The sequence below is a fragment of the Verrucomicrobiia bacterium genome, from assembly GCA_019694135.1.
Taxonomy (GTDB): domain Bacteria; phylum Verrucomicrobiota; class Verrucomicrobiia; order JADLBR01; family JAIBCM01; genus JAIBCM01.
Window position 1 is genome coordinate 115,344 of sequence record JAIBCM010000005.1, and the last position, 44,208, is coordinate 159,551.

Sequence of the window (44,208 nt, forward strand, 5' to 3'; positions counted from 1 at the left end):
ATTTTCCAACCATGGCGCCCAACGTCTCCCCGGAAGAAATTCCCCGAATGGAACCAAATGTTGCTTGCGATAAACTTGATAATCGTCCCGCTGCCCATTCAACAAAAAAGCCGCATTATAATAATTCTCATCATCATAATCCAAAGCACCCATAAGCAAACTCGCATTCGTTTCCTTGATCAAACCTTGGATTTCCGAGGTAAAAGTAATATCCTTAAAAAAAGTCGAACCCGTAGCGGTTTCTGGCCAAACAATTAAATCAGGTGACTGTGCCTCCGCCAACTGCGTATAATTCACATAACGCGAAATAATTTGAGCTTCCCATTTAGGAGAAAATTTTTCGTCTTGCGCCACGTTTCCTTGAACCAAAACAACATCCAAAGGTTCCGATTCTACCGGCTTGCGAATCATTTTTTGCGTGCCCCACACCAAACTTATACCTATCAAAACCGCTGCCACCGAAAAGTCCCAGTGCGATTTTACTTTTTGTTCGCGTCGAATTTCTCGAACTAAACGAATTCCCGTCAATGCAAGCATCGCATTTCCAAAAATCACTAACCAAGAAATTAAATCCACTCCTCCCAAAGAAGCCAATTGCACCAAAGGCAAGTGATGATATTGCGTAATGCCTATTTTATGCCATGGAAAACCAGAAAATAAATGGCTCCGCACAAAATCCAAAGCCACCCAACCTGTAGCCGCCCAAAAAGAAATCGTAACATTTCGCCAAGAACTCCAAGCCTGAACCTCACGACACAAATGTTGCCAAAACCAACCCCAAACCACCCAATACAAAGCTAAATAAGCGCATAAAAGTAGAGCACCAGGCCATGTCACATGATGCACCCAACCTATCGTAATTAACCATGTCAAAAAACCCCCTAGCCAATACATCCCAGCAACCCTACCTGGCAAACGGCCAACCCACATCAAAGGCACTAAAAACAACCAAGCTCCCGCACTCCATTCCCAAGGTGGAAACGCAGTGCTACCGAGAATAACCGACAAAATAAGAGCTCCTATTTTTTTAGCCATACGATTAGAAAAGTTAAAATCACAATCGATTAAGTTGCAAGCTGCGATGAAATGGGTAACTTTTAGTGTGACCCGTAAAACAGACATTCCTGTTATTTTACCTATCTTAACCCTTCCGAATTCTCTACTTTTCCCTCACGCTTTCTTGCCGCTTTACCTTTTTGAACAGCAATATTGCGAAATGTTAAGAGACTGTTTAACCAAACAACGCATGTTTGGCATCGCACTCGCAAAAAATCTTCATCTCGACCAAGAGGACCCAGAACCCAATAACATTATAGGAGTAGGATTAATCCGAGCCTGTGTTAACAACAAAGATGAAACCTTTCATCTTATTCTTCAGGGTGTGGCACGCGCTGAAATTATAAAACAAATCCAAATCATGCCTTATCGCATGGCCAAAATTCGCATCCTGCCTAGCATCAATCGAAACGGTCTCGAAATCGAAGCACTCATGATAAAAGCAATCGAATTAGCTCTGGAACGCATTAAACACTCTCATGAAACCCCTCATAAAATTTTGCATTTTCTCAATGATATTCAAGATCCGAGTATTCTAGCTGATGTGATTGGTTACAATTTTGTCGATGACCTCTACCAAAAACAGCGACTTTTAGAAACCATCGACGTCCGCCTGCGACTGCGCCGACTCATTTCTTTCCTCATCAAAGAACCCCACCTCAATTTGTCCGAAGAAACTCCGCTTCTTAAACGTCCCCATTGAGCCACCTTTTCTGCCAACAAATAAAAGTCGCTCTTTTTTTCAAAATTCGGAATAATAAAAAAGATGGCTCGCAAAATTCCTTGGAGAAAAAAATGGCTACGGGTTGGTGTCATTAGCGCTCCAACCGGCCTTTCCTATCTACAACAATCCTCACTACCATGCGAACTTGTTGAAATTCGTTTAGACTATTTTTCCTTAACCCTTTCTCAAATCGATCAGCTTAAAAAACAACTTCGCACACGAAAACATCCCGTCTTATTAACCTTGCGCTCTCCACGAGAAGGCGGTCAAAAAAAACTAACCCCTAAACAACGAGAAACACTTTTATTCGATTTTCTGCCCTTTATCGACGCTTTAGATTTGGAATATCTCGAAATTCATCATTTTTCAAAATTGCTTAAAAAGCTTAAAAGAGAAAAAGTCGCCCTCATTCTCTCCTCTCATTTTTTCCAAAAAACACCTACTTTCTCTCAACTAAAAAATCAATTTCATAAAATGCAAAAAGAATCAGCAGCGATTTATAAAGTGGCTGCTCGCTGCGACACCACCCCACAACTATTCACACTCCTGCAAACTCAACTTCAGTTTGCTAATAAATCAGTCGCCTGCATGGGCATGGGAAAACTCGCTCATCTATCTCGACAACTTCTTCCTTTGCTAGGAGCTAAACTAGTCTATGGCTATCTCGATTCTCCTACAGCGCCTGGACAGCCCGCAGTCAAAACGTTTAAGCCGGCGCACTAAAATTATTTTGTCGCCACGCTTCAAACAAAACAATCGCCACACAATTCGACAAATTGAGGCTGCGCGCATTTTCATGCCAAATCGGTATTCGCAAAACTTCCGCCGCCATGGAATCAACTATTTTTTTTGACAATCCCTTGGTCTCACGACCAAAAATAAAATAATCGCCCGGCTGAAATTTTATATCGCTATAATTTTTCTCTCCCCATGTCTCCACACAATAAATTGCGGCCTGCGGTAATTTATTTTTAAAAACTGACTCCAACGAATCGTGATAATGCCATTGCACCCACTTCCAATAATCCATGCCAGCGCGTTTCAATGTTGCATCATTCAATTCAAATCCCAAAGGCCCCACCAAATGCAATACTGCTCCCGTCGCCGCGCACAATCGCGCCACATTCCCAGTGTTCGGCGGAATCTCTGGCTCAACTAAAACCACATGAAACATAGATCCATCCGATTTAATAAAAAACCTTCATCAAATAAAGACCATGTGCTGGCGCCGCCAACAAATCTTGTTCTCGCGCTCGACTTCTCAGGCGTCGTTGAATTTCTTCTTTGGAGCATCGTCCTCGACCCACTTGCACTAAAGTTCCCACAATCAATCGCACCATTTTATAAAGAAAACCGTCCCCTTCAATATCCACACGAATTTCTGCTCCCTTCTTAATCAAATCTAACCGCTTGATTTCTCGCACCTTATTTTTCCTTTCCGATCGAGAGACGGCCGAAAAAGGATGAAAGTCATGCCTCCCAATAAAAACTGGAGCGGCTGCTTGCATCGCCTCCCAATCCAATTCCGAAACACAATGCCACATGCGATTTAATTCCAAAGGCGGAAAAATTCTCCCATGATAAATTCGGTAGCGATAATGCTTTCCCTTAGCATAAAATTGCGCATGAAACTTAGCACTCACCGATTTCAGCCTCAACACTCGAACTTGTGGCGGCAATTTCGCATTCAATCCTTTCAATAATTCATAACTTGAAAACTCGCGAGTGCCTCCAGGCTGTTGAAAATGGGCCACCTGTCCCAACGCATGCACTCCGGAATCTGTCCGACTTGCCCCGTAAACAATTGCCCTTTTACCCAAAATAGAGCGTAAGGCTTCCTCTATTAAAGCTTGAATGGCAACGCCATGACTTTGGCGTTGCCATCCACAAAAACGAGTGCCTTCATAAGCAACTAGCAAGCGCCAGTTGCCCATAATTTAGTGCAAGAAATAAGACACACCAACTTGCCCGCCAAGATCGTCGGCGCCTAAATTACTTTTAGCAAAGCCCGCATTGGACATATGATGCCAGTCACCTTCAACCGAAACTGCCCAGTCATCATTAATCAAATAACGTAATCCGGCTCCTCCATTTAATTGGAAACAATAATGCGAACCAATCGCGTTATTATCCGTGTCCGTATAAACCAAACCTGGACCCGCTTGCACAAAAGGCACGATCTTCCAACCGGGTTGAACAAAATTATAGCGCGCCAACACGTTTGGCCCCACAACAATACTGCCACCGCCAACCGTATTGAAAATCTCAGCGATGAACAACTCGCCAACTAACTGAACATTACCGCGATACCAAGCATCATTACTGCCTAAAATATCGGTCAAATTATAAGCTGCGCGCAAACTATTCGCATAATAGCTAATTCTATCGCGTTCACCGCCTGTTGCAGGACCAAAAAACGGGCCTGTTACAAAACTAAACTCCCAGTTACCTTGATCCCAACGCGTGTCGCGAGGTGCTTTTCTCGGACGATAAGCGATATCTTTTTCTAAAATCGTTCCCTTCATATCTTCGCCAGCAAAGACAAAATCCTTGCCACAGACAAAAATTAAAGTTGCTACTAATAAACAATATATTTTTTTCATGGTTACTTGCTTCCTAGATTAATTTTTTTCATATGCAAGAAAAATTATATTTATAACAACTGATTTAATGCTTGTAATAATTCTTGCATGGTTTCCACGGTTTCATCGCCCATATTACTAATACGGAACGTTTTTCCTTTCACCTTTCCGTAACCACCATCTACGGCAAAACCGTATTGTGATCGCAACGTCTTTAACACAACCGGCAAATCAATATTACAATCATTTCGCAAACATGTCAAAGAAAACGATTCATAACCTGAACGTGGGAATAAAGCAAAGTCCTTTATTTTTGCCCATTCATGCACCATACGGTTCGTTGCCATATGCCGCATATAACGATTCTCCAAGCCTTCCGAAAAAATATCATCCAGCTTACTCTGTAACGCATAAATATGGCCGATCGAAGGCGTTGAAGGCGTCATACTTTCCGCGCCATTTTTTTGGAACTCCAAAAAATCAAAATAATAACCGCGCTCCTTAACCTGCGCAGCCCGTTCCAAAGCGCGTGGCGACAAAGCAAACAACGACAAGCCGGGAGGCAAAGCCAGTGCTTTTTGCGAGCCCGTCAACAACACATCCATCCCCAACTGATCAAACTCAATGGGCACCGCACTAAACGACGATACCGCATCCACAATCAAACAAACTTCAGGAAACTGTTTCACCACCGCGCAAATATCGGCCAACGGACTCATCGTTCCCGTAGACGTTTCATTATGAATCAAAGTGACCGCATCAAAGCCACCCTGCTTTAACTTCGCTTCAATTTGTTCCGGCAAAATCGGCTGCCCCCAATCTACCTGACATTTCTCTGCCTGCTTTCCGCAACGCAACGCCACATCATACCATTTATCCGAAAACGCGCCGTTCATACAGATCAATACCTTTTTCGCTACCAGATTGCGAATCGCACCCTCCATCACACCCCATGCCGACGACGTGCTCAAATAAACAGGCTGCTGAGTAAAAAATAATTGCTGCAACTGTGGCTGAATTGCGGAATACAAATCCTTAAAATCCTGACTACGATGTCCAATCATCGGTCGACAAAACGCCTCAAACGTTTTCTTAGAAACTTCTACCGGACCCGGAATAAATAATTTTACGTGCTTCATTTGCCTTCTATCTAGCCAGAAATCATCACATGACAATGCACTTTATTTCAATTTTCAACCACTCTAGTTGAATTAACCTGAAGCGATTTCTCGACCGAATTTTTTCCTGTTAACAATAAAATACTCGCAATCACCAATCCACCCACGCTCAACCAAAAGGGCGCATTCAAATGAAGATCAATTAACACCCCCCCCAAGAGCGGTCCAACAATGCGCGCTAAACTACTAATCGACTGCATGGCTCCCAAAATCGTGCCCTGCTCTTCAGCACTATAACTCAATGAAATAGAGCCATATAATGTCGGCCGACAAATACCATTACCCAACGCCAGCGCCACCAACACCACAACCAACCAACCCAAAGAAAAACAAAAGGGTAAAAGCAAATTAGCCACAATCATCAACCCATTACTCCATCGCAACAATTTCTCCTCTCCAAAAGCCTTCACCAATCGACCAATCAATCCGCCTTGCACCATCGCCGAAACCACGCCCACACACGCCAACAAATAAGCGAATTGCCGACCATTAAAATGAAAAGCTGGATTCAACTTCAACCACATACCAAACGTCGTCTCCCAAATTGTAAAAGCTAGATTCGTGCAAAAAGCTACCCCCAACAACCGCCATACCCAGCCGGAATAATGTTTCCCCGAAAATCCACTTCGAAAACGATTCCACTCCTTTTTCGCTCCCTTCGTCTTCAACGATTCCGGCAACAAAAAAATCGCCATCACAAAATTAATACCACATAACCCGCTCGCAATCCAACCCGCCAACGCATAATTATGATTTTGCCCCATCGCCAATCCACCAATCACTGGACCAAAAATAAAACCCAAACCAAACGCCATTCCAATCAAACCCATCCCTTTCGAACGTTGATCCGGTCGCGTAATATCAGCAATATAAGCCTGGGCCACCGCAATATTCGCCCCACAAAATCCCGCAAAAGAACGCGAAATCAATAATCCCCACCAACTCGTCGAAGACGCAAACAAAACATAAGAAAGCGTCGAACCCAACAAGCTAATTAACAAAATGGGCCTTCGCCCAAACCGATCCGACAACTTGCCCCAAAACGGCGCAAACAAAAATTGCATAATCGAAAACGACGCAATAATCAGCCCCACCATAAAACCTGACGCCCCCAAATCTCGACCCCAAAATTGCAACAACGGCAATACAATCCCAAACCCAATGAGATCAATAAAAACAATCAAAAAAATAGTCGCCAGCGTCGGTTTTCTCATAAAGCTAGTTCCACCCTAAAACATTTCTTAAACCGTGCAAGCTCCCAAGATTATTTCTATTTTACTACATGAGTCAGCCTCAAAATCTGACCCGCAGCAAAACCTGCGCCAAACCCATTATCAATATTCACCACAGTAACCCCACTTCCACAGGAATTTAACATGCCTAGCAACGCTGCGAGCCCCGAAAAATTCGCGCCATACCCCACACTCGTCGGCACCGCAATCACCGGTTTATCCACCAAACCTGCCACTACACTCGGAAGTGCGCCTTCCATACCTGCAACAACAATAATCACACTCGCTTGCTTTAATAACTCGCACTGTGCAAACAATCGATGCAAACCTGCCACACCCACATCATAAGCCCGCTCCACTTTTGCCCCAAAACACATCGCGGTAATCGCCGCCTCTTCCGCGACTAGCATATCCGAAGTTCCCGCAGCCAGCACTGCCACCAAAAAAGAAGAGGTTTTTATTTTTTTTTGAAACTCCTTACTCCACTTCACCACGCAACGCGCTTCCGGAAAATATTTCACGTTTTTGACCTTTTTCTGAATTGCACGAAAATGCGTCTCCGTTGCGCGCGTAGCTAAAACCACTGGCTCCCGTCTTGCCAAAACTCCAAAAATTTCTGCCGCCTGTCTTGGCGTCTTTCCTAAACAAAAAATTACCTCAGGAAATCCTTGACGTTGACCTCGATGCAAATCGACCTTAGCAAAACCCAAATCCTCAAAATGGCTCATACAGAAAAGCTATCAGCTATCTGCCCTCCACTAAAAGCTAAAAGCTACGACTTGACTCAGATAGGAAAGGCTGGCTAATCAAGAGCATTATGAACTTATTTCCCGATCTCAAAAAAGGTTTTCAAACCATTCTTTCCGACTCGCAATGGCTGCCCAAAATTCTTTTCGGCGGATTTTTATTGATCAACCCTTTCCTGATTATTTTATTATTGTGGATGTTTAGCCCTGGCGAAAAATCGATCCTCTTAAAACCTTTATTCTTTGGCACTCTCGCTTTTAACGTTTTAAGTTTTTGGTTTCCTCTAGGATTCACCTACGAAGTGTTACGTCGCGCACGCACCGGCTCCGCACCACAACTTCCTGATTGGAATATGAGCGTTTTACCGCGCTATGTTAAAGAAGGCGCCGTTAAACTGATTCTTGCCATCACTACACTTTTACTTCCTGTAGGAGTTTGGATGGGAATTTGCTATTTTCTTTTCATTCAAATTTTAAGACTTCCGCCAGCTTTATTAAGCATGTTTTATCCCCCTGCCATGCTTTTTGTCATTCCCTTCTGCGGCGTAGCCTGTTGTCGCTGGCTCGACGGCGATTCCGTTATCAACTGCGCTTTGAACTACCCTAAAAATTTAAAAATCTTTTGCTCCAGAAAAAAAGAGTTTTTGCTCGCCTCATTTTTTCTCACTGGACTGAATACAGTTTTATGCTCTTTTATTATCACCATTCCCTTCGCTGCCGTTTTTGGACTCTGTCTGGTCGACACCTGGTTTGGCCCGATCTATGCCGATGCTGTCCGAACCCAAAACCATGAAACAACCCAATAAACTTTTACTTTGGGATATCGATGGCACCTTGCTAACTACCGGTTCTGCCGGAGAATATGCACTCATCCAAGCGCTCAAAAATCATTTCGAAATCGATTCCAAACTTGAAGGTATAGAAATTGCCGGTCGCACCGACAAAGGAATCGCAATGGAAATTTTGCGAAAATATAATCTGCCAGAAACCCTAGAAAACATCACCCGTTTTTTAGATGGCTACATTGAAGAACTGCAACATTGGCTACCCAAACGACAAGAAACAGGACGCGTTTTAGAAGGCATTGCCACGATTTTGGAAAGGGCACATCAACGCAACGATTTAGCTCAAGGTTTACTCACAGGAAATTTGCAAAGAGGTGCTCAGCTCAAATTGGAACATTATCAAATGATGCATTACTTCGAATTTGGCGCGTTTTCTGACGATCATCACGATCGCAACCAACTTCCCGCCTATGCCAAACAACGCGCAGAAGAAAAATTTCAAACCAATTTTTCTCCAGAAAATATTTTTGTAATCGGCGACACGCCTCATGACATCGCCTGCGGCAAAGCCATCGGTGCTAAAACCATCGCCGTCGCCACCGGCAGGTTTACTCTAAAAGAATTAAAAAAACATCAACCCACTGCCACTTTTCAAGATCTTACTAATTTTCAAGAGTTTTTTGCTATTATCGATACTGTCAGTTAGGCTTGAAAAAGATGGAGTCACTTCAACATCTTTATATTCACATTCCTTTTTGCCCAAGAATTTGCCCCTACTGCTCTTTTTACGTACAACCCGCGAATCGTCGTCTTATGCCTTCTTTGATCGATGCGATTTTACAAGAGTTTGATTATTACAAAAAAAAATATCCGCTTAGGATTAAAACCATTTTTTTAGGTGGCGGAACCCCCAGCGCTCTTCCCACATCCGAGTTAGAGCGACTCATTAGCGTTTTAACTAAACACTTTGCTCCAACCGAATTTACTCTCGAAATGAACCCCACAACCGTTTCTTCCGAGAAAGCAAAAATTCTTTACGAACTTGGCATAAACCGAGTGAGCCTGGGCGCTCAATCTTTCGACCCCAATGTGCTAGCGACTTTAGGACGACAACATTCTCCCGAAAAAATAATTCGCTCTTATGAAATTTTGCATGAAACCGGATTTCCTAATCTTAATATTGACCTGATGTTTGCCGTGCCAGGACAAAGCATAGAATCCTGGCAAAAAACTTTAGAAAAAACACTTTCCCTTCAGCCGGAACATATTTCCACTTATTGTTTAACTTACGAAGAAGACACGCCTTTCTTTGAAAAAATTCAAAAAGGCCAATGGCAACGCAACCTCGAAGTAGAAACCGAATTTTATCTAACGAGCATTTTAACACTGGAAAAAGCTGGCTTTCAACACTACGAAATTTCCAATTTTGCCAAGCCCGGAAAAATTTCAGAACATAATTTCGCCTACTGGCGCGGTTCTAATTTTATTGGACTCGGTCCTAGCGCCGTTTCTACTGTTGAAAACCAGCGTTGGCAAAATATTTCGGATTTAACGCTTTATTTGCAAGGCGCACAAAAAAATCAGTGGCAAAAAACTAACCAAGAAACTTTAAGTGATGAATTACGCGAGAAAGAAAAAATTATTTTTGGATTACGAACCAATGAAGGAGCTGCAATCAATCCAAAGTTTTTCGATTCATTTCAACAACTGATTTCTGCTGGTTACGCGCAAGAAACAAAAGGACGATGGATTTTAACGCAAGAAGGCAAATTACGAGCTGACGCCATCGGCGAGTTTTTCCTCTAAAATATTTGGCTCAACATGAGATGAAAACAGAAGTCCACAACCTAAAGTAAGCAAACACGTAATCGGATAAAGCCACGCATAATGTAATTTGGGCTGCCATTCAAGCGCCTGTTCTGGTGTGATAATCGTAAAATTCTTCAAAACCGTATAAACATCCGGTCTCACATATAACGTTAAGCCAATCGAAACAATCAACCCGATCCAAACTCCCCGTGTGCCAGTATTTTTACGAAACATAGCCAAAAGAAAAATGCCCAACATCGGGCCATAAGTGTAACTCACCATGCCAAACGCTAAATTCACAAGATTAATATTGCCCCGCACATGATCCAAGCCAATCGCACAAATTGGCAGGGTAATTCCCCAAAAAACCACTGCAATTCTTGAAGCTAACAACATACGAAAAGCAGAGCCTTCATGTGCCCAATCCTTGCCATCAAAACGCAATGCCAGCGTTGCTTGCGATAAAGCAGCTAGTGCTGAATCTAAACTAGAAATCGCCGCCGCAAAAGCTCCCGCCAAAATCAAGCCCGTAATACCCGCCGGCAATACCGTCGTAATCCAAACCGGAAAAACATAATCCGCATCGGATCCAAACAAAGAAATCTCCTCAGGCGAAGGAGAAAAATGTTGGTAATAGGCAAACAATGCCGTCCCTACGCACAACATTAAAATCGTCACAAATTGACCTAAGGAACTAAAAATCATAGCTTTCCCCGCATCTCGCGCCGAACGACAACAAAACATGCGTTGCGCATTAAGTTGATCCGTTCCAAACGCAGCCATATTTTGAAAAGGCATTGCTAAAATTCCGACCCACAAAGTAAACCCGACCGAAGGATCCCTTGTTAAATCAATCAAGCGAAATTTTCCTGCTGTAGAAGCAACATCTATCCACTGCGACACACCACCCGGTAACGCATGCACAATCCAACCCAACGCCAACAGCCCACTAAAAACAAACACGCCAAATTGCACCACATCTGTCCAAATCACCGTCGTCATCCCACCCATCCATGTCCAAACAATCGCAAACAAACCTATAATCAAAATACAAAGATGGAAATCCAATCCCGTAACCGTTTTCAAAACAATTGCTGTCACGAGCAATCTGACACTCTGCCCCAAAATCGAACCCAGAAAAAATAAGGTAGTCGTTAAACTCCGCGTCTTGCCTCCCAACCGATTCTGCATGTAATCGTAAGGGCTATAAATTTCGCGCTCAAAAAAAGCTTTAGCAAAATAAATCCCAACAATAAATCGAGCGATCACCGACCCAATTGCCCATTGCAGATAAGTCCAATCCCCTCCCGCAGCAAACACCATACCCGGCACGCCAATGAAAGTTAACGCACTAATTTCCGTAGCAATAATCGACCCACAAACCGCTTGCCACGGCAAAGAGCGACCTGCCAAAAAAAAATCGCGAATGGTAGACTGTTTACCCCTAAGCGCATGCCCGATCCATGTGGTTAAAAGCAAATAACCAACCAAAACCACCCAATCTAACGTTTTAAAATGCGTGTAAACTCCCATGAAACATTTTCTCTTAAGGAATCAATTTCAACACAGTCGCCACACATTTTTCAATGCCTTCCGCTACCTGTGCAATCGAAGCATCATACATATAAGCAGGTGTAGAAACGATACGATTGACGTCATCCACTAAAACATCTTTCACATCTTTCACCACATGTTTTGCGCCCATTTCTTCAATCGCTTTTTTCGTAGCAGGATCATTGCCAATCGTTAACTGAACGCCTGCCGAACCTAACACTTTTGCTGCAATCACCGGAGAAATACACAAAAAGGCCATCGGTTTTTTTGCTTCATGCATACCTTTGATTAATTTTACCACGTTAGGATCCACTTCGCATCGGACGCCTTCCACCGCAAAATCGCATAAATTTTTTGCCGCACCATAACCGCCTGGGAAAATAACTCCATCCATCTCCGACACTTTACATTTCGCAACATCCTGAATTTTACCCCGCGCAATCCGAGCGGCTTCCGTCAAAACATTCCTCACTTCATCCTCAACCGCTTCCCCATTCAAATGATTCACCACATGATGCTGTGGAATATTGGGTGCAAAACAAAAAACTTCCGCTCCCGCACGATTCAATGCTAACAACGTCAGCACTGCTTCATGAATTTCGCTGCCATCATACACTCCGCAACCCGAAAGAATAACTGCAATTTTTTTAGTTTGTGCCATGATTGGGTTACACGATAGTTTGCTAGTATGATAAAGCCAATCGAAAAGTTAGAAGCCATTGTCGCCACCCTGCGCGACCCGGAAAAAGGATGCCCTTGGGATCGCAAACAAACCCACGCTTCCTTAAAACGTGCTTTTCTTGAAGAATGCTATGAAGTTCTGGAAGCCATCGATTTAGAAAATCCAGATCATTTAAAAGAGGAGCTGGGCGACATTCTCTTCCATGTCATGTTCCATGCTCAAGTCGCGCACGAAAAAGAAATTTACGATTTTGATGCCGTTGCCGACAGCATTTGCAACAAACTCATTGCTCGCCACCCTCATGTTTTCGAACCTTTTCCCAGCGTTGATGCGCGACAAAATAAAATTCAAGTCAACTCAGTCGAAGACGTCGTAGAAAATTGGCAAGCACTCAAAGCTAAAGAAAAAGCTGATCGCGAAAGCGCTCTGGATGGCGTTCCACCTGCGCTTCCCGCTTTACTCAAAGCCCATAAGCTTCAAGAAAAAGCATCTCATGCGCGATTCGATTGGTCAAAAGCAGAACAAATTCTCGATAAAATTCAGGAAGAAATCGAAGAACTACGTCACGAAATTAACTCTCACGAACCCGAAAAAATTCAAGAAGAACTCGGCGACCTCTTTTTCAGTTTGGTCAATTTATCGCGCTTTCTTCATTGCGACGCCGAAGCCACTCTACAAGCCGCTAACACCAAATTCGAAACGCGATTTCGTCTCATGGAAAATCGCCTCAAACAAAAAAAAGGCGATCTAAAAAATTGTTCTATAGAAGAAATGGAACAAGAATGGCAAAACCTTAAAGATCAGGATCAGCCCCACGCGCTCCAAGTCAAATCCGAAGAATCAAAATAAAACCTCCCTGATTCTTTTTCTCTAATAAACTATATTAAGAATAAAGTAATTATTTTAGGGTCGGGGATAACCTTTAGCATCATAGATAGTATTAGAAATAGTGCCTATATTTGCTTTAAGATTTTTATCAAATTTTATTCCTTTAAAAATATCTTGTAAATTTTGTTCAGTAACTTGGCGTAATTGAGGATTTACCGTGTTGGTAAAATACGAGTATTCACCCAAGATAGGATCATTGGCTTTAGTAAGTTTCGAATCGCCTAATTTAGGATTCCAAGTATATTTTGCATCCACAGCAGTACCTCGCGCAGCCATAATATCAGGCTGTTTTCCTCTTTGGTCTGAAGCGCTATGATTTAATCCTAAACCGTGTCCTATTTCATGAGCCGCTGTGGTAGATTCACCTAAACTATCATCAGTATTGAAGAACCCACTATTATCGCCCAAGGACTTTACAAAAGACCTTTTCAATCTCTCATTATTTTTCTCAACTCTAATAAAATTATTTATATGACCATTATTAGCAGCCGCTAATTTTTTAGCGGCTTCTTCAGTTATAACAGAATAAGTCACATCAAACTTCGCTGTATATTCTTTGCCGTTTATCTTAACCTTATGCTTTTTAGCAGCATCATTATACATAGTACTAATTTCAGAAGTAGCCGCCTCTGCTGTTTTTTCAGTAGCTTCGGTACCGTAATAGTAAAAATTCATTTTCACAGTTACTGTCTTATTTTTTTCATCCAAAATAACCTCCCCAGATTGAGGAGAAGCTTTTTTAAAATTTGATTTTGTTTGAATATAGTTTTCCCAATAATTTGCTGTAAATTCTTGTTCTGGAGTCATAGTAGAAGCCTTATCATTTTTTAATCCTAAAGCAAACCTATTAAAAATAACCCGTCTTTAATCAATTTACCCTAATCCTCGGCACGCGACAGCCTATTCCACAAAAAATTTCATAACTAATCGTTCCCGTCAACGCCGCTAATTTTTCTGCCGATATTCCCGCCCCCAACAAAACAACCTCTTCTCCAATGCGAACATTCTGCATCGAGCTCGTATCCACAATCATCTGATCCATCGTCACACGCCCTAAAATCGCGCAACGTTTACCTTGGATCATGACATGACCTCGATTCGATAAAGAACGAGGATAGCCATCCGCATAACCCGCAGAAACAATCGCAATACGCTGCTTCTTCTTTGCGCGATAAGTCGCTCCGTAACTCAATGTTCGTCCCGTCTGAATTTCTTTCGTCAAAGTGACTCGCGCCTTCCATTGCAAAACTGGTTTGAGATTACTTTGAAATCCTTTCACAGGCGAAACACCATACAAAAGAAGCCCCGGGCGAACCCAATCGGCGTGAGTCTTAGGATGTTTCAAAATTGCCGCGCTATTAGCCGCGTGAATCTTCAAATCAGACCGAGGATGCTCCTTGCAAAATTGATCCAAACATCGTTGGAACCATTGCCATTGTTGGTTGGTGAAAGTCGCATCTTCATCCGAACTGGCAAAATGCGTTGCGATTCCCGCCAATCTCAAATGTGGAGATCGAACGACTTGTCGCAACAAAACCAAAGCCTCCTCATGCCACGCCCCTACTCGTCCCATGCCCGTGTCTATTTTCACATGCACAGGAAACGGTTTTGCTAATTTTTGTTTTGAAACACTTTTTTCAAACCATTTCACCTCACGATGCGTAGAAATCACAGGAATGAATTGATGGCGCACCACCTCCGGCACATCAGTTTCCAAACAAGGACTCAATAAAATCGTATCAAAACCAGATTTCGATTTTCGCAAAGCTCGCAAAAGCAAAGCTTCACGCCAATCGGTTACCCCAAACAAAGCCACTTTTTCCGATGATAACGCTAAAGCCGCATGCTCCAAACCATGACCGTAAGCGTTTGCCTTAATGACCGGCACAATCCCAACTCTTCGCCCAATATAATTCTGAATAAAACGAAAGTTGTGTCGCAACGCCTTGACGTCAATCTCTGCCCAGCAACGCAACTCATCTTTTAATAACATTGTCTTCACATTGGCAGCGAGCTAACACGAGTTAACGATAAAAACAATAACGATATTGCTCACGAAAATTCATTTCACGAAATGCTCTTAATTGGGCCACGCGTGCTTCTGCAGCCAAAGAAGAAACTTTTTTAATAAAAGAACTCGCCATGTGATTAGCGAGTCGATAACGATGCGCGAGTTTCCGGTCGATGTAATCAAAGTTTTCTCTCTCAAAAAGGGTGTAAAAAATCCAATATTTTCCCTTTTGAAAAAGTTTTCCCTCACATAAAAAATATAAAAAGCGAATCAACAACCAATAGGTATCAATTTTCGCCTGCATCTCCAACTGACAACAAAACAACTCCGATTCCACCTCGAGCTTACCCCGCTGAAACGCCAAAGCCGCATGCACACCATGTGTGATTTCCTCAACAAAAGCGATCAACGCTTCAATATTGCGATCACTTAACCCGTAGTGCGGATGCTCCTGTTCCAAACATCGAACCAGTTCAGGCGAATAATAAATCGCAATAAACAAATTTTCACCAGAAAGTCGAATGAAAGTTCTAGCCGAAAAGGATAAATCATTCGAAGTATTCGCTAAACATGATAGCTGCTTAAAACGTTGAGGCCCCACCACACACTCTTCTAGATTGATGCCAGCTTGCGAATAAGTCCGCTCCAAAACCTGTTGGATTTCGGCTAACAACGTCATAACATCTCATCCTAATTCTCCCCAACTCGGATTGGGCGATAAATGCAACAAATTTTCAGATAAATCATTCAAGGCAAAACGCGTAGGGCGAAACGCTTGCGCCAACTGATCCAAAACTCCCTGCAAATAATGCTTCTGAGCCAAACGATGTTCCGCCGCCAATTGATAATTCGTTCGCCCCACCTCTTCGTAAAAAGAAACGTCCGGCCCCCCGCGACGATTGCGATTCGCCACAATCCGTTCCACAAAAATTCCGCTATAAAACAGCGTGTAATTCGCCAAATAAATTCGCAAAATAAAACCCTGATGCGATTCCGCTTTGGCAATAGCCTGTAACATATCAGATAAATAAGGGTAAAAGGACTCACCTTGAGGAGACTCAAAAAAATGAGGTAAACGCTGCCAACGCGAAAAATTCACCAAAATTAAAGCCACATAATCGCAAATCGTTCGATCCGTTAATCCCGATTTTTTTAAAACGTGCCGCGTTAACACATAAAAATAAAAAGCTGGTGATACTTTCAAGCAACTACCATTTTCGATCAATTCCTGATAAAGACGATCGTGATCCAGAATTTCATCGCGCATTTCTTCGTCACTCAACAACTCCACCAACGAAACCGCATCCTTGGGTGAACGCGACAACGTTTTAACAACAAAATCGAAATCCTCCGCCGTAAATGCCGCCCGACAAGTTTCCACTTTCATCGTCCCTCTCCTTGTAAAAGATAACCGACTTTACAGCACTTCGCAAATGACGAATGAAATAATTTTTAACGAAAAAATTATTTATTCGACAAATTTTTCTTAGATTGGGAACGCAATTCGCGACGCGATTTTTTGGTTTCACGGACTGAGGTTAAATTTCCAGCCTTATCATAATAATAATAAATTTTCTTACCGCTATCGTAAGTAACTTTTACCAGACGCCCTGCCTTATCATAATCATACTTTTGCGCCCAACTTGAGATAATAAATACCATCAAAATAACGCCACAGAGCAGATTTTTCATAGTCCCTCATTTTGCTTCATCGCCATTTCCATGACAAGTCATAAAATAACTTTCCCTTGAATTTTTAACAAAAATCATAGATTGTGGTAACACATCTCAGTTAGCAAGTAATCATGAAAGTTTTAGTAAGAGTATTAGGTTCATCGCTAGGCAAAAAATATATCATGGCGATCACCGGTTTCATTCTTTACACATTTGTCGTCTTTCACATGCTCGGCAATCTCCAAACTTTTTTAGGACAAGAAACGGTAAATCGTTATGCTCATTTTTTAAAATCGCTGCCCGAAATATTGTGGCCAGCACGATTGACTCTCCTAGCGGTTACTATCATTCATATCATCGTAGCAATCCAGTTAACTATCGAAAATAGACGTGCGCGAGGTAACTTAGCTTATTCAGAAAAAAAATCTCTAGGCGCCACATTGGCTTCGCGAACGATGGCCGTTAGCGGATTAATTGTTTTTGCCTTTATTGTTTACCACCTTCTCCATTTCACCGTGGGCATTACCAATCCGAGCCTTTACGCATTAAAAGACTCCTTAGGACAACACGATGTTTACAATATGTTAGTTTACAGCTTTCAAATTCCTTACATTTCCATTTTTTATATTGTTGGCGTTGGACTGCTTTGTTTGCATTTGAGCCACGGCATTGAAAGCATGTTTCACTCGATGGGAATCATAAAAAACAGTTATCATCTTCCTTTACGCTGGTTTGCTCGCATTTTTGCGTTTCTTATTTTTATTGGGATGAGTTGTATTCCGATCGCCGTTTTAATGGGAATCATTCAACCCGCCACTTAATCGCATTATGAAATTCGATTCAAAAACTCCTTCCGGTCCGCTCGCTCAGAAATGGGATCAATATCGACGCGACGTAAAATTGGTCAGCCCCAATAATAAACGAAAATACGAAGTAATCGTAGTTGGCACGGGTTTAGGAGGCGCATCGGCTGCCGCAACATTGGCGGAGCTAGGTTACAATGTGAAAGCATTTTGCTTCCATGACAGTCCGCGTCGCGCTCATAGCATTGCAGCTCAAGGAGGCATTAATGCCGCAAAAAACTATCAAAATGATGGGGATAGTATTTTTCGACTTTTTTACGACACAATAAAAGGCGGCGATTTTCGTGCGCGTGAAGCTAACGTTTATCGTCTCGCTCAAGTCAGCGTCAACATCATCGATCAATGCGCAGCCCAAGGCGTTCCTTTTGCCCGGGAGTATGGAGGTTATCTCGCTAATCGCTCATTTGGTGGAGCGCAAGTTTCCCGCACTTTTTATGCCAGAGGACAAACCGGCCAACAACTTCTCCTAGGCGCTTACTCTGCACTCAGTCGGCAAATTGGGGCAGGAAAAGTGAAAATGTTTCCGCGCCATGAAATGCTCGACTTGGTAGTGGTTAACGGTCACGCCAAAGGCATCGTCACGCGCAATTTGTTAACGGGCAAAATTTTTTCTCACAGCGCTGATGCTGTTGTGTTAGCCACAGGCGGTTATGGTAATGCGTATTGCCTATCTACTTACGCTCGCAACTCCAACGCGACCGCCATATGGCGCGCTTATAAAAAGGGTGCTTGTTTCGCAAATCCTTGTTTCACACAGATTCATCCCACTTGCATTCCGGTATCAGGCGATTATCAATCCAAGCTCACGCTCATGTCCGAATCGTTGCGCAACGATGGCCGCGTTTGGGTACCAAAAAAAGCAGGCGATAAACGTCCCGTGCAAGAAATTCCAGAAGAAGAAAGAGATTATTATTTGGAACGAAAATATCCGAGCTACGGCAACCTAGCGCCTCGCGATATCGCCTCGCGCGCGGCGAAACAAGTATGCGACGAAGGTCGCGGCGTGGGAGACAGCGGATTAGGCGTTTATTTAGATTTTTCTGATGCCATTCAACGTCTGGGTGAGCAGACCGTTCGCGAACGCTATGGGAATCTCTTTGATATCTATCATGAAATCACCGGAGAAAATGCTTACCAAAACCCAATGCGCATTTATCCCGCAATCCATTACACTATGGGCGGTCTGTGGGTGGATTATAATTTGATGAGCAATTTGCCGGGACTCTTTGTTCTCGGGGAAGCCAATTTTTCAGATCATGGAGCAAATCGTTTAGGAGCAAGCGCTTTGATGCAGGGTTTAGCCGATGGCTATTTTGTTTTGCCTTACACTATCGGTAGTTATTTTGCGAACATGACGGAAAAGCGCCCTGCGACAGATCAAGCCGAATTTAAAAAAGCAGAGTCAGACATTGTCCAAATGACTCAACAACTCCTTGAGCTTCGCGGAAAGCGAACCGTGTCTTCTTTCCATCGCCAATTAGGAAAAATACTCTGGGATCATTGTGGAATGGCTCGCAATAAAGCTGGCTTGGAAAAAGGCCTACAACTCGTGCAAGAACTTCGCGCCGAATTTTGGAATCCCAATACGGGAGTTAATGTTCCCGGTGAAAACGATGATTTAAATCAGTCCCTGGAAATGGCAGGGCGTGTAGCCGACTTCTTAGAATTAGGCGAACTGCTTTGTCGCGATGCTTTAATTCGTGAAGAATCGTGTGGAGGCCATTTTCGTGAAGAACATCAAACTCCCGATGGCGAAGCTCTGCGCGACGATGAGCATTTTACCCACGTTGCAGCATGGGAATTTAAAGGCCAAAACCAACCACCCGAACGACACGAAGAACCTCTTACTTTTGAAACCGTAAAATTGGCGCAAAGGAGTTATAAATGAAACTTTCATTAAGAGTCTGGCGACAAAAAAGCGCTCAAGCCCCCGGTCGCTTTGTTACTTATGAACAAGGCGATCTTAATCCGAACATGTCTTTTTTAGAAATGTTGGATGTGGTAAATGAAAAATTAATTTCTCAAGGTGAAGAGCCCATTGCTTTTGACCACGATTGTCGCGAAGGCATCTGCGGTAGCTGTTGTCTAATGATCAATGGCGAGCCTCACGGTCCAGAAAATCTAGTGGCAAGTTGCCAGGTTTATCTTCGCAATTTTCAAGATGGCGAAGTAATTACCATCGAACCGTTTCGCGCTCGCTCTTTCCCCGTTATTAAAGATCTTGTGATTGATCGCGGAGCTTTTGATCGCATTATTCAAGCCGGTGGTTTCATTTCCGCCTCCACCGGTTCTGCGCCCGATGCCAATTCCACTCCCGTTGCCAAAATGGCAGCAGAAGCCGCTTTTGATGCCGCCGCATGCATTGGTTGCGGAGCGTGTGTCGCTGCATGCAAAAACTCTTCTGCTATGCTTTTTGTTTCTGCCAAAGTTAGCCATCTCGGTTTATTGCCACAAGGCCAACCCGAACGTTATCAACGCGTTCTAAAAATGGTGGCACAAATGGATCATGAAGGTTTCGGTAATTGCACCAACACCTACGCTTGCGAAGCCGCTTGTCCTAAGGGAATTAGCGTGAACTATATCGCGCGAATGAATCGTGATTATGCCATCGCAACGATGAAAAATGATAACTAATTTTATCGGCTAACTGAAACAAGACCTGGTTGTCCCAATCTTTCAAAACCATAATTAAAAAGCAGCGTGGCATCCGTCCATTTATTTGGACTTTTCAAAATAATGAGATGCAATTCACGACCATTACGCGAAGCTGAAGCCGCATAAGTATGCTTGGAACTATAAGTCCATCCCGTTTTCGCAGGTCCCATTCCCGGAAAAACACCCAATAATTTATTATGATTCGACACCGTTTGCGTGCCACGAGCGGTGCGAATAACAAAACTTTTCGTCTGACACATCTGCCTTAATTCCGGTTTACTAATCGCAGCCTGAAAAATTTTCAGCAAATCACGCGCAGTGGTCAACTGCCCTTGAGCAGGCAATCCATTAGGATTTTTGAAAGTCGTTCGAGTGCAGCCCAACTCGTGTGCGCGTCGGTTCATCATAGCAGAAAAGTTAACCACACCACCTCCCACGTAACGCGCCAGCGACATCGCACAATCGTTAGCCGACCCCACCAAAAGCGATTTCACCATGCCTATTACGGGAACCGTTTCACCCGGCACCAAAGATAATTTCGTCGGCTCCACTTTTGTATCTTGCGTTGCGACTTTAACACTTCCTCGCAATCCGGTTTGCTCATAAGTCAACAACGCTGTCATTAATTTTGTTGTGCTTGCGGGCGGTAAGGGCTCATCAATATTGCGCGAAAACAAAACGCGCCCGGTTCGCGCCTCGACCAAAAGCGCGCTTTCGGCTTTTACACCTTGACTGACTTGCACAATAGAAGCCGCCCAGACATAACTCGTCATCAATAAACCCCATCCCAGTAAAAGAAACTTTTTCCAACTTGCCATTATTTCAATTTAACAAAGCCGAAGACAAATGAAAAGACTTTGAACTACATTTTTTCGCCATTGCCTTTTCTTAAAATTTCGTTTCTCTTTATTTATCATGACCAATGCAGAAGCTTATGTAGCTTTGAATTTGCTCCCAGGCATGGGGCCAGTGCGCGTAAAGCGATTGCTCGAAGCCTTTCAATCACCACAAATGATTTTAGCCTCCTCCTCCGATTCATTGCAGCGCGTGGAAGGAATTGGTCGGGAGCTAGCGGAAACCATTTCGCACTGGGAAAATAAGGTGGATTTGGCGCATGAATTAAATCAGATTAAAAAATTGGGCGTAACACTTGTTACGTTAGCCGATGCCGATTATCCCGAAAACTTAAGAAATCTCTACGATCCTCCTTTGGTTTTGTATGTAAAAGGTCGATTCGAAGCAAAAGATAAAAAAGCATTATCTCTCATTGGCTCTAGAAGTGCGACTTATTATGGCAGAGAAATGGCCCGCAAAATGGGATTTCAATTAACTTATGCAGGTTTTACTGTGGTGAGCGGTTTAGCGCGCGGCATTGATACTGCTTCGCACGAAGGCGCGTTGGCGGCTAAGGGTAGAACTATTGCCGTGTTGGGTTGCGGCATTGATCAGGTTTATCCGCCCGAAAATCGTTTGCTCTCAGAAAAAATTGCTGAATCAGGGGCTGTGATATCGGAATTTCCGATTGGCACCAAGCCGGATCGACAAACGTTTCCCATTCGCAATCGAATTGTGAGCGGTCTCGGAATGGGACTTGTTGTTATCGAAGCGGCAAAAAATAGTGGCGCATTAATCACGGCTCGCATGGCGTTGGATCAAGGTCGACAGGTTTTTGCCATGCCAGGTCGCGTGGATGTGCCGCACTCGCGAGGATGCCATGCTTTAATTAAGCAAGGCGCTAAATTAGTCGAGTCAGCGGAAGATGTCTGCGCTGATTTTGAATTTTTCTTACCCACGCCGGCTTCAGAAGCCTCTCCTTCTCCATCCGATTTATCGTTAGAAGAGCAAAAAATTTATGAAATGTTAGACCAAGAACCTAAACCGATTGATGAGATCATTGAAAATTGTGGGTTGCCAGTTGCCACGGTCTCTTCTACGTTGCTGCGACTGGAAGTTAAAAAACTTGCTAAATCGCTTCCAGGAAAATTATTTGTTAAAAAATGAAAACACTTGTGATCGCTGAAAAACCCAGTGTCGCGGCTGATATTGCCAAGGCACTAGGAAAACTTCCGAAAAAAGGGGATTATTTTGAAAATGATAATTATATCATTAGTTCCGCTATTGGCCATGTGGTCACACTTTTCATGCCGGACGATATTGATAAAAAATTGCGCTATTGGACTTTGGAGGCATTGCCGATTTTGCCTAAGGAATTTCAACTCAAGCCGATTGAAAAAACTGAAGATCGCTTCCGCCTTTTGGAAAAATTGATCAAACGCAAAGATGTGGATCAAATCATCAATGCTTGCGATGCAGGACGTGAAGGAGAACTCATTTTTCGTTACATTCTCCAGCTAACCGGAACGGAAAAGCCGATGAAGCGATTGTGGCTTTCTTCGATGACACCCACTGCCATTCGCGACGGCTTCCAACATCTTCGCAACGGACATGAACTTGACAATTTAGCAAATGCCGCGATGTGTCGCAGTGAATCGGATTGGCTCATTGGCATTAATGGCACACGCGCTTTCACGCGACGCCTTTACGGATCAAAAGTTCGACAACTCGCAACGGTGGGTCGGGTGCAAACGCCGACTTTAGCTATCTTGTGTGAACGCGAGCAACGCATTAAAGATTTTAAATCCAAACCGTATTGGGAAGTTGAAGCGCATTTTGAAATTCAAAATGGCCAATATATCGGACGGTGGATTGATGAAACATTCCAAAAAAGCGATCGCGAAGAAGACGCTGATTTGCGTGCGGATCGAATTTGGGATGAAGCGCGAGCGCAAGCGATCCGAAATCAATGCGAGGGAAAACCAGGCGTTATCAGCGAAGAAAAAAAACCATCCACTCAAGCGCCACCGCTACTATACGATCTTACCAGCTTGCAACGCGAAGCCAACGGTCGCTTTGGATTTTCTGCCACACGCACACTTCAAATTGCGCAAAGTCTCTACGAAAAACGTAAGATGATCACTTATCCACGAACGGATTCGCGTTGTTTGCCGGAAGATTATTTAACTACCGTAAAAAACACGCTGCAATCCATCGCGGGCACTGATAGCAGTTTATCCACTCATGCGGCTAAAGTTTTGGAACAAAGCTGGGTAAAACCAAACAAACGCATTTTTAATAATGCGAAAGTGTCAGATCACTTTGCTATTATTCCTACGGGTCAATTTGCAAGCGGCTTGGATGAAAATGAAGCAAAGTTATTTGATCTGATTGCCAAACGTTTTGTCGCCATCTTTTTTCCCTCAGCACAATTTGAAATCACCACTCGACTCACTCGCGTAGAAAATGAAGTATTTAAAACTGAAGGCAGAATTTTAAAAGATCCCGGCTGGTTAATTGTTTACGGCAAAGAAGAACAGCAAGAAGACGTTCGTGTGCCAGCCGTAGTGGCTCAAGAAATGGCGCAAACTCTCGAGGTTAATGTGCTTTCGCTCGTTACACGGCCTCCCGCTCGTTTTACAGAGGCCACTCTGTTAACAGCCATGGAAACAGCAGGAAAATTGCTCGAAGATGAAGAACTGCGCGAGGCCATGAAAGAACGAGGCTTGGGCACACCCGCAACACGCGCGGCCATCATTGAATCTTTACTCGCAGAAGCTTACATCCGGCGAGAAGGTCGGGAATTGATTGCCACGGCTAAAGGCATGGCCCTAGTGGAACTTTTGCGCGGCATTCAAATGGAGGCGCTAACTTCACCTGCTATGACAGGAGAATGGGAGCATAAATTGCGTTTGATGGAACAAGGACAATTATCGCGCGAAAAATTTATGAACGAGATTGTGGATCTCACGAAAGATATTGTTCATAAAGCCAAAACATTCGATGAAAATCAGCTTGGCGCCAAACCTCTTTCGGCGAAAAGTCCCGTCGATGGCGCTGCGATGGTTGAAACTTATAAAAATTATCAATCCGTCAACGGCAATTTTACGATTTGGAAAGTCATTTCCGGCCGAAAAATTGAACCGCAAGAAGCCATTACCTTGATTGAAAATCGCATCATCGGCCCTTTCGATAATTTCGTTAGCGCGAAAACGAAAAAAACATTTTCAGCAACGCTACGTCTATCCTCAGAAAATAAAGTGGAAATGGTTTTTGATCGCACGCCTATCGGTGCGGATGGCCAAAAATTGGATCTCTCAACAATGACCCCCATCGGAAAATGTCCCGTTTGCGGTTCTGGTATTTTTGAAACGCATCTGGCTTATCTTTGCGAAAAATCGGTGGAAGAAAAACCGGAGTGCACCTTCAAAATTGGTAAGAAAATTTTATCGCGCGATATTGAATTGGAGCAAGCCAAGAAACTTTTGGAAACTGGTAAAACGGATTTACTCGATAAATTCTGGTCTCAACGCACCCGTCGCCCTTTTTCGGCTTATCTCAAATTAGATGAGAAAGGAAAAGTAGGGTTCGAATTTGCACCACGACCACCCAAATCACCTAAAAATGCGGGGCGCTCAAAAACAAGTAAGAAAAAAGACGAAGCCTCTTCCTCAGAATAACATGTTAAGTTCTGTCACACAGGATTTGCAAAAACCAGATGAAATGGGGATTGCATTTTTAAATTATCTGGAGGGTGTGAAAGGGCGGGCATCTCTTACTTTAAAAGCGTATGAAGCTATTTTGTTGGAAGCCGGAATTTTTTTTCAAAAATCTTGGGCACATTTAACGCCAGAAGATGCGAAGCGTTGGCTTTATGAGTTAACGCGTCGCGGTTATGCTCGCTCTCATATTCGCCAACATTTTTCGTGTTTGCGTTCGTTTTATCGTTTTCTGATGCGTGAAAAACGGGTGGATCACAATCCGTTCTTAAAAATCAGTTTGCCCAAATTAGAAAAGCGGTTGCCTCAGTTTTTAAGCGAAGAACAAATGAACGAGCTTCTTGAAGCCCCGCTCAAAATGCCGCAACCGAAGCAAGCCCCTCAGTGGATTAAATTGCGGGATGCCGCTTTATTAGAAATGGCTTATAGCGCTGGATTTCGAGTGAGTGAATTAGTCGGTTTAAATGTGGAAGATATCGATCTGGTTAACGAAACAGCTCGAGTGCGAGGCAAAGGGAATAAAATTCGGCTGTGCCCTTTAGGAGCGCCCGCTTGCGAGGCGTTGGAACGTTACTGGACAGTTTGCCAGCATCCCCGAAAAGGAGCTGTCTTTTGGAATAAAAGTCGTGGAGGTAGGCTCACGGTGGCAGCAGTGGGACAATTATTAAAAAAATATTTATTGTTTTGTGGTCTTGATAGAAATATTTCTCCGCACAAATTGCGACATAGTTTTGCAACACATTTATTAAATAGAGGGGCTGATTTGCGAAGTGTTCAAGAAATGTTGGGCCACGCCTCATTGTCCACCACGCAAGTTTATACTCATGTTTCTTTAGAGCGTTTGCGCCAGAGTTATGATCAAGCTCATCCGCATGCGAAGGAGTTTTAAGTGAAGACAAATAGGGCAATAAAAAGTCTATATCAGGTGGTGTTTGCCATTGGTTTCTTAATTGCTTTGCCCAGTTATGTTATCAAGATGATAAGACGCGGCAAATCGGGTCGTGGTTTTGGTCAACGATTTGGTATTTATGGTCCAAAAACTCGAAACCGCTTGCAAGCTTGTAAGGGCGGCCTTTGGATTCACGCTGTTAGTGTAGGTGAAGTCAATTTGGCGACTCTGCTTATCAAAGAAATTCAACAACGCCAACCTCAGCTCTCGATTGTTCTTTCCGTAACGACTCCTACTGGTCAAGCGGTGGCTTTGAAGCAAATCTCGAAAGAAGTGGTTATTATTTATAATCCACTCGATTTTGTATGGAGTGTAAAATCTTTTTTTCGATTACTTCAACCTCGCTTACTCATTCTAGTCGAATCTGAAATTTGGCCGAATTATTTTTGGGAAGCGCAGCGAAAAAAAATCCCAATTGTAATGGTTAATGCGCGTCTTTCGAAAAAAACCGAAGCGCGTTATCACAAATGGGCCTGGTTTTGTCAGCCATTGTTGCAGCAGCTTGAAATGGTCTGCGTGCAATGCGAGGAAGATAAGGAACGATTTATTCGATTGGGCATTGATCCAGCGCGAATCCGAGTTACGGGCAGTATGAAGTATGATGTTTCGCACGTAGAAATTAAAAATAGTGAAGAAATAAAATCTATCCTTCATCAAGCGGGTTGGAATGAAGGAGAACCGATTTTTTTAGCGGGAAGCACGCATCCAGGTGAAGAGTTGATTGCTGCTCGAGTTTTTCAAAAATTGGCAAAACAATTTCCTAATCTTTATTTTGTTTTGGCACCGCGCCATGCCGAACGCGGAGGAGAAATTAGTCGATTATTAAAAGAACTCGGGTTAGAGCATAAAAGACGCTCTAAATTAAAGCAGCTGCGCTACGAAAAAAATCGCGTTTTGCTTTTGGATTCCACAGGCGAATTAAAATATTTTTATTCTTTTTCCTCTGCCACCTTTATTGGAAAAAGTTTGAAAGGACGAGGAGGACAGAATTTTTTGGAGGCTGTCCAAGCCGAATGTCCGGTTATCTTTGGGCCTCACATGGAAAACTTTGCCTTGATGGCGCAGGAATTTTTACAACACCGCGCTGCACTCAATGTGCAAAATGAAGCCGATTTAGAAAAGGCGATTACTTTTTGTTTAAGACATCCCATTCAAATAAAAGAACTCACCCATCAAGCGCTTCAATTATTTGAACAGCAACTGGGCGCAACTCTAAGAACTCTTGATGTTCTTAAGCTTTGGCATAACAACAAAAGTATTGACATTTTAGAAAAAACTAAGTAACTTTATAGAAATATTTAGTTTAACAGGAGGAGATTAAATTATGAAAAAGTTATTAACGTTAACGGCTGCTTTCTTTGTGCTCGGCGGCTTTTATCAAAAATCACAAGCACAAGTTTTTATTAACGTATTACCAACTACTTATAACCAAAACTTTGACTCGTTTGGCACAGCCAACGTAAATTGGACAAATAATGTCACATTACCAGGCTGGTTTATAGAAAAAGAAACTAATGGTGTTACCACTCTCGTCGCAAGTGCAGGTGGTAGTGGTGCTTCTGAAATTTATAATTACGGAGTTGCCGCCGATCCAGATAGAACCTTAGGTTCTATTGCTTCAGCAGACGAATCCGCTTTCTATGGAGTTCAATTCACCAATTCTTCCTCTCAGACTGTTACCAATATAAAAGTCACATATGATGGAGAACAATGGACGAAGGGAAATCTTAATGCCACGATAAATTCCTTACAGGTTTTCTTTCGGGTAGGTGGGACCGGTTTTCTAGCAGACACTAATAATGTCGGTTGGACTGCAGTTTCTGCTTTAAATTTTGACAGTCCTCAAACATTTATAGGAGTTATTCAAGCTCTCAATGGAAATGACGCGACCAATCGAGTTGCAGGCATTACGGCTAATATTCCCGTAAACGTGCCTCCTGGCCAAGAAGTTTGGTTGCGCTGGTATGATCAAAACGATCCCAATGCAGGTGGCGACCATGGTTTAGGCATTGATAATTTGTCTGTTGAATTCCAAGGGCCTGCTTTTGTTCTGATATTTCCTTTGGATGCCACAGTCGAATTAAAGAAGCCTAAATTAACCAAAACTTTAAAGGTTCCTAAAAAAGGATTTCCTATTAAAGGTTTGATTAAAACTACTAACACGGTTTCTGAGGTTTCTTACTTCGCCTTTGGTGGAACGAATGAACCCACTAATGCCGTATTTAAAGTTGCTGGAAAACTCAAAGAGTTTAAGAAAGGCAAAAAATTCAAACAAGGTTATAAATATTTGTTTAAACATAAGGGTAGCGGTAACAAGCCTGGTGAAGGCATTACTGAATCTCCCGTAACTCTGATTGTGCGAGCAAAAGGCACTCAAGGTAGCAATGCTGCTAGTTTGAACACCAACTTTGTCTTTACGGATGTTAAGATAAAATAAAAACTAGTTGATCTTACTTTAAAAACCGGTCCGGCTGCCGCCCGACCGGTTTTTTTATTCTATGATAGCTCACAAGCTAGATAACATTTCTTTCCATTGAAAAAATTTTATCTTATTAAAGTGCATCCTAAAGCATATTTACAGCCTTATTGAAGTGCATCATTTGACAGTTCTCCCTTCATCCATAGCTTGTTTTCCTTAACCTATTAAAAAATGGAGATAAAAAATGAAAAAAATATTAACTATAGCTTTATTAAGCTTAGGTTTTAGTAGTTTCAAGCAAGCTGTTGTAGCTCAAGTTTCGATCAATGTATTGCCAACCACATATAGTCAAAACTTTGATTCATTGGGAAATGCTAATGTAATTTGGTTTGATAATATCACTTTGCCAGGTTGGTTTCTAACTCAGCAAACTAATGCGGTCACTAATCTCGTCGTAAGTGATGGTAACGGCGGCAGTTTTGATTTCTATAATTATGGTTCTGTAGGCGCACCGGATCGCGCCCTAGGATCCATAGCCTCAGTCGACACAACCGCCTTTTATGGTTTAAGATTTACTAATGCTTCACTTCAAACCATTACTAATATGGTTATCGCTTATACAGGTGAGCAATGGAGAGTTGGCAATCTCAATGATGTGATTCCTGACACATTACAATTCTTTTTCCGAGTAGGGGGTACAGATTTTTTAGCCGACACTAATAATGTCGGTTGGACACCTGTACCAACTTTGAACTTTAACAGTCCTCAAAATCCTGGAGGGCCGGGTGTCGCTGTACTCGACGGAAACAATACAACAAATCGCACCCTTGTTTTAGGCAATATTTTAACTATGGTAGCACCTGGAGAAGAGGTGTGGCTCCGTTGGTTTGATAAAGATGATCTCAATGGTGATCACGGTTTAGCTATTGATGATCTATCTGTTGAGTTTCAAGGGCCAAGCTTTGTTCTGATATTACCTCTAGATGCTACGGTCGAACTAAAGAAACCTAAATTAACCAAAACTTTAAAGGTTCCTAAAAAAGGATTTCCTATTAAAGGTTTGATTAAAACTACTAACACGGTTTCTGAGGTTTCTTACTTCGCCTTTGGTGGAACGAATGAACCCACTAATGCCGTATTTAAAGTTGCTGGAAAACTCAAAGAGTTTAAGAAAGGCAAAAAATTCAAACAAGGCTATAAATATCTGTTTAAACATAAGGGTAGCGGTAACAAGCCTGGTGAAGGCATTACTGAATCACCTGTGACTCTGATCATACGAGCAAAAGGCACTCAAGGTAGCAACGCTGCTAGCTTGAACACCAACTTTGTCTTTACGGATGTTAAGATAAAATAAAAACTAGTTGATCTTACTTTAAAACCGTCCCGCCTAGGCGGGACGGTTTTTTTATTGTCACATATAAATCAATTCGCTCCGTAAAAACGTTCGACCTTCAGTCCGCTTTCTTGTTCCACTCGCAAGGCAATAGCGTCAAGTTGCTCATTCGTCAAAGCAGTTGCCCAAGTTTCCGGTGTGGGTCGTGCCACAGTATAAATTTGAATACCTAGAATTTTGCCGCCATTTTTTTGAATACTGGCTAACTGATGAATATAAGCAGAAATCTCTTCATCAGAAGGTGGTTTGCCATGAATTTGAAGAAATAAAGTTTGAATCCAAAGTGGAATCTTGTTAGCGGTTTCAGTAATATTTTTAATAATACGATCCAAGGAAATAGCCGTGCGATTGACCAATTTATAATAAGCAACAGTGCCGGCATCTAATTTAGCCCAAATTTCATGAGGGCCTTGCGCCATTTGTCCAATACCACTTTTTACAACGGGTCGATCCAAGCAGGCTGCATCGGTAATCAAAACCAATTTCACTTCGGAAAGATGAAATTTTTCTCGTGCCCTCCAGGCAATTTCCACCGCTTGATCAAAATGAGAATAAGTCGTAGGTTCACCATCGCCACTAAAGGCAATATCATTCAATCGTCGCCACGTAAGAGGTGCTGAAGAAAATGGCTCATTTTTGAAAAGTTCTTTAGATTGGTAAATTTTAATCATGGACATGAGTTCTTGCTCTAAAATTGCCAAATCTACCTTACGCGTTCGAGGTAAAGCGTTTCGATCCACTTCGCAATAGACACAATCAAAGTTGCAAATTTTATCAGGATTCAAGTTTATGCCAATCGATACCCCTCGAGAGCGTCGCGAAATCACGGGGTAAACATAAAGGAAATCCTGATAACTACGCCGATGATCGAGATGAGCTTGAATGAGATCCATAGTTTAATATACTATTTTGCTCACAAATTAACACAGATTGGCAATAAGGAACGATGCTAAAATGCTAATTATTGACCGGCTGGAAACTGATACAGAAGGCTAATCATTTTATGTCATGGAAAGCTTTGAATGAAGCAAAGGTTTTTCTCCTTTTTTTAGGAGTTGGTATTCTTATTTTTACCCTCTGGAAATATTGGCTGGGAGTGGCTCTTTTGAGTTTAGTTAGCTTAGGAGTTGCTTTATTTTTTCGTGATCCTCATCGCACGATTACTGATGATCCTACTGCGATTGTTTCGCCAGCAGATGGGACCGTAGATGCGATAGAAAATTTGCCTCACATCGAAGCATTGCAAGGTCCCGGCAAAAGAGTTTCGATTTTTCTTTCTGTTTTGGATGTCCATATCAATCGCGTACCTTATGAAGGGACCATCAGATCGATTTCTTATCATCCTGGACGTTTTTTAGACGCGCGCCATGTTGAATCTGCACAACTCAACGAAAATCAGCTCTGGATATTGGAAACTTCCCATGGAACAATCGGCGTCCGACAAATTGCCGGTTTAATTGCCAGACGTATTGTGGGTTGGCGCAAACAAGGCGATGAAGTTAAAACAGGCCAACGTTTAGGCCTAATCAAATTTGGTTCTCGCACCGATTTATATCTTCCTCTTTATACCAAAGTCCAAGTTCAAATCGGACAAAAAGTTAAAGGTGGTGCTACTATCATAGCACAGTGGACTCAATCATTATGAGCGAAGACAATAAAGAAAATTCTTCTAAAATCTATTTACTGCCCAATTTAATGACTGCTGGAAATCTCTTTTGCGGTTTCATGGCTGTTTTACAAATTATTGAAGGAACTTTGCGACAAACCACAGGAGATGTGGGTTGGGAAACGCGTTACACCACAAGTCTGCTTTTTATTCTTGGCGCTTTTATTTTTGATATGCTAGACGGGCGGGTGGCTCGATTAGGTGGCTATGAAAGTCCCTTTGGCCGGGAGTTTGATTCTTTGGCAGATATCGTTTCGTTTGGCTTTGCTCCAGCATTGCTGGTTTTTAAAATTGTGCTAGCGGAATTTCCTAATCGCTTGGGTTGGTTGATTGCTTTTTTTTATTTAGCTTGCGGTGCCTTACGATTAGCGCGTTTTAATGTTGCTGCCAGTCAAGGCAACGGATCGAGCAAAGATTTTACGGGTTTCCCTATTCCCGCAGCGGCGGGTGTGATTGCTTCGATCACTTTAACTTTACTTTATCTTTACGAAAATGAACATCAAATCGGCAACTGGAAATTGCTTTTGCCCTTTCTGATGGTTTTCTTATCTTTTATGATGTTCAGCAAAGTACGCTATCCTAGCTTTAAAACAGTAAACTGGAGAACAGAACGTTCTTTACCGCGCTTTTTAGGAATCATTCTTTTGATTATTCTTGTTGTGCTTTATTGGCAATGGATGTTAACGGTCGTTTTTTTAAGCTATCTTCTTTACGGTTTTTTCCGACCTTTTCTTTCAAAACGAATTAAAGAAGAAATCGAAGAGGAATAATTTTATCTCTAAAATAAAAAAGCCCGTCATATAGACGGGCTCTTTTTGATAAAGGTTAGCTTTTATTTAGGTCCAACAATTTTATATTTTTTCTCTTTCTTAAACAATGTTTTCACTGGATAAGTATTGGTTGAACCTGTCGGCAATAAATCCAAAAGTTGGATCGTTTTACCTTTACGAATTACGACATCCACATCGGAGTTAATTTCTTCAACGTAAGGAGCCGCAGCAAAAGGTTTAAATTTCTTAGGCAACGTGCCGACATTTGTTGTAATGGTTCCAAAAGCAAAGCCGTTTGATTCAGTATTTACAACAGCAATAGCGCTAAACTGTTTTTTCTGTTTCTTAGCGCCTCGCAAAAATATGGCCGGCTCTTCATTGAAACTACCAAATCCTACCACTTTAAATCCTTTTGGATTAGCTCGTTCAATAAAGTTATTGGTATTTACTACGACATTTGTGTTATTAGTGGAAACATTAAATGGCGTGTAATAGAGCCTCATGATCTTTCTCTTCGTCGCAACTAGAACTGTATTGGTGTCAATATAACCTGATGCTCGGATTTTAAATTTCTTAGCCAGAGTCGGTAGTTGAACGCCTGTATTGGTTAATAGAAGATTAGTGGTCACAGTTAATGCAAAAGGCGGTTTTTTACCTTTCTTAAAGATAATTTCCGGTAAATCATCTGCATTCAAGTCTTTAGCCGCTAAAATCTTATGTTTCTTAGGCATTAAAGTTAAAAAGTCTTTGAATTGAAAGGTGTTGGTAGGATTATTACGCGTTAAAATGCGTAATGACCTGCCTTTCTTAAGGAGAATATCGTTCACCTTATCACCATCGAAATCAGCCGTAGCGTCGCGAACGATAGGAATTTCAGTGATATAAAGTTCTGCTTTAGTTTCATCTTCCTGTTGCGAAACATATGCAACGTATTTGGAATCACTGCTCATGGCATAAATACTAACCCCTGCTGTAAAACCGGGTGTATAAGAAAACTCATCGCTAAGTTTAATATTTTCGCCGCCTCTGATCGGCACAAAATAAAGCTCTCTCTTAAGTGCATTTTGTTTATTGGCTACATAGAGCACCGCTTTACCATTGGGTACTACTTGAAAATTCAACACAAATCCATTCACAATAAAAGCATCATTCAAAGAAGTAATAGGTCCTCCATTAACTCTGCTGCTATACAAACGAAAGACACTCGGTTGTTGTTGATCAGCACTATAAATAATGCGATCTCCCTTTTTATTCCAAGCAAAATCTAAGACCTGTTGACTTATATCACTGAACAATGGATTAATTCGACGCTTATCGGCAGGATTAGCGGCTCCGACATAATAAAGATCTCGATGGTTATCTCCTATTGCTTCTTGGCTAAGATAAAGAATACGATTCCCGTCGGCGCTGAAACGAATCCTACCAAAAGCCACATCTTCATCTTGTTCCAAAGGAGCATTTAATTTAATCACGTCGGCTGCTGTGCCGTTAATCGGAACGCTATAAAGCTCATTGGTCGTTTTATTGTCACGATCCATTCGGAAAGCCACTCGACTTCCATTAGGACTAACCTTTAAAAATGTGGTTGTGCTATTTCCACCGCCCGCAGCAGGTGGGCCACTCAGAGAAACTGTAGCTCCGCCTTGGACAGAAACTTTTAAAATTTCGTTGTTGTTTAGAAGAACCGGATCAGCTTCAAAAATAATATTAGCTTCGTCTGGTGTTAGCTCGAAGGAATCAATATCACTAGTTGGTAGGAGTCCATTGATATTGATTATTGCACTCGTTCCAAATTGAGTTGTCTGCGCTTGGAAAAGACGAACTTGTCCTAAGGAAAGTTCATCAGCAATATAAAATACTTGGCTTCCATCTTTTGTGACTTGATAATCTCTTACTGCTCCACCATTGACGCTAATACTACTGACTTGAACCGGTAAACTGTTTCCATCAACTGGAACGCTATATAAATCAAAACGGGTGGGTGACGTTGCGTTCGCAATATAAAAAACACGCGTTCCATCGGGTGAAACTCTTACAGCATTAAGAAAAACACCAGGAGGGAACTGGGTTAAACTAATTGGATTTCCTCCCGTTACGGGAACACTATAAATCTGTCCCAAAAAATTAGTTTCCAAAGTATAAACAACATGTGTGTTATTCAATGCAAACTCTGCACTCACGACTGATGAATTAGGAGGAACAGGTTGACTCAGTTTTAAAATAGCTGCCTGTATCGACAAACCAATACTCAAAATAAAGCTTATTGATAACAGTTTAAATAAAGTTCTACTATCATTTTTCATTCCTAATCCTCCATTTTAATATTCCAAACCTCTTGTTTATAAACAAACCATCTATTAACCTAATATAATCTATTTAAAAAATCAAATAGTTTACTTTATAACTGGGCAAATTTATCCATCTCATTTTTCTTGTCAATGTTTTAATCTATTAACGAGGCCCTAAAACTTTAACTTTCTTCGGAGCGTTAAAAATAACCGTTCCCTCGCCGGATGCCGGCAAGGTAAACGCCCGAACCTCCTTGCCTTTTCTGGTAATCACCTCAACAGTATTGGAGCTCAACGCCGTAACACCAGATGGTTTGGCGCCTTTTGTGACATTACCCAACTGTAAAGAAGTTCCCAAAATAAATTGATTGGACTGAGCTACCAAACCCAAAGCGCTGATCGCACTTCCTTTATTCAACAAAATGGAAGGCTGTCCATTAACTTTTTCAAATCCAAAGACTTTATTTCCTTTTTCCACTTCACCTGTTACTTTTTGACCATTAACTAAAACCTCTAACTTTTTGCCCTTTGAAGAAACAAAAATGGGATTAGCCCCAATACGACCCGAGGCTGTTAATTTAAAACCTTTGCTTAACACAGGGGCCGAAACGGCAGCAGCTTGCTGCTGTAAATCCGACTGAACTGTCACAATACTAATCGATTTACCCTGTCCAAAAACAATTTCTGGTTTGCCGTCACCGTCTAAATCATCACTAGCAAGCACCTTTTGTTTTCCAGATAAGGGTGTGGGAAAATCAACCGTTTGGAAGGCGTCTCCTTCTTTACGAGTCAAAAGCTGCAAAGTTTTCTTACTTTGGATGAGAATATCATTTTTGCCATCCTGATCATAGTCTGAACTTAAGCTGGTTAAATCGGCAATGTATAATTCAACAGTTCCTACAACGTCCTGATCAGCCCAATAAACCACCTTGGAAGAATCGGGACTGACTCGAAAATCCACAACACCACCACCAGCCGCTAAAGATGGATTAATTTTCGCAAAATTTTCCCCATTGAAAGCCACTCGATAAAGTTCAATAGCACCTATCGAGTCTTGATTCGAGCGATAAACAGCCACTTCACCATTAGAAGTAATCTGAAAAGAAACAATCGAACGATCCGCTGGAATATCAGGATTAATTTTTTGCACCTTATCTACGGTAAAATCAATCAAAGGAGAACTAAACAGCTCTTTTAAATTTAACGACTGTTGATCGGCACGATACACAACAGCTTTCTTTGCGTTCACAATGGAAAAATCACTGACATCACCACCAGGGGCAAGAGGTTGATTAAGCTTGGCAAAAATTATACCACCTGTAGCCGGAATAATATAAATCTCATTTTGACCCACAACTTCTTGATCTGATATATAAACCACCTGACTTCCGTCGCTTAAAACAGCATAATCGCTCGCTACATTGCCTCCCATCACCGGAGTGGGTGTAATACCAGCGCCTGTAAAATTATTGCCATCCACATCTACTCCCCATAAACGAAAAGCGCCCCCAAAATGATTGGCACGATACACCACCCGATCCGTGGTAGGGAAAAACTTGAAATCTAATACATCTTCCATCGGAGCGAGAAAATTGCTAATCTTCAAAGAGCCAGGCACTCCAAGCATCACGCTATAAAGCTCCATGATATCATCCGTGTCTTGATCTGCTACATAAACCACATTCGATCCACTGGGACTAAAACCATAATTTTCCGTAACATCTCCCCCGGCCACTAAGGGTGTATTGACTTGGGTTGCAGCTCCACCTCCCACTGGCACTACAAAAAGCTCGAAAACTTCATCGGTAGTCTGATCAGCGCGATAAACCACCTGCGTTCCATCACGACTTAATTGAAAATCCACAACATTACCGCTTCCAGTTAAAGCCCCATTTAATTTGACTGAAGCTCCTCCACCAATCGGAACGCTATAAAGCTCCGCCACTAAAGCATTATCTTTTCGAGCAAGATAAACTACCTGATCTCCGCCCGATGTTACCTTAAAACTCAAAACGCCACCCACAACATTGCCACTTAAATCAACCGGTGCTCCCCCCGTTATCGGAACTGCAAAAAGAGACACCTGACTTAATGCATCCGGTCGAGCAAGATAAACAATCGTAGACACATTCGAACCCCCAGCAAATTCTGCCGATTGGATAACACCTCCCGCCTCAAAAGACTGATTGAGCTTTTTAACCGCCCCTTCCGTTGAAATAATGGCTCCCAAAACTAACCCAATCACCAAAACAACGCCATTAATAAACCCTTTCATAACTTTTTCTCCTTTATCTTTTTATTCTTTTGAATCTTGAAAGTACCATACTAACTTTTTTTACAACAAATCGCAACAAAAATTACAAATGGGCCCTACAATTTTGCCATATCTGAATGGATAGACTAAATCGTGCTAGCATAATTCTTTCGAAAAATTTAAGAAAACAATCTTTAAAGGAACTTTCTTGAATGGTTTTTCATAATATTTATTAAAAATTAATATTTTAAAATAATATAAGTGCTTAAAATAGTATTGATAAGACATTATTCAATCTTATAATTAGTTTTTCTTATGGAAAAAGCCAACATTCCTTCGCCCCTTAAAATTATTAACGTGGCTGGAAATCAAACCGCTAATATTCAGATTGCTGAATTTTACCAAAATGTCACTTATGCGGGTAGTATAGCCACCTTAAAACCCAATCAACCTCAATCTTTCTACGTCTGTTTTGAGTTTCCAGGTTCAACTGACAAACCAACGATTGAAGCCACCATTGAAGTGAGCAACCCCTCCGACCCTTCTCAACCCCTGGAAAAGCTTACCATCACCTTACATCGCGATCCCAATAATTTCGGAAGATTTATTTCCGAAAATTTACTAATGGTTTCCAGCCGCAATGCAGATCAGATTCCAACCGCCAATCATCCAAACGATGGTCCCCTTGACCAAACTCTCTACGGCCAAATCAATTCAACCATTACCGTCTCAATCTCCGATACTTCAATAACACCGCCCAATTCTATTGAGAGAACCACCTACCAAATCTCAGCCTCAATCCGTCCTAAAGACGTAGTTGTCGTCCAACCCATCATCGTTCATGATGAAAATGGAAATCCTTTAGCCACCGAAGTGCAATTAAAACAGTTAATAAACGAGTTAAGAAATGGCATGGCACTTACAGGCACTCAAGTCATTGTAGAAGGAGCCCCAACTACAGTTAAAACAAGTGATTTAGGCATCACCTTCCAAGACGGATTAGACGAGCAAGAAAAGCAAAAATTAACCGATGCCATCCTTTCCAAACCAAGTAACCCTCCCCATATCAAAGTCGCTCTCCTAGGCCATACCGACCTAGGCCCAACTACAACCACACACCATTACAAACTAGACGCCACCGGTAAACAAACCGGTCATCCCGTTGTCTTTGCCCAAAACACAACCCAAGCTCCATTTCTAGCTCAAAATTTTGAATTAATTCGCAAAACAAATACCGCTCTTGCTAATCTGAATGCCGATCCCAACTACCTCCTTTTCAAACAGCCTCCTGCAAATGCCACTCCCCAATCTTCCAAAACACACTCGCGAGATATTTTTGCCACGTCACCTCCTCAACAACAAGTGCCCCCTACCCCAAGCCCAACCCCTTAAAGAAACTTTTTCAAAAAATTAATTCGCAAAAACATTGACATAATTTGATATTGAGACTAAATCTCAATCCATGAAATACGCATATTTATCCTTAATTCTTTCAGTTGTCTGTTTCCATTCTTTACCAGCAACCACTGACATCACCTCCGTCAAAACTTACCTCCTCGACACTGTAGGAAAAATGAAAACTGCATCGATCGACTTCGTAAAAAACGCCGAAGCCTACCAAAAAATTATTCAAACTTATCAAGGTGACTACCAAACCGCCTACCAAAAAGCGCAACCGGAAATCCAAAAACTCATCGCAGCCATGCAAGATAATTATAAAGCCATGGATAGCTTTGGCTACGAAACTGTGGAAGCCATCGTAGCTGGTGTTAGCACCCTCGCCGATTATGATATTTATCTCGACGCCGGAGTTCCTAAAGCCGATGGTCCTGAAAATGTCGCACCCGTCACCTTGAAGCTGAGCAACGGCAAAGTCATCGACCAAGAAGGCTCCTTATTTACCTACTTAATCGAACCCGCTCTCTGGGGCGGCAACCCTCGCTGGTGCGCTCCCCTTGACCTCAACCAAGACGGAAAAATCGCTCCTCGAGAAAGCCTCCCTCAAACAGAATTCATCCTAGCCGTCGCCCAGGATGTCGACCAAAAAATTACCGCACTCCTCCGTGACGCACGCGCCTGGCAACCCACCCAACAAGACTGCTTTAGCGCCCTTGTCCTCATGACACCCACCCTCTCCGACTACTTTGAAGACTGGAAAGAATCACGCTACAGCGATTCCACCTCCGGTCGTTTTAGTGCCGTAAGTCGCTTATCCGACATGGAAGGCATCATGCAAAGCTGCTCCGTTCTTTACAGCGCAGTTCACAACAAAATCACCACCGAAGACAAAGCCTTAGCCAAAGCCATTAAAGTCGGTTTCCATGATATCCTCGACTTCATTGAAAAACTTCAACAAAAAGAAAATAAAGGAGAAATTACCGCAGCAGAAATCGATGAACTCGCCAATCAAGCCAAAGAAAAAACCGATAAACTTCTTCCCCAAATTGAACAAGGCGCTGCCCTCCTCGAAATACAAATCAAAACGTAACCCATGATCTACCTTTCACGAATCTCTCGATTCCTAAAAATAGTCGTTCTTGGGATTATTCTAGGCCCCTCGATCGCTCATGCCGATATCATGGACGACTATTTTACTTTGCAAGCCCAACTCGACGACTCTCTCTTAAACCTCTACGGCAACCAAGCCTCGTCTCTTTCTCCCAAACTAGTCCAAAAATTTTATCAACAACTTCGTCACCCCTCCGCCCAACAACTCGCCAATCAAATTCTAACGGATCTCAACACCTCACCCCTTTCCGCTCCAACCCTCGGCCAAATCCAGGCCAACCTGCAACATATTCTCGCCTTAGAAATGATCCAAGCTCAACGTCAGGGCGATATCCCTACTGCTCAACAATATCGTGCCCTCATCAAACTTCCCAAATATGCCAATGCCACAGAAGGCGCTCTTTCTCTAAAACGCATGGGCAAACAAACCAGCCATCAAGACACCCTCAGCCAACTCCTTGCCAAAGAATATCTCACCTGGCAAACCACTCGCATTCGAGAAAAACTCGATACATTGAATCGTCTCACTCAACAACATCCCACCTTTAACCTTCAACTTCTCCAAGCTCGCACCGTCGAAATACAAACTCTCTCGCAGTTTCCTTCAGAACTTTACAACTGGGCTTTTCTCAAAAAAAATGAAGCCCCGCCTGCTTCATCACAAACTGCCTATCTCCACTTTCTCCAAACTTTATCACAAAACTTTAATGCCGATTTTTTTTCCGAATGGAAAAAAGAAATCGAAACCTCCCTACCCAACCTTCTCACAGCCGACGACATCAATCGACGCGAACGTCTCTTGCTCAAACTACTGCGCCTCATCCCTATGGAATACCAAAGCGGCGTTCGCAATGGAGAAATCACAGTTCCCTTAGAATATCGCGAAGCTGAAACTTTCACTCGTCAAAGTCGCCAAATTCTGGACGAGCTCCTTCCCACCTGGCGAAACACCAAAACTCAAGCGCTCAACCAATACGGAACTCAACTCACTGAAACACTTCAATCCCTAGAAAATGCCATCGCTCAAAAACAAGATCCCAAACAAATCGAAATTCTAGCCAAAAACATCAGCCAACTTCTTCAGAAAGAATTTCAACTTACACTCCTACGTAGTGGAAAATCTTCTGACGTAATTGAAGAAACCGTGTTGGAAGTGCGCTCCCTTCTCACCCAATCCCTCCAAGCCGCCCAAGCCGCGCGCTGGAACGATGCCAAAAACCTGCGTCTTGAAGCCTACACCACTTTTGATTTAGAAATTGAAAAACGCACTCTGCCCCGCGATCCCGAACTTGCCTTAAGAGCCGAACACAGCTTCCTCGAGGGCACTCCCACTCAACCTGGTATTAAAGCCGCTCTCGATGCGCGCGTGCGTGGAGAAGCACTGACCCAAGCTTATGCTCAAACCTTAGCCGCTTTAGAAGAATGCCATGCCTTATTAAAAGTTAATCTCTCTCCCACCGCTGCTATTTATACCACAATCACCATCATTACCCGTGAAGGTTTAGAAGCTGTCGTCATCTTGGCCGCACTCCTAGCCGGATTGCGCGGTCCCGCTAACCAACGCATTCGACACCGTGTCATCAATGGAGCATGGCTAGCATTGGGCACAACAGTTCTTACTTTTTGGCTATCACGCTCTCTTATCGAATCCCTAAGTCGCTACGGAGAAAAGTTAGAAGCCGTTATCTCCATTTTTGCCGTTATCATTCTTCTCATGGTTACGAACTGGGTTTTTCACAAAGTCTATTGGGTCCAATGGAACGCACGACTCCGCAGCCTAAGCAAAGCTGTTCAAGACGGCAGTGGATCATCCTGGGAAAGCTTAGCTTTGATCGGTGTTGGTTTCATGACCATTTATCGCGAAGGCTTTGAAACCTCGCTCTTCCTCCAATCCCTCATCCTCGAAGCCGGCATGCGCACCGTGGGCATCGGCGTTCTCATCGGCTGCGGCATCATTGCCTTACTCGGGTGGATTGTTTTCGCCATCGGCGCCCATTTACCTTACCGCAAACTACTTGTCTTCACCGGCATCCTCGTAGTTTCCATTCTCCTTACCTTCATCGGTTCTACAGTTCGACTCTTTCAAACCGTAGGCTGGCTATCCATCCATCCCATCTCAAGCCTAGAAATTCCAAGCTGGATGGGAGTATGGCTCGGACTCTACCCATCTTGGGAGGGCATGCTCTTACCCGTAGTCGGTATTGGTTACGTGGCAGTCATGTGGTTCTACGTCAAAATCACTTCCCTAGTGAAACAACGTAAAATGGAAGAAAAAATACAAAGCGATATCACTGACCCATCCGATTCAACCCTGACAACCTCAGTTGTATAATAAAGACTATGTTGACTCTAACTTCATCTGTCGCCACATTTAAAACAATGGATTCTGAAATAAAACAGAAGCTTCAACTTTTTTTTGATGCAAAAGAAATCCGTCTCACTTCTCAACGCGAAGCGATCATTGAAGCAGCTTTCGGCACCAATCGCCATTTTACAGCTGAAGAACTCCTTGATATGGCTCGCGAACGCGATGCGAGCGTTTCTCGCGCCACCGTTTACCGTACTCTCCCCCTTTTAGTTGAAAGCGGCCTCATTAAAGAAATGGATTTTGGAAAAGCTTACAAATTTTACGATCCTAATTACGCTACTCATCCCAATCACAATCATCTGATCTGTGTCGATTGCGATAAAATTGTCGAATTTGAAGATCCCATCATCGAAAAACGTGAAAATGAAATCAGTCGATCTCTAGGATTTTTGCCAGAAAATAAAAGCGTTCAGATTCGTGCTACCTGCCAGGAATTAAAAAATTCTGGCGCCTGCGCTAACAAAGCCAACTGCGAAAGAAAATAAATAGATTTTGGTGTCTCCGCTCAACTGGCCATATTCACGCTTACATAAAGCGCTAACTGTTTTCCTAAGATGCGAATCCTGCTTAATTGTCATCCTCGGTTCAAGCCCCATAACTGTACGAAGTGCTTCAATTATCTCTTATTTAGCTAAGAAAAACCTCTTGTCATTCCGACTCGATCGGGAATCCATTTTATTCCACTGATCCCCGGGTGAACCCGAGGATGACCTGAAACAAAACATAAATTCCCCAAGTTTGAAAATAAAAAAGCTCAGAGTTTTTCTCTGAGCTTTTTTATTTTTGATCAATTTATTGCGGCGCCACAACTTTACCCAACTTCTTAGTTGTCTTAAAGGCGGGTGTGCCCAAAGTAGTTGCACCATAGTTCACAACCCCCACATTCTTGCCTTTACTAATAATGAGTTTAGCCGTTGCAGTATTGGTTCCTGCCACCGCTCCTCTTACCTTGTACTTCTTATCAAAGACTGGCCCCGCTTGTGGTTCATTGCCTTCCCCAGCGATAAACGGGGCATTCGTCGGAATATCGTAAAAGAAGAGTTTTTTACCCTTAGCCAAAACCAAAGAACTTACCGCATTGCTCGTTGTTCCAATTCGAGCAATCAATCCGACCACTTTAGGATTCGCTTTCTTGGTGCTCACTAAAGCTGCGCTGGTATAACTTGGTGATAACAAGGCTCCTATTGTCTTACCTTGTTGCGTAACAATATCGACCAATCCATCCCCGTTGATATCACCAGAAGCCACCACTTTAGTCTTTGGACTTCCCACGCTACCTAAAGTTATATTGCTACTAGCTGTAAAGTTACTACCCAACAACAACGCACTGACAGAGGCTTTATTTTGTACAATCAAAGCGTTATTACTATTAATAACATTAGCACCCACAATTTTATCTTTCTTATTCAATGTAATTTTCTTAGAGGCATCGACTCCGCCAGCAGGAAAAGCAATTAATGTTGCTGTCTTCTTTTTCTGCGTCACTAGATCCAGTGTTCCGTCGCCGTCTAAATCTCCCGTAAAACCTGTCGCACTCGGAGTAACAATTACCACATTGGATTGGCCCACAGTTAAATTTAAAATTTTCGTATCCACGCCTGCATCATTAGTAGCAGATAAGGTTATGGGAAATACTCCTACGGTATTAGGCACGCCTGTTATCACATTGCTATTTAACGTTGCCCAACCCGGCAATCCACTAGCGCCATAACCGGTAATCGGTTCATTCGTCGCCGTAATGGTATAACTAAAATTGCTCACCCCTATGGTCGTCGCAGCAACTAAAGGACTGGTAATAACCGGTGGCAAAATAGCAGTAACATATAACTCAAAAGTTTGATCCAAATCTTGGTCAGCGCGATAAATCAAAGGGTTGCCCGCTGGATGAATCACAAAAGTAGTGACATCACCATTCATTGCCAGGGGCGCATTAAGCTTAGTATTAGCTCCCCCCGTAATAGCAACTCGATACAATTCAATAACCGTATCGGTGTCTTGATCCGCTCGGTAAACGACTTGTGAACTATCCGGACTAATTTGAAAACCCGCTTGCACATTTCCATTCATCACTAAAGCACCATTTAACTTCGTGCTGCCCGTCGCCGCAATTTGTGCGCTATAAAGTTCGACAACATTATCTGTGTCTTGATCAGCCAAATAGACCACTCGCGCGCTATCAGCACTCACTTGGAACCCAGTAGGAAATACAACATCTCCATTGGCCACTAAAGCGCTATTTAACTTCGTGCTACCCGTAGCTGCAATCTGCGCGCTATAAAGTTCAAAAACATTATCCGTATCTTGATCAGCCCGAAAAACTACTCGCGTGCTATCCGGAGTAACTTGAAAATCGGTTACATCCCCATTGGCTACTAAAGCGCTATTTAATTTTGTACTACCTGTCGCTGCAATCTGCGCACTGTAAAGTTCATTCACGGTATCAGTATCTTGGTCAGCCAGATAAACAACCCGTGCGCTATCCGCGCTAATTTGAAAACCTCCCGCTACATCCCCATTGGCCACTAAAGCGCTATTTAATTTTGTACTGCCTGTCGCTGCAATCTGCGCACTGTAAAGTTCATTCACGGTATCAGTATCTTG

General features: G+C 42.6%; 40 protein-coding genes (1 of these 40 cut by a window edge). 21 read left to right on the forward strand and 19 right to left on the reverse strand.

Going from position 1 to position 44,208, the window contains the following annotated elements:
• Positions 1-1,035, reverse strand: the 5' portion of a protein-coding gene (gene lnt / locus K1X66_08480) for an apolipoprotein N-acyltransferase (protein ID MBX7158403.1). 570 nt of this gene lie to the left of the window's left edge; 1,035 of the gene's 1,605 nt are visible here — the first part of the coding sequence; it begins with the start codon at positions 1,033-1,035; its stop codon lies beyond the left edge, outside the window.
• Positions 1,036-1,081: 46 nt separating this feature from the next.
• Between lnt and K1X66_08485 the strand changes: the two genes are divergently transcribed.
• Complete coding sequence (locus K1X66_08485; protein ID MBX7158404.1) at positions 1,082-1,759, forward strand: LON peptidase substrate-binding domain-containing protein; 678 nt, start codon at positions 1,082-1,084, stop codon at positions 1,757-1,759.
• Positions 1,760-1,822: 63 nt separating this feature from the next.
• Positions 1,823-2,503, forward strand: coding sequence for a type I 3-dehydroquinate dehydratase (locus K1X66_08490; protein MBX7158405.1), 681 nt, complete (start codon positions 1,823-1,825; stop codon positions 2,501-2,503).
• On the opposite strand, the gene trmL is transcribed toward K1X66_08490, so the two are convergent.
• Genes trmL through larB form a run of 6 tightly spaced genes read right to left on the reverse strand, consistent with a single transcriptional unit; the run spans position 2,487 to position 7,500 of the window.
• Positions 2,487-2,954 (reverse strand): tRNA (uridine(34)/cytosine(34)/5-carboxymethylaminomethyluridine(34)-2'-O)-methyltransferase TrmL, encoded by a 468-nt coding sequence (trmL, locus tag K1X66_08495; GenBank protein MBX7158406.1) that lies wholly within the window; start codon positions 2,952-2,954, stop codon positions 2,487-2,489. The genes K1X66_08490 and trmL overlap by 17 nt on opposite strands.
• 13 nt (positions 2,955-2,967) lie before the next feature.
• Positions 2,968-3,714: a tRNA pseudouridine(38-40) synthase TruA gene (truA, locus tag K1X66_08500; GenBank protein MBX7158407.1), complete on the reverse strand. Its 747-nt coding sequence runs from the start codon at positions 3,712-3,714 to the stop codon at positions 2,968-2,970.
• Positions 3,715-3,717: 3 nt separating this feature from the next.
• Positions 3,718-4,383 carry an acyloxyacyl hydrolase gene (locus K1X66_08505; GenBank protein MBX7158408.1) on the reverse strand — a complete coding sequence of 222 codons (666 nt, stop codon included), beginning with the start codon at positions 4,381-4,383 and terminating at the stop codon, positions 3,718-3,720.
• A 50-nt stretch (positions 4,384-4,433) separates the two neighbouring features.
• Positions 4,434-5,501, reverse strand: coding sequence for an alanine--glyoxylate aminotransferase family protein (locus K1X66_08510; GenBank protein ID MBX7158409.1), 1,068 nt, complete (start codon positions 5,499-5,501; stop codon positions 4,434-4,436).
• A gap of 47 nt (positions 5,502-5,548) precedes the next feature.
• Positions 5,549-6,754, reverse strand: coding sequence for an MFS transporter (locus tag K1X66_08515; GenBank protein ID MBX7158410.1), 1,206 nt, complete (start codon positions 6,752-6,754; stop codon positions 5,549-5,551).
• A 56-nt stretch (positions 6,755-6,810) separates the two neighbouring features.
• Entirely contained in the window at positions 6,811-7,500 is a 690-nt protein-coding gene (gene larB / locus K1X66_08520; GenBank protein MBX7158411.1) for a nickel pincer cofactor biosynthesis protein LarB, read from the reverse strand.
• Positions 7,501-7,589: 89 nt separating this feature from the next.
• On the opposite strand from larB, the gene K1X66_08525 reads away from it, so the two are divergent.
• Genes K1X66_08525 through hemW form a run of 3 tightly spaced genes read left to right on the forward strand, consistent with a single transcriptional unit; the run spans position 7,590 to position 10,109 of the window.
• Positions 7,590-8,324 (forward strand): hypothetical protein, encoded by a 735-nt coding sequence (locus K1X66_08525; GenBank protein MBX7158412.1) that lies wholly within the window; start codon positions 7,590-7,592, stop codon positions 8,322-8,324.
• Positions 8,308-9,009 (forward strand): HAD hydrolase-like protein, encoded by a 702-nt coding sequence (locus K1X66_08530; GenBank protein MBX7158413.1) that lies wholly within the window; start codon positions 8,308-8,310, stop codon positions 9,007-9,009. The genes K1X66_08525 and K1X66_08530 overlap by 17 nt, the downstream gene beginning before the upstream one ends.
• 11 nt (positions 9,010-9,020) lie before the next feature.
• On the forward strand, positions 9,021-10,109 hold the full coding sequence (gene hemW / locus K1X66_08535) for a radical SAM family heme chaperone HemW (GenBank protein MBX7158414.1): 1,089 nt from the start codon (positions 9,021-9,023) through the stop codon (positions 10,107-10,109).
• On the opposite strand, the gene K1X66_08540 is transcribed toward hemW, so the two are convergent.
• A complete protein-coding gene (locus K1X66_08540) occupies positions 10,074-11,645 on the reverse strand; it encodes a sodium/solute symporter (protein ID MBX7158415.1) in 1,572 nt (523 codons plus the stop codon). The two genes, hemW and K1X66_08540, sit on opposite strands and share 36 nt — an antisense overlap.
• Before the next feature lie 13 nt (positions 11,646-11,658).
• A complete protein-coding gene (gene elbB / locus K1X66_08545) occupies positions 11,659-12,327 on the reverse strand; it encodes an isoprenoid biosynthesis glyoxalase ElbB (GenBank protein ID MBX7158416.1) in 669 nt (222 codons plus the stop codon).
• A 27-nt stretch (positions 12,328-12,354) separates the two neighbouring features.
• On the opposite strand from elbB, the gene mazG reads away from it, so the two are divergent.
• Positions 12,355-13,197: a nucleoside triphosphate pyrophosphohydrolase gene (gene mazG / locus K1X66_08550; protein MBX7158417.1), complete on the forward strand. Its 843-nt coding sequence runs from the start codon at positions 12,355-12,357 to the stop codon at positions 13,195-13,197.
• Between the two features lie 54 nt (positions 13,198-13,251).
• On the opposite strand, the gene K1X66_08555 is transcribed toward mazG, so the two are convergent.
• From K1X66_08555 to K1X66_08575, 5 genes are all read right to left on the reverse strand, one after another.
• On the reverse strand, positions 13,252-14,043 hold the full coding sequence (locus tag K1X66_08555; protein MBX7158418.1) for a hypothetical protein: 792 nt from the start codon (positions 14,041-14,043) through the stop codon (positions 13,252-13,254).
• A 61-nt stretch (positions 14,044-14,104) separates the two neighbouring features.
• A complete protein-coding gene (gene alr / locus K1X66_08560; GenBank protein ID MBX7158419.1) occupies positions 14,105-15,229 on the reverse strand; it encodes an alanine racemase in 1,125 nt (374 codons plus the stop codon).
• 31 nt (positions 15,230-15,260) lie between these two features.
• A complete protein-coding gene (locus K1X66_08565; GenBank protein ID MBX7158420.1) occupies positions 15,261-15,926 on the reverse strand; it encodes a hypothetical protein in 666 nt (221 codons plus the stop codon).
• 6 nt (positions 15,927-15,932) lie between these two features.
• Positions 15,933-16,634, reverse strand: coding sequence for a hypothetical protein (locus K1X66_08570; GenBank protein ID MBX7158421.1), 702 nt, complete (start codon positions 16,632-16,634; stop codon positions 15,933-15,935).
• 77 nt (positions 16,635-16,711) lie between these two features.
• Positions 16,712-16,909 carry an RHS repeat protein gene (locus K1X66_08575; protein MBX7158422.1) on the reverse strand — a complete coding sequence of 66 codons (198 nt, stop codon included), beginning with the start codon at positions 16,907-16,909 and terminating at the stop codon, positions 16,712-16,714.
• 143 nt (positions 16,910-17,052) lie between these two features.
• Here K1X66_08575 and K1X66_08580 point away from each other — a divergent pair, with 143 nt between their 5' ends.
• The 3 genes from K1X66_08580 to K1X66_08590 are packed head-to-tail and all read left to right on the forward strand — an operon-like array spanning position 17,053 to position 20,418.
• Positions 17,053-17,742, forward strand: a complete 690-nt coding sequence (locus K1X66_08580; GenBank protein ID MBX7158423.1) for a succinate dehydrogenase cytochrome b subunit — start codon at positions 17,053-17,055, stop codon at positions 17,740-17,742.
• A 7-nt stretch (positions 17,743-17,749) separates the two neighbouring features.
• Positions 17,750-19,672: a fumarate reductase/succinate dehydrogenase flavoprotein subunit gene (locus K1X66_08585; GenBank protein MBX7158424.1), complete on the forward strand. Its 1,923-nt coding sequence runs from the start codon at positions 17,750-17,752 to the stop codon at positions 19,670-19,672.
• Entirely contained in the window at positions 19,669-20,418 is a 750-nt protein-coding gene (locus tag K1X66_08590; protein MBX7158425.1) for a succinate dehydrogenase/fumarate reductase iron-sulfur subunit, read from the forward strand. The genes K1X66_08585 and K1X66_08590 overlap by 4 nt, the downstream gene beginning before the upstream one ends.
• A gap of 2 nt (positions 20,419-20,420) precedes the next feature.
• Here the strand turns inward: K1X66_08590 and K1X66_08595 are convergent, their stop codons facing one another.
• Positions 20,421-21,212, reverse strand: a complete 792-nt coding sequence (locus K1X66_08595; GenBank protein ID MBX7158426.1) for a serine hydrolase — start codon at positions 21,210-21,212, stop codon at positions 20,421-20,423.
• A gap of 142 nt (positions 21,213-21,354) precedes the next feature.
• Between K1X66_08595 and dprA the strand changes: the two genes are divergently transcribed.
• From dprA to K1X66_08625, 6 genes are all read left to right on the forward strand, one after another.
• Positions 21,355-22,440 carry a DNA-processing protein DprA gene (gene dprA, locus K1X66_08600; protein MBX7158427.1) on the forward strand — a complete coding sequence of 362 codons (1,086 nt, stop codon included), beginning with the start codon at positions 21,355-21,357 and terminating at the stop codon, positions 22,438-22,440.
• Entirely contained in the window at positions 22,437-24,953 is a 2,517-nt protein-coding gene (locus tag K1X66_08605) for a DNA topoisomerase III (GenBank protein ID MBX7158428.1), read from the forward strand. The genes dprA and K1X66_08605 overlap by 4 nt, the downstream gene beginning before the upstream one ends.
• 1 nt (position 24,954) lies before the next feature.
• Positions 24,955-25,881 (forward strand): tyrosine recombinase XerC, encoded by a 927-nt coding sequence (locus K1X66_08610; GenBank protein ID MBX7158429.1) that lies wholly within the window; start codon positions 24,955-24,957, stop codon positions 25,879-25,881.
• On the forward strand, positions 25,882-27,225 hold the full coding sequence (locus K1X66_08615; GenBank protein ID MBX7158430.1) for a 3-deoxy-D-manno-octulosonic acid transferase: 1,344 nt from the start codon (positions 25,882-25,884) through the stop codon (positions 27,223-27,225). It begins immediately after the preceding gene.
• A gap of 40 nt (positions 27,226-27,265) precedes the next feature.
• Positions 27,266-28,378 carry a hypothetical protein gene (locus tag K1X66_08620; GenBank protein ID MBX7158431.1) on the forward strand — a complete coding sequence of 371 codons (1,113 nt, stop codon included), beginning with the start codon at positions 27,266-27,268 and terminating at the stop codon, positions 28,376-28,378.
• Between the two features lie 226 nt (positions 28,379-28,604).
• Positions 28,605-29,714 (forward strand): hypothetical protein, encoded by a 1,110-nt coding sequence (locus tag K1X66_08625; protein ID MBX7158432.1) that lies wholly within the window; start codon positions 28,605-28,607, stop codon positions 29,712-29,714.
• A 68-nt stretch (positions 29,715-29,782) separates the two neighbouring features.
• Here K1X66_08625 and K1X66_08630 read toward each other — a convergent pair whose 3' ends face one another.
• Positions 29,783-30,646, reverse strand: coding sequence for a radical SAM protein (locus tag K1X66_08630; protein MBX7158433.1), 864 nt, complete (start codon positions 30,644-30,646; stop codon positions 29,783-29,785).
• A gap of 110 nt (positions 30,647-30,756) precedes the next feature.
• On the opposite strand from K1X66_08630, the gene K1X66_08635 reads away from it, so the two are divergent.
• Both K1X66_08635 and pssA read left to right on the forward strand, forming a co-directional pair.
• Positions 30,757-31,398, forward strand: a complete 642-nt coding sequence (locus K1X66_08635; protein ID MBX7158434.1) for a phosphatidylserine decarboxylase family protein — start codon at positions 30,757-30,759, stop codon at positions 31,396-31,398.
• Entirely contained in the window at positions 31,395-32,189 is a 795-nt protein-coding gene (pssA, locus tag K1X66_08640; GenBank protein MBX7158435.1) for a CDP-diacylglycerol--serine O-phosphatidyltransferase, read from the forward strand. The genes K1X66_08635 and pssA overlap by 4 nt, the downstream gene beginning before the upstream one ends.
• Before the next feature lie 62 nt (positions 32,190-32,251).
• Here the strand turns inward: pssA and K1X66_08645 are convergent, their stop codons facing one another.
• Both K1X66_08645 and K1X66_08650 read right to left on the reverse strand, forming a co-directional pair.
• Complete coding sequence (locus K1X66_08645; GenBank protein MBX7158436.1) at positions 32,252-34,441, reverse strand: hypothetical protein; 2,190 nt, start codon at positions 34,439-34,441, stop codon at positions 32,252-32,254.
• A gap of 199 nt (positions 34,442-34,640) precedes the next feature.
• Complete coding sequence (locus K1X66_08650; protein MBX7158437.1) at positions 34,641-36,752, reverse strand: FG-GAP-like repeat-containing protein; 2,112 nt, start codon at positions 36,750-36,752, stop codon at positions 34,641-34,643.
• Positions 36,753-37,046: 294 nt separating this feature from the next.
• Between K1X66_08650 and K1X66_08655 the strand changes: the two genes are divergently transcribed.
• The 4 genes from K1X66_08655 to K1X66_08670 all read left to right on the forward strand — a co-directional run bounded on the left by K1X66_08655 (position 37,047) and on the right by K1X66_08670 (position 42,092).
• On the forward strand, positions 37,047-38,123 hold the full coding sequence (locus tag K1X66_08655; GenBank protein MBX7158438.1) for a hypothetical protein: 1,077 nt from the start codon (positions 37,047-37,049) through the stop codon (positions 38,121-38,123).
• A gap of 70 nt (positions 38,124-38,193) precedes the next feature.
• Positions 38,194-39,219, forward strand: a complete 1,026-nt coding sequence (locus tag K1X66_08660) for a hypothetical protein (GenBank protein ID MBX7158439.1) — start codon at positions 38,194-38,196, stop codon at positions 39,217-39,219.
• A 3-nt stretch (positions 39,220-39,222) separates the two neighbouring features.
• Positions 39,223-41,571 (forward strand): FTR1 family protein, encoded by a 2,349-nt coding sequence (locus K1X66_08665; GenBank protein ID MBX7158440.1) that lies wholly within the window; start codon positions 39,223-39,225, stop codon positions 41,569-41,571.
• A 47-nt stretch (positions 41,572-41,618) separates the two neighbouring features.
• The gene (locus K1X66_08670) at positions 41,619-42,092 is read left to right on the forward strand and encodes a transcriptional repressor (GenBank protein ID MBX7158441.1); all 474 of its coding nucleotides are present in this window, start codon (positions 41,619-41,621) and stop codon (positions 42,090-42,092) included.
• A gap of 307 nt (positions 42,093-42,399) precedes the next feature.
• Here the strand turns inward: K1X66_08670 and K1X66_08675 are convergent.
• Positions 42,400-44,208: hypothetical protein (locus K1X66_08675; protein MBX7158442.1), on the reverse strand; the 1,809-nt coding region annotated here is incomplete at its 5' end.

What these genes read in the sequence shown, in the direction of transcription:
- K1X66_08670 (MBX7158441.1), top strand. Translation starts at nt 41,619, where the DNA reads ATGGATTCTGAAATAAAACAGAAGCTTCAACTTTTTTTTGATGCAAAA.
- K1X66_08595 (MBX7158426.1), bottom strand. Translation starts at nt 21,212, where the DNA reads ATGACGAGTTATGTCTGGGCGGCTTCTATTGTGCAAGTCAGTCAAGGT.
- K1X66_08630 (MBX7158433.1), bottom strand. Translation starts at nt 30,646, where the DNA reads ATGGATCTCATTCAAGCTCATCTCGATCATCGGCGTAGTTATCAGGAT.
- K1X66_08635 (MBX7158434.1), top strand. Translation starts at nt 30,757, where the DNA reads ATGTCATGGAAAGCTTTGAATGAAGCAAAGGTTTTTCTCCTTTTTTTA.
- K1X66_08665 (MBX7158440.1), top strand. Translation starts at nt 39,223, where the DNA reads ATGATCTACCTTTCACGAATCTCTCGATTCCTAAAAATAGTCGTTCTT.
- K1X66_08580 (MBX7158423.1), top strand. Translation starts at nt 17,053, where the DNA reads ATGAAAGTTTTAGTAAGAGTATTAGGTTCATCGCTAGGCAAAAAATAT.
- K1X66_08590 (MBX7158425.1), top strand. Translation starts at nt 19,669, where the DNA reads ATGAAACTTTCATTAAGAGTCTGGCGACAAAAAAGCGCTCAAGCCCCC.
- K1X66_08515 (MBX7158410.1), bottom strand. Translation starts at nt 6,754, where the DNA reads ATGAGAAAACCGACGCTGGCGACTATTTTTTTGATTGTTTTTATTGAT.
- trmL (MBX7158406.1), bottom strand. Translation starts at nt 2,954, where the DNA reads ATGTTTCATGTGGTTTTAGTTGAGCCAGAGATTCCGCCGAACACTGGG.
- hemW (MBX7158414.1), top strand. Translation starts at nt 9,021, where the DNA reads ATGGAGTCACTTCAACATCTTTATATTCACATTCCTTTTTGCCCAAGA.
- K1X66_08570 (MBX7158421.1), bottom strand. Translation starts at nt 16,634, where the DNA reads ATGAAAGTGGAAACTTGTCGGGCGGCATTTACGGCGGAGGATTTCGAT.
- elbB (MBX7158416.1), bottom strand. Translation starts at nt 12,327, where the DNA reads ATGGCACAAACTAAAAAAATTGCAGTTATTCTTTCGGGTTGCGGAGTG.
- K1X66_08565 (MBX7158420.1), bottom strand. Translation starts at nt 15,926, where the DNA reads ATGACGTTGTTAGCCGAAATCCAACAGGTTTTGGAGCGGACTTATTCG.
- K1X66_08605 (MBX7158428.1), top strand. Translation starts at nt 22,437, where the DNA reads ATGAAAACACTTGTGATCGCTGAAAAACCCAGTGTCGCGGCTGATATT.
- K1X66_08540 (MBX7158415.1), bottom strand. Translation starts at nt 11,645, where the DNA reads ATGGGAGTTTACACGCATTTTAAAACGTTAGATTGGGTGGTTTTGGTT.
- K1X66_08575 (MBX7158422.1), bottom strand. Translation starts at nt 16,909, where the DNA reads ATGGTATTTATTATCTCAAGTTGGGCGCAAAAGTATGATTATGATAAG.
- dprA (MBX7158427.1), top strand. Translation starts at nt 21,355, where the DNA reads ATGACCAATGCAGAAGCTTATGTAGCTTTGAATTTGCTCCCAGGCATG.
- K1X66_08620 (MBX7158431.1), top strand. Translation starts at nt 27,266, where the DNA reads ATGAAAAAGTTATTAACGTTAACGGCTGCTTTCTTTGTGCTCGGCGGC.
- K1X66_08505 (MBX7158408.1), bottom strand. Translation starts at nt 4,383, where the DNA reads ATGAAAAAAATATATTGTTTATTAGTAGCAACTTTAATTTTTGTCTGT.
- K1X66_08625 (MBX7158432.1), top strand. Translation starts at nt 28,605, where the DNA reads ATGAAAAAAATATTAACTATAGCTTTATTAAGCTTAGGTTTTAGTAGT.
- K1X66_08485 (MBX7158404.1), top strand. Translation starts at nt 1,082, where the DNA reads ATGAAATGGGTAACTTTTAGTGTGACCCGTAAAACAGACATTCCTGTT.
- K1X66_08610 (MBX7158429.1), top strand. Translation starts at nt 24,955, where the DNA reads ATGTTAAGTTCTGTCACACAGGATTTGCAAAAACCAGATGAAATGGGG.
- truA (MBX7158407.1), bottom strand. Translation starts at nt 3,714, where the DNA reads ATGGGCAACTGGCGCTTGCTAGTTGCTTATGAAGGCACTCGTTTTTGT.
- K1X66_08525 (MBX7158412.1), top strand. Translation starts at nt 7,590, where the DNA reads ATGAACTTATTTCCCGATCTCAAAAAAGGTTTTCAAACCATTCTTTCC.
- K1X66_08510 (MBX7158409.1), bottom strand. Translation starts at nt 5,501, where the DNA reads ATGAAGCACGTAAAATTATTTATTCCGGGTCCGGTAGAAGTTTCTAAG.
- K1X66_08650 (MBX7158437.1), bottom strand. Translation starts at nt 36,752, where the DNA reads ATGAAAGGGTTTATTAATGGCGTTGTTTTGGTGATTGGGTTAGTTTTG.
- alr (MBX7158419.1), bottom strand. Translation starts at nt 15,229, where the DNA reads ATGTTATTAAAAGATGAGTTGCGTTGCTGGGCAGAGATTGACGTCAAG.
- K1X66_08655 (MBX7158438.1), top strand. Translation starts at nt 37,047, where the DNA reads ATGGAAAAAGCCAACATTCCTTCGCCCCTTAAAATTATTAACGTGGCT.
- K1X66_08555 (MBX7158418.1), bottom strand. Translation starts at nt 14,043, where the DNA reads ATGACTCCAGAACAAGAATTTACAGCAAATTATTGGGAAAACTATATT.
- K1X66_08490 (MBX7158405.1), top strand. Translation starts at nt 1,823, where the DNA reads ATGGCTCGCAAAATTCCTTGGAGAAAAAAATGGCTACGGGTTGGTGTC.
- larB (MBX7158411.1), bottom strand. Translation starts at nt 7,500, where the DNA reads ATGAGCCATTTTGAGGATTTGGGTTTTGCTAAGGTCGATTTGCATCGA.
- K1X66_08530 (MBX7158413.1), top strand. Translation starts at nt 8,308, where the DNA reads ATGAAACAACCCAATAAACTTTTACTTTGGGATATCGATGGCACCTTG.
- pssA (MBX7158435.1), top strand. Translation starts at nt 31,395, where the DNA reads ATGAGCGAAGACAATAAAGAAAATTCTTCTAAAATCTATTTACTGCCC.
- mazG (MBX7158417.1), top strand. Translation starts at nt 12,355, where the DNA reads ATGATAAAGCCAATCGAAAAGTTAGAAGCCATTGTCGCCACCCTGCGC.
- K1X66_08585 (MBX7158424.1), top strand. Translation starts at nt 17,750, where the DNA reads ATGAAATTCGATTCAAAAACTCCTTCCGGTCCGCTCGCTCAGAAATGG.
- K1X66_08660 (MBX7158439.1), top strand. Translation starts at nt 38,194, where the DNA reads ATGAAATACGCATATTTATCCTTAATTCTTTCAGTTGTCTGTTTCCAT.